Annotated in this window: 54 protein-coding genes, 4 tRNA genes and 1 riboswitch (1 of these 59 cut by a window edge); of the genes, 17 read left to right on the forward strand and 41 right to left on the reverse strand. The window is 60.9% G+C overall.

The window, feature by feature from the left end; genetic code table 11:
- The 6 genes from AEQ63_RS26370 to AEQ63_RS26395 form a co-directional block, all read right to left on the reverse strand.
- Positions 1-1,306: DUF6531 domain-containing protein (locus AEQ63_RS26370; protein WP_236705287.1), on the reverse strand; the 1,306-nt coding region annotated here is incomplete at its 3' end.
- Between the two features lie 238 nt (positions 1,307-1,544).
- Positions 1,545-1,952 (reverse strand): SEL1-like repeat protein, encoded by a 408-nt coding sequence (locus tag AEQ63_RS26375; protein ID WP_064365407.1) that lies wholly within the window; start codon positions 1,950-1,952, stop codon positions 1,545-1,547.
- Positions 1,953-2,324, reverse strand: coding sequence for a hypothetical protein (locus AEQ63_RS26380; protein WP_003223109.1), 372 nt, complete (start codon positions 2,322-2,324; stop codon positions 1,953-1,955).
- Positions 2,321-2,662 carry a helix-turn-helix domain-containing protein gene (locus tag AEQ63_RS26385; RefSeq protein WP_042608528.1) on the reverse strand — a complete coding sequence of 114 codons (342 nt, stop codon included), beginning with the start codon at positions 2,660-2,662 and terminating at the stop codon, positions 2,321-2,323. The genes AEQ63_RS26380 and AEQ63_RS26385 overlap by 4 nt, the downstream gene beginning before the upstream one ends.
- Positions 2,663-2,774: 112 nt before the next feature.
- The gene (locus AEQ63_RS26390; protein WP_064365408.1) at positions 2,775-3,230 is read right to left on the reverse strand and encodes a YkvA family protein; all 456 of its coding nucleotides are present in this window, start codon (positions 3,228-3,230) and stop codon (positions 2,775-2,777) included.
- Positions 3,231-3,523: 293 nt separating this feature from the next.
- Positions 3,524-4,240: an FKBP-type peptidyl-prolyl cis-trans isomerase gene (locus tag AEQ63_RS26395; RefSeq protein ID WP_016773732.1), complete on the reverse strand. Its 717-nt coding sequence runs from the start codon at positions 4,238-4,240 to the stop codon at positions 3,524-3,526.
- A gap of 269 nt (positions 4,241-4,509) precedes the next feature.
- Between AEQ63_RS26395 and AEQ63_RS26400 the strand changes: the two genes are divergently transcribed.
- Positions 4,510-6,321: a di-heme-cytochrome C peroxidase gene (locus AEQ63_RS26400; protein WP_064365409.1), complete on the forward strand. Its 1,812-nt coding sequence runs from the start codon at positions 4,510-4,512 to the stop codon at positions 6,319-6,321.
- Positions 6,318-7,487, forward strand: coding sequence for a catalase family protein (locus tag AEQ63_RS26405; protein ID WP_064365410.1), 1,170 nt, complete (start codon positions 6,318-6,320; stop codon positions 7,485-7,487). The genes AEQ63_RS26400 and AEQ63_RS26405 overlap by 4 nt, the downstream gene beginning before the upstream one ends.
- Before the next feature lie 89 nt (positions 7,488-7,576).
- On the opposite strand, the gene AEQ63_RS26410 is transcribed toward AEQ63_RS26405, so the two are convergent.
- From AEQ63_RS26410 to AEQ63_RS26425, 4 genes are all read right to left on the reverse strand, one after another.
- Positions 7,577-7,653, reverse strand: a tRNA-Asp gene (locus AEQ63_RS26410).
- A gap of 19 nt (positions 7,654-7,672) precedes the next feature.
- A tRNA-Val gene (locus AEQ63_RS26415) sits at positions 7,673-7,748 on the reverse strand.
- Positions 7,749-7,938: 190 nt separating this feature from the next.
- Positions 7,939-8,015: transfer RNA gene (locus AEQ63_RS26420), tRNA-Asp, on the reverse strand.
- A 19-nt stretch (positions 8,016-8,034) separates the two neighbouring features.
- Positions 8,035-8,110, reverse strand: a tRNA-Val gene (locus tag AEQ63_RS26425).
- Between the two features lie 159 nt (positions 8,111-8,269).
- Between AEQ63_RS26425 and rdgC the strand changes: the two genes are divergently transcribed.
- The 3 genes from rdgC (at position 8,270) to sugE (ending at position 10,735) form a co-directional block, all read left to right on the forward strand.
- Positions 8,270-9,190 carry a recombination-associated protein RdgC gene (gene rdgC / locus AEQ63_RS26430; protein ID WP_042607627.1) on the forward strand — a complete coding sequence of 307 codons (921 nt, stop codon included), beginning with the start codon at positions 8,270-8,272 and terminating at the stop codon, positions 9,188-9,190.
- Positions 9,191-9,338: 148 nt separating this feature from the next.
- Complete coding sequence (locus AEQ63_RS26435) at positions 9,339-10,304, forward strand: bile acid:sodium symporter family protein (protein ID WP_042607626.1); 966 nt, start codon at positions 9,339-9,341, stop codon at positions 10,302-10,304.
- A 116-nt stretch (positions 10,305-10,420) separates the two neighbouring features.
- The gene (gene sugE / locus AEQ63_RS26440; RefSeq protein WP_041479526.1) at positions 10,421-10,735 is read left to right on the forward strand and encodes a quaternary ammonium compound efflux SMR transporter SugE; all 315 of its coding nucleotides are present in this window, start codon (positions 10,421-10,423) and stop codon (positions 10,733-10,735) included.
- Positions 10,736-10,849: 114 nt separating this feature from the next.
- Here sugE and AEQ63_RS26445 read toward each other — a convergent pair whose 3' ends face one another.
- The 4 genes from AEQ63_RS26445 to AEQ63_RS26460 all read right to left on the reverse strand — a co-directional run bounded on the left by AEQ63_RS26445 (position 10,850) and on the right by AEQ63_RS26460 (position 15,635).
- Positions 10,850-12,721, reverse strand: a complete 1,872-nt coding sequence (locus AEQ63_RS26445) for an MFS transporter (RefSeq protein ID WP_064365411.1) — start codon at positions 12,719-12,721, stop codon at positions 10,850-10,852.
- Positions 12,722-12,817: 96 nt separating this feature from the next.
- Positions 12,818-13,969 (reverse strand): TDT family transporter, encoded by a 1,152-nt coding sequence (locus AEQ63_RS26450; RefSeq protein WP_064365412.1) that lies wholly within the window; start codon positions 13,967-13,969, stop codon positions 12,818-12,820.
- A 105-nt stretch (positions 13,970-14,074) separates the two neighbouring features.
- Positions 14,075-14,386 (reverse strand): cupin domain-containing protein, encoded by a 312-nt coding sequence (locus tag AEQ63_RS26455; RefSeq protein ID WP_042607622.1) that lies wholly within the window; start codon positions 14,384-14,386, stop codon positions 14,075-14,077.
- Between the two features lie 49 nt (positions 14,387-14,435).
- Positions 14,436-15,635: an MFS transporter gene (locus tag AEQ63_RS26460; RefSeq protein WP_442965731.1), complete on the reverse strand. Its 1,200-nt coding sequence runs from the start codon at positions 15,633-15,635 to the stop codon at positions 14,436-14,438.
- 91 nt (positions 15,636-15,726) lie between these two features.
- On the opposite strand from AEQ63_RS26460, the gene AEQ63_RS26465 reads away from it, so the two are divergent.
- Positions 15,727-16,269, forward strand: a complete 543-nt coding sequence (locus AEQ63_RS26465; protein WP_042607620.1) for a TetR/AcrR family transcriptional regulator — start codon at positions 15,727-15,729, stop codon at positions 16,267-16,269.
- Between the two features lie 222 nt (positions 16,270-16,491).
- Positions 16,492-19,962 carry a hybrid sensor histidine kinase/response regulator gene (locus AEQ63_RS26470; protein ID WP_064365413.1) on the forward strand — a complete coding sequence of 1,157 codons (3,471 nt, stop codon included), beginning with the start codon at positions 16,492-16,494 and terminating at the stop codon, positions 19,960-19,962.
- Positions 19,963-20,276: 314 nt separating this feature from the next.
- Here AEQ63_RS26470 and rmuC read toward each other — a convergent pair whose 3' ends face one another.
- A complete protein-coding gene (gene rmuC / locus AEQ63_RS26475; RefSeq protein ID WP_177330625.1) occupies positions 20,277-21,641 on the reverse strand; it encodes a DNA recombination protein RmuC in 1,365 nt (454 codons plus the stop codon).
- Between the two features lie 175 nt (positions 21,642-21,816).
- On the reverse strand, positions 21,817-22,140 hold the full coding sequence (locus AEQ63_RS26480; protein ID WP_064365415.1) for a sel1 repeat family protein: 324 nt from the start codon (positions 22,138-22,140) through the stop codon (positions 21,817-21,819).
- Between the two features lie 911 nt (positions 22,141-23,051).
- Between AEQ63_RS26480 and AEQ63_RS26485 the strand changes: the two genes are divergently transcribed.
- The 3 genes from AEQ63_RS26485 (at position 23,052) to AEQ63_RS26495 (ending at position 25,449) form a co-directional block, all read left to right on the forward strand.
- Positions 23,052-23,276 carry a hypothetical protein gene (locus AEQ63_RS26485; protein WP_016773719.1) on the forward strand — a complete coding sequence of 75 codons (225 nt, stop codon included), beginning with the start codon at positions 23,052-23,054 and terminating at the stop codon, positions 23,274-23,276.
- Between the two features lie 272 nt (positions 23,277-23,548).
- Complete coding sequence (locus AEQ63_RS26490) at positions 23,549-24,031, forward strand: hypothetical protein (RefSeq protein WP_024012180.1); 483 nt, start codon at positions 23,549-23,551, stop codon at positions 24,029-24,031.
- Between the two features lie 146 nt (positions 24,032-24,177).
- Complete coding sequence (locus AEQ63_RS26495; RefSeq protein ID WP_042607617.1) at positions 24,178-25,449, forward strand: OmpP1/FadL family transporter; 1,272 nt, start codon at positions 24,178-24,180, stop codon at positions 25,447-25,449.
- Positions 25,450-25,659: 210 nt separating this feature from the next.
- On the opposite strand, the gene AEQ63_RS26500 is transcribed toward AEQ63_RS26495, so the two are convergent.
- From AEQ63_RS26500 to cobO, 14 genes are all read right to left on the reverse strand, one after another.
- Positions 25,660-26,220 (reverse strand): glutathione peroxidase, encoded by a 561-nt coding sequence (locus tag AEQ63_RS26500; protein ID WP_064365416.1) that lies wholly within the window; start codon positions 26,218-26,220, stop codon positions 25,660-25,662.
- A 54-nt stretch (positions 26,221-26,274) separates the two neighbouring features.
- A complete protein-coding gene (locus tag AEQ63_RS29120; protein WP_258640897.1) occupies positions 26,275-26,397 on the reverse strand; it encodes a hypothetical protein in 123 nt (40 codons plus the stop codon).
- A complete protein-coding gene (locus AEQ63_RS26505; protein WP_064365417.1) occupies positions 26,394-27,602 on the reverse strand; it encodes an MFS transporter in 1,209 nt (402 codons plus the stop codon). Before AEQ63_RS26505 ends, AEQ63_RS29120 begins: the two co-directional genes overlap by 4 nt.
- Before the next feature lie 52 nt (positions 27,603-27,654).
- Positions 27,655-28,059, reverse strand: a complete 405-nt coding sequence (locus AEQ63_RS26510) for a MarR family winged helix-turn-helix transcriptional regulator (RefSeq protein WP_064365418.1) — start codon at positions 28,057-28,059, stop codon at positions 27,655-27,657.
- Between the two features lie 175 nt (positions 28,060-28,234).
- Entirely contained in the window at positions 28,235-28,957 is a 723-nt protein-coding gene (locus AEQ63_RS26515) for an adenosylcobinamide-GDP ribazoletransferase (protein WP_064365419.1), read from the reverse strand.
- A 1-nt stretch (position 28,958) separates the two neighbouring features.
- Positions 28,959-29,534 (reverse strand): alpha-ribazole phosphatase family protein, encoded by a 576-nt coding sequence (gene cobC, locus AEQ63_RS26520; RefSeq protein WP_064365420.1) that lies wholly within the window; start codon positions 29,532-29,534, stop codon positions 28,959-28,961.
- Positions 29,531-30,586: a nicotinate-nucleotide--dimethylbenzimidazole phosphoribosyltransferase gene (gene cobT / locus AEQ63_RS26525; RefSeq protein ID WP_064365421.1), complete on the reverse strand. Its 1,056-nt coding sequence runs from the start codon at positions 30,584-30,586 to the stop codon at positions 29,531-29,533. Before cobT ends, cobC begins: the two co-directional genes overlap by 4 nt.
- Positions 30,583-31,104: a bifunctional adenosylcobinamide kinase/adenosylcobinamide-phosphate guanylyltransferase gene (cobU, locus tag AEQ63_RS26530; protein ID WP_042607610.1), complete on the reverse strand. Its 522-nt coding sequence runs from the start codon at positions 31,102-31,104 to the stop codon at positions 30,583-30,585. Before cobU ends, cobT begins: the two co-directional genes overlap by 4 nt.
- Before the next feature lie 123 nt (positions 31,105-31,227).
- Complete coding sequence (locus AEQ63_RS26535) at positions 31,228-32,679, reverse strand: cobyric acid synthase (RefSeq protein WP_064365422.1); 1,452 nt, start codon at positions 32,677-32,679, stop codon at positions 31,228-31,230.
- The gene (gene cobD / locus AEQ63_RS26540) at positions 32,676-33,668 is read right to left on the reverse strand and encodes a threonine-phosphate decarboxylase CobD (protein ID WP_064365423.1); all 993 of its coding nucleotides are present in this window, start codon (positions 33,666-33,668) and stop codon (positions 32,676-32,678) included. The genes AEQ63_RS26535 and cobD overlap by 4 nt, the downstream gene beginning before the upstream one ends.
- The gene (cbiB, locus tag AEQ63_RS26545) at positions 33,661-34,569 is read right to left on the reverse strand and encodes an adenosylcobinamide-phosphate synthase CbiB (protein WP_064365424.1); all 909 of its coding nucleotides are present in this window, start codon (positions 34,567-34,569) and stop codon (positions 33,661-33,663) included. The genes cobD and cbiB overlap by 8 nt, the downstream gene beginning before the upstream one ends.
- Complete coding sequence (gene bluB, locus AEQ63_RS26550; protein WP_064365425.1) at positions 34,566-35,216, reverse strand: 5,6-dimethylbenzimidazole synthase; 651 nt, start codon at positions 35,214-35,216, stop codon at positions 34,566-34,568. The genes cbiB and bluB overlap by 4 nt, the downstream gene beginning before the upstream one ends.
- Entirely contained in the window at positions 35,213-36,595 is a 1,383-nt protein-coding gene (locus tag AEQ63_RS26555; RefSeq protein ID WP_064365426.1) for a cobyrinate a,c-diamide synthase, read from the reverse strand. Before AEQ63_RS26555 ends, bluB begins: the two co-directional genes overlap by 4 nt.
- Positions 36,592-37,203 carry a cob(I)yrinic acid a,c-diamide adenosyltransferase gene (gene cobO, locus AEQ63_RS26560; protein ID WP_042607605.1) on the reverse strand — a complete coding sequence of 204 codons (612 nt, stop codon included), beginning with the start codon at positions 37,201-37,203 and terminating at the stop codon, positions 36,592-36,594. The genes AEQ63_RS26555 and cobO overlap by 4 nt, the downstream gene beginning before the upstream one ends.
- Positions 37,204-37,285: 82 nt before the next feature.
- A riboswitch (cobalamin riboswitch) is annotated at positions 37,286-37,514 on the reverse strand.
- Between the two features lie 162 nt (positions 37,515-37,676).
- Between cobO and AEQ63_RS26565 the strand changes: the two genes are divergently transcribed.
- Positions 37,677-38,261: a hypothetical protein gene (locus AEQ63_RS26565; RefSeq protein WP_064365427.1), complete on the forward strand. Its 585-nt coding sequence runs from the start codon at positions 37,677-37,679 to the stop codon at positions 38,259-38,261.
- Positions 38,262-38,327: 66 nt separating this feature from the next.
- Positions 38,328-39,641, forward strand: coding sequence for a PQQ-dependent sugar dehydrogenase (locus tag AEQ63_RS26570; RefSeq protein ID WP_064365428.1), 1,314 nt, complete (start codon positions 38,328-38,330; stop codon positions 39,639-39,641).
- Between the two features lie 133 nt (positions 39,642-39,774).
- On the opposite strand, the gene AEQ63_RS26575 is transcribed toward AEQ63_RS26570, so the two are convergent.
- The 5 genes from AEQ63_RS26575 to AEQ63_RS26595 all read right to left on the reverse strand — a co-directional run bounded on the left by AEQ63_RS26575 (position 39,775) and on the right by AEQ63_RS26595 (position 44,414).
- The gene (locus tag AEQ63_RS26575) at positions 39,775-40,311 is read right to left on the reverse strand and encodes a C40 family peptidase (RefSeq protein ID WP_042607602.1); all 537 of its coding nucleotides are present in this window, start codon (positions 40,309-40,311) and stop codon (positions 39,775-39,777) included.
- 215 nt (positions 40,312-40,526) lie between these two features.
- Positions 40,527-41,144 carry a C40 family peptidase gene (locus tag AEQ63_RS26580; protein ID WP_016773699.1) on the reverse strand — a complete coding sequence of 206 codons (618 nt, stop codon included), beginning with the start codon at positions 41,142-41,144 and terminating at the stop codon, positions 40,527-40,529.
- A gap of 191 nt (positions 41,145-41,335) precedes the next feature.
- Positions 41,336-42,040, reverse strand: a complete 705-nt coding sequence (gene hda, locus AEQ63_RS26585) for a DnaA regulatory inactivator Hda (RefSeq protein WP_007919828.1) — start codon at positions 42,038-42,040, stop codon at positions 41,336-41,338.
- 206 nt (positions 42,041-42,246) lie between these two features.
- Positions 42,247-43,320: an AI-2E family transporter gene (locus AEQ63_RS26590; protein ID WP_042607601.1), complete on the reverse strand. Its 1,074-nt coding sequence runs from the start codon at positions 43,318-43,320 to the stop codon at positions 42,247-42,249.
- Between the two features lie 35 nt (positions 43,321-43,355).
- A complete protein-coding gene (locus AEQ63_RS26595; protein WP_064365429.1) occupies positions 43,356-44,414 on the reverse strand; it encodes a DUF2066 domain-containing protein in 1,059 nt (352 codons plus the stop codon).
- 372 nt (positions 44,415-44,786) lie between these two features.
- Between AEQ63_RS26595 and purM the strand changes: the two genes are divergently transcribed.
- The 3 genes from purM to AEQ63_RS26610 are packed head-to-tail and all read left to right on the forward strand — an operon-like array spanning position 44,787 to position 47,217.
- The gene (purM, locus tag AEQ63_RS26600; protein ID WP_016773695.1) at positions 44,787-45,845 is read left to right on the forward strand and encodes a phosphoribosylformylglycinamidine cyclo-ligase; all 1,059 of its coding nucleotides are present in this window, start codon (positions 44,787-44,789) and stop codon (positions 45,843-45,845) included.
- Complete coding sequence (gene purN, locus AEQ63_RS26605; protein WP_064365430.1) at positions 45,845-46,495, forward strand: phosphoribosylglycinamide formyltransferase; 651 nt, start codon at positions 45,845-45,847, stop codon at positions 46,493-46,495. Before purM ends, purN begins: the two co-directional genes overlap by 1 nt.
- Positions 46,496-46,503: 8 nt before the next feature.
- Positions 46,504-47,217: a DUF3108 domain-containing protein gene (locus AEQ63_RS26610; protein ID WP_016773693.1), complete on the forward strand. Its 714-nt coding sequence runs from the start codon at positions 46,504-46,506 to the stop codon at positions 47,215-47,217.
- A 242-nt stretch (positions 47,218-47,459) separates the two neighbouring features.
- Here AEQ63_RS26610 and AEQ63_RS26615 read toward each other — a convergent pair whose 3' ends face one another.
- A complete protein-coding gene (locus AEQ63_RS26615; RefSeq protein WP_064365431.1) occupies positions 47,460-49,085 on the reverse strand; it encodes a methyl-accepting chemotaxis protein in 1,626 nt (541 codons plus the stop codon).
- A 139-nt stretch (positions 49,086-49,224) separates the two neighbouring features.
- Entirely contained in the window at positions 49,225-50,271 is a 1,047-nt protein-coding gene (locus AEQ63_RS26620; protein WP_064365432.1) for an amidohydrolase family protein, read from the reverse strand.
- A 129-nt stretch (positions 50,272-50,400) separates the two neighbouring features.
- On the opposite strand from AEQ63_RS26620, the gene AEQ63_RS26625 reads away from it, so the two are divergent.
- Both AEQ63_RS26625 and AEQ63_RS26630 read left to right on the forward strand, forming a co-directional pair.
- Positions 50,401-50,817 carry an OsmC family protein gene (locus AEQ63_RS26625; RefSeq protein ID WP_042607595.1) on the forward strand — a complete coding sequence of 139 codons (417 nt, stop codon included), beginning with the start codon at positions 50,401-50,403 and terminating at the stop codon, positions 50,815-50,817.
- Positions 50,818-50,878: 61 nt separating this feature from the next.
- Complete coding sequence (locus tag AEQ63_RS26630; protein WP_064365433.1) at positions 50,879-51,745, forward strand: pirin family protein; 867 nt, start codon at positions 50,879-50,881, stop codon at positions 51,743-51,745.
- 326 nt (positions 51,746-52,071) lie between these two features.
- Here the strand turns inward: AEQ63_RS26630 and AEQ63_RS26635 are convergent, their stop codons facing one another.
- The 4 genes from AEQ63_RS26635 to AEQ63_RS26650 all read right to left on the reverse strand — a co-directional run.
- The gene (locus tag AEQ63_RS26635) at positions 52,072-52,800 is read right to left on the reverse strand and encodes a dienelactone hydrolase family protein (RefSeq protein WP_064365434.1); all 729 of its coding nucleotides are present in this window, start codon (positions 52,798-52,800) and stop codon (positions 52,072-52,074) included.
- A 69-nt stretch (positions 52,801-52,869) separates the two neighbouring features.
- A complete protein-coding gene (gene htpG / locus AEQ63_RS26640; RefSeq protein WP_064365469.1) occupies positions 52,870-54,774 on the reverse strand; it encodes a molecular chaperone HtpG in 1,905 nt (634 codons plus the stop codon).
- An 81-nt stretch (positions 54,775-54,855) separates the two neighbouring features.
- On the reverse strand, positions 54,856-55,308 hold the full coding sequence (locus AEQ63_RS26645; RefSeq protein ID WP_042607592.1) for a PaaI family thioesterase: 453 nt from the start codon (positions 55,306-55,308) through the stop codon (positions 54,856-54,858).
- On the reverse strand, positions 55,305-55,621 hold the 3' portion of the coding sequence (locus AEQ63_RS26650) for a PaaI family thioesterase (protein ID WP_064365435.1). It continues 160 nt past the right edge of the window; 317 of the gene's 477 nt are visible here — the last part of the coding sequence; the start codon falls outside the window, past its right edge; its stop codon occupies positions 55,305-55,307. The genes AEQ63_RS26645 and AEQ63_RS26650 overlap by 4 nt, the downstream gene beginning before the upstream one ends.

A 55,621-nucleotide genomic window follows, 5' to 3' on the forward strand; every position in this document is an offset into this window, starting at 1 on the left:
CGGCGCTGCTGCGGTACAAGCGGGTGAACTCGAAGGGCAGTACGCCATCGAGCACCGCGTCGGTCAGGGTCAGCAGTTCTTCGCCGGTGACCATCGACACCGGACAGCCGTTGGTGCAGGTGTTGGGCACGCAGTCGGCGGCATCACCGTTGGGGTTTTTCGCCTGGTCGGGGACGTCGTCGTGGGGCTCGTCTTTCTTCAACATGGCGTTGCGCTTGGCGTCCCAGCGCAATTGCATCCGACCCTTTTTCACCCCGGCGGCGATGCCCCGCGCGGCGACGGCTTTGTAGCGGTCGACGTATCCAATGAAGGCGTTGATGATGCTGAACAGCGCTTTGACCAGACGCTTGGCCACGTTGAACAACTGGGCTGCACGGTCGGCCAGACGCAGCGTCAGATAAGCGATCCCCGCCCCCGCTCCGACAAAGGTCAGCACCACGCTGATCAGGACATCGATGATCAGTTGCACGATCATCATCGACGCCACTTCAGCGGACTTGCCGGCAATCTCGCTGGGCGGCAGCATGTCCAGCCACAGGCTCGACGACCGCAGCAACAAGCACATCGCCGCCTCGTCACTGACCAGCAGTTGCAGCTTTTCCATGAGCTCAGGTGCGGTCTGCGCCAGCTCGATCAGTTCAGCCGCGCCGCTGCCCAAACGCTCGGCAAACTTGCCGGGATCCTGAAGAATTTCCGAGAGCAGACCGAGGCTGTCCCACACGCCTTCTATAGCCGCCCAACTGCCGGCGAGCATGCCGTTGCTGGTCGCTGTGGCCGCCGACTGTGACCACTGTGGCTTGAAGCCCTGCCACTCGCTGCGCAGCCAACTGTCCAGTTCGCCGGTCAAACCGTCATAGGATTTGAACAGCTCGACGACTTGCTTGGAGGTGACAGCGCTGTGCACGAGAACGCGGTAGAACTTGCCCTCGCCGCCTCTGAACTCACCCTTGCCGTGCTGATCAAGGGTGATCGGGGTGATCTTGCCGCCCGCCACGTCAACCACATCGACGGTGATGTTACCCAGCGGGATGTCGTAGACCGATTCGAACTTGCTCTCGATCTGCATCAGCCCGCCCTGCGGGCACTGGACGACGCTGGAGGAAAACGCCTTGTCGCTGCTGCTGACCGCCGTGCTGCGATCACCGAAGCGAATGATCCGCTCCATGCCCATCAGCGACGGCAGGTCCGCGGCCTCGCTGATCTGGTCCGCCCTGCGACTGAGCCAGTGATCGAGCTGTTTGCGATAGAGGTTGAGCGTTTGCGGAAAGCTGTCGAGTTCCTGCTCGATGCGAGCGATGGCTTCCATCAACACACGCAGGCAGACAAGGTGAGCTGAAAAACGGGCTGAAGCATGAGCGGTCCCTCGCGCAAGAAATTAGTCGCGGGAACTGTGCGGGGGATCAAAGAGGAAAGAAGTCAGGCGAGTAGGCAAAGGATGTAGGACTAATCTGCAATCCCGCATCTCGCAAAACGCGCAGGCAAAAACGCAAAACGCGGCGTGAGGAAAACCTCACGCCGCGTTTATTTGAAAGACATACCTGGAATTACAGCGTTGAATCCCCAGCTTTCAGCTGTTGCAGCTTCAGCTCGGCCAACGGATGCCCGGCCTTGGCGGCCATGCTCCACCAACGAACGGCTTCAGCGGGATCCGGTGCTTTGCTCGGGGTACCGGCGAGGCTGATCACGCCGACTTGATAGGCCGCTTTAGCGTCGCCGGCCAACGCCGCCAGACGCAGTAAACGCACACCCTCTTCACGCGCGCCTAGCCCAACGCCGCGAAAAGTCAGAATGTGCCCGTAAAAGCTTTGCGCGCTGACATCGCCGAGGTTGGCCATGCGCGCAAACTGGCCTTCAAGCCAGCGCCAGCCGCGCGGCTGGCGAACGAACCACGACCAATGAAACAGCCTGCGGGCCAGCCAATATCCGGCCCGCGCCTTGAGGCGCAGAAACACTCAGGCCTCCGCCGATTCCGGGTACTCGTATTCGAAGACGCGCACCACTTCTGACGCATGCCAGGACGCCGCCGCCACGCCATCCGACGGCCCGGAAAAGCGACCCAGACGCTCGACACATTCAAAAAAACCGGTACGCGGCAAACGACTCGCACCCTGACTGATGACCAGCGAACTGCGCAACGGCTGCTCGGCTTTGGCATCCAGTGCGGCCAGATGCTCAAGCGCCGCCGTCAGCGTCTGCATCGCCGGAGTCGGCAGCTGCAAACGCTCAAGCAAGGCTCGATAAGTCAGAAGATGGCGCTGGCGGCGCGCCTGATCCAGTTCCCCCAGCAATCCGTCCCAATGTTGACGGCTGATGCGTACGCTCACGATTCATCCCTCCAACCTGGCACCGTCAGTTCCCAGGCCAGGCTGCGGCGAATCGCGGCGTCGGGTTGACGCTCACCACTTTCGATCATGGCTAGATAAGACGGGCTGATGCCTACCGTGCGGGCCAGCGCCTCGATGGCGATGCCCTTCCCTTCGCGCAAACTGCGTAGTTGATCCAGACCCGGAAGAATCGGCTCTGGTGAAGTGGCGAGCGGCACCGCGGGCTGCTGCGCCGGTGTTGCGTTGATCCCTGCTGCTTTCAGTAGAGCCTGATATTGAGCCCACGGCAGAACCGCGTATTCGGGTTCGCCATCGCGTGCAATTATCTGAATATCCATGACTACCCCGTAGGACAACAACACTTAGCGAGTCGGCGCTTTTCCCTAGAAGTGTAATCCTAACAGCGGCCAAGGTCGCGGGGGGTATCTATCTACAGGCAGACTTTGTCAGTCAGGGCTTTTTCGGGCCTTGCAGTTGCAATTGCTCAGGGGTGTCGGGCAGGCGTTCGACCACCGCCAGCTTCTCCGGTTGCTGGCGCCTGCGCCACAGGCGGAAGGCATTGAGCTCGTCATCGAGGGTTTTCATCAGCCAGGCGAGAACGGCAATATCATCGAGCATGCCGAACATGGGAATGAAATCCGGAATCGCATCGACAGGGCTGAGAAAATACATCAAGCCCGCGACCACCGAGATCAGCGACTTGGCACTGATCGCCCGGTATTCACCCCTCCAGTAGGCCAGGCACAGCGACTGCAGCAAGCGCAGATCATCCTTGAGTTTGCCGAGACGATTGCCTTGCGCGGCACCCTTGCTGGCCACGGCGAACAATAGGGTTGGCAGACGTCCACGGGCCAGCAGGCGACCGGCCAAGGGCAGGAATCGAGCAAAATTCCATGGAGCTTTCATCTATTCTTCCCGTTGAAATGTTATCCACACAAATTGTGGATAACCTTGTGAACAGAGCTGCATTTCAGCGCTGAGAGCCCCGTTTCATAAGGGCTGCGCTCAGATCGGGCGTTTTTTACTCACATAAAAAAGCCCAATATTTCATTGACTTGGCGGCTCAGGGCGGCTAGCGCGAGCAGCCTCAAAGCTATGACTGTGTCGACGGGCGTCAGTTCGCTCTGTTTACCTTTGCCAGCCTTCAGATGCAACAACGCCCCGCATAAGCGAGGCGTTGTTGTCGATACCGTTGCCTGTTACTTGGCAGCGGCGTCTTCTTTGGCTGGATCCTTGATGGCCAGCAATTCCAGGTCGAAAACCAGAACCGAGTTGGCCGGGATTGCCGGGCTTGGCGACTGAGCGCCGTAAGCCAGATCGCTAGGGATGTACAGTTTGTACTTCTCGCCAACGTGCATCAGTTGCAGACCTTCTACCCAACCCGGGATCACGCCACTGACTGGCAGATCGATCGGGCTGCCGCGCTCGACGGAGCTGTCGAACACGGTGCCGTTGGTCAGCTTGCCGGTGTAGTGCACAGTGACGACGTCGGTCGGCTTAGGCTGTGGGCCATCGGCTTTCTTCACCACTTCGTACTGCAGGCCGGAAGCGGTTGTGGTTACACCGGCTTTCTTGCCGTTTTCTTCGAGGAATTTCTTGCCGGCGGCTGCCGACTCTTCGCTCATCTTGGCCATACGCTCTTCAGCACGCTTTTGCAGCGAGGCGAAGGCTTCGACCAGTTCTTCATCTTTCAGCTTCTGTTCTTTCTTGCCAACGGCATCTTCGATGCCCTGGGCTACCGCTTTGGAGTCCAGATCATCCATGCCTTCCTGGGCAAGGCTTTTGCCCATGTTCAGGCCGATGCCGTAGGAAGCTTTTTGCGCCGGGGTTTTCAGCTCTACGCTGGTCTGCGAGTCACAACCCGCGAGTACCAGGCTAACCAGGGCTACCGCCGCCGCCAACCGATGCTGTTTCATGCTATTTCCTTGTTCATGCGCCGAATGGGCAATCGAGTAAAGCCGCGAGCTTATCAGGCCGCCACGACCAATGGCTACCGGCATGAGAGCAGGAATCTTCTGATAAGTTCAGGGATTAAAACGCATTTGCGCAACGTGTGGATGAAGCTTCTGTCATCCGCGGACGACAAAGGTCGTCGGCACTTGCCACAGCCTCTGGCGTAATGGCCACTTGCCCAGCAGTCACGGCTCAGGCATAACAGCGCAACAATTCGACAAGGATGTTTAACTTGCGCCTCCTATTCCGCGTTCTCACTCTGGTGATCGTACTGGCGGTAATCGCCGTTGCGGTGATTGTCTATTACGTCGCCAATCCGAAATTGCCCTTCTACGCTCCACCCCAACAGGTGCGCTACCTGGATCAATGGAGCGCAGAGCAACGGCAGACCTACTACTTCACGCCGCAAGGTACGCAAGTCAAAGGCCTGCGTTACGAGTGGTTCGAGGCGCTGGAACTGCCCTTCTCAGAACAGCGCTTCGCCTCCCCCGAGTACCTCGCCCGTTTCGGTTTCCTGGTCGATCCGCAGCAGAAAGCGAGCGCCAGCAACCCGGGCAACCTGCCAGTCGGTTTCGCCCGGCACCAGAATCCCGGCAACGCTTCCGAGCACTATCTGGACATCACCTGCGCCGCTTGCCACACCGGCGAGTTGCGCTTCAAAGGTCAGGCCGTGCGCATCGATGGCGGCACCGCGCAACATGTTTTGCCTTCCAGCGTTCCTACATTGCGCGGCGGCAGTTTCGGCCAGGCCCTGGTCGCAAGTCTGGCCTCGACCTACTACAACCCGTGGAAATTCGAACGCTTCGCCCGCCAGGTCCTCGGTGCCGATTACGACGCGCGCCACGAGCAATTGCGCAAAGACTTCAAAACCTCGCTCAACACTTTCCTCAAAGTGGCCTGGAACGATACCCATCGTGGCCTCTACCCGACCGAGGAAGGCCCGGGGCGCACCGACGCGTTCGGCCGGATTGCCAACGCGACGTTTGGCGATGCGATTTCTCCTGCCAACTACCGCGTGGCCGATGCGCCGGTGGATTACCCGCAACTGTGGGACATGTGGACGTTCGATTGGGTGCAGTGGAACGGCTCGGCACAGCAGCCGATGGCGCGCAATATCGGCGAAGCGCTCGGCGTCGGCGCCACACTGAGTTTCTTTGACGCCAACGGCCAACCGCTGCAAGGCGCTGAGCGCTACCCCTCCAGCGTACGCGTGCGCGATCTGCACGCCATCGAAGAAACCTTGCAACAACTGAAGCCGCCAACCTGGCCCGAGGATCTGTTCGGTGCGATCGACAAGCCGCTGGCCGCCAAGGGCCGTGCGCTGTTCGCCGAAAACTGCGCCGGCTGTCACGTGCCGCGCCAATCCCGGGAAGGCGAACGCTGGGTGCAGCACTTGCACATGCTCCCCGTGGATGTGATCGGTACAGATCCCAACGCGGCCAACAACATTGCCAGCCACCGTTTCGACCTGAGCGCACTGCAGTGGGATGTCAAAGAGCTGGAAAAGATGGACGTCAAGCTGCACCCCGAACCCAAAGAGTCGCTCGATCCGAGCCAACTATCGGTGGCCAAGGGCCTGGCTTACGTCACCGCGTTCGTGGAAAACCGCGCCTATCGCGAAGCGAAGATCACGCCGGAGGAAAAGCCGCGAATGGATGGCTTCGGCCTGCCGATCGGCGTGCGCGAGAAAGTCGCATACAAGGCCCGACCGCTGGCTGGCGTGTGGGCGACTGCGCCGTTTCTGCACAACGGTTCGGTGCCGAGCCTCTATCAGTTGTTGTCACCGCAGGATGAGCGCGCAACGACCTTCTATAAAGGCACGCTCGAATATGACCCGCGCCACCTCGGCTATCGCACCGAAGCCTTCACCAACGCGTTCCTGTTCGACACGCGCATCAGCGGCAACCACAACAGCGGCCACGAATTCCGCGCCGGCGCACGCGACAACGGGGTGATCGGCCGCCTCCTGCAACCCGAGGAGCGCTGGGCGCTGCTCGAATACCTGAAAGTACTGGGCGGACCACTGGAGGCGCAGTTGCCATGATCATGCCGACATTCAAAAAACAACTGCCGCCACTGGCGCGCTTCTGGCTGTGGCTGGGGCGTTTGCTCGGCAAGACGCTGCTGATCGTGCTGGTCATCGCCCTGCTCGGCTGGGCCATCGCCACCGCGTGGTTCGCCTGGCAGCACCGCGGGCCGGTGTCGGCTCTGGAACAGATTCCCGCAGGCGAAGCGGCGATGACGCAGGACATCATTCAAACCGCAGTGCGCATCGTCGACCAACACCGCGAAAGCACGCGTTATCTGCGTGATGCCCACGCCAAGGCGCATGGCTGCGTGAAGGCGCAACTCCAGGTGCTACCGGAATTGGAGCAGTCGCTTCGGCAAGGTGTGTTCAGCGAGCCGGGCAAGACCTGGCAGGCGCTGATCCGGCTGTCCAACGGCAATGCGTATCCGCAATTCGACAGCATCCGCGACGCTCGAGGAATGGCGATCAAGCTTCTCGACGTACCGGGCAAGCAATTGCTCAGCGATAGTAGTGACCGACGTGAACAGGATTTCGTGATGTTCAGCCACCCGAACTTCTTTGTCAGCGATGTCGCCGAGTACCGTCAGAATGTGGCGGCGCAGGCTGACGGCAAGAAGGTCATGGCGTTTTTTCCGACATGGGATCCGCGTACCTGGCAGGTCCGCCATCTATTCATCGCGCTGGCTACGCTGTCAGCGCCGCCGGACAGCCCGACCGCGACCACCTACTTCTCGGTATCGCCCTACAAATTCGGTGAGGCCAATGCGAAATTCCGCGTCGCGCCGGATCCGGACAGTTGCCCGGCGTATACCCTGCCCAAACAGAATCACGACCTGCCGAATTTCCTGCGCAGCGCACTTAATCAGCAGTTGTCGACGGATCGGGTGCCGGCGTGTTTTGTCCTGCAGATCCAGCGCCAGGACGCGCACAAGTACATGCCTATCGAAGACACCAGTATCGAGTGGCGTGAGCAGGATGCACCGTTTGAAACGGTGGCGCGGATCACTTTGCCCGCGCAGGACTTCGACACGCCGGCGCTGAATCTGCAATGTGACAACCTGTCATTCAATCCGTGGTTCGGCATCGAGGCGCATCGGCCGATCGGCGGGATCAATCGCCTGCGCAAGGCGGTGTACGAGGCGGTGAGCGATTATCGGCATGCCCGCAATGCGGCGCAGTAGCGCGGCGATTTTATAAATCGCAGACAGCAAAAAGCCCGCACAAGGCGGGCTTTCCGTGGTTTCTGGCGTTCAGTTCCAGATACCGAATATGGCGCAGCGGACGGGACTCGAACCCGCGACCCCCGGCGTGACAGGCCGGTATTCTAACCGACTGAACTACCGCTGCGCGAAACGCTTGAAACGAATGGTGGGTGATGACGGGATCGAACCGCCGACATTCTGCTTGTAAGGCAGACGCTCTCCCAGCTGAGCTAATCACCCTTCGCTTCGTTACGGGGCGCATTATGCCACAAGTTTTCGTAAAGTGTTGATTTAATTGAATATTTTTCAAAAAAATCTGAAAACCGGTGAAACGACACATCCCGCGGGTACAACCTTGAGACAGAAAAAAACCCGCCTCAGCGGGTTTTTCCGTGGTGACCTGGCGTTCAGTGGTCCAGGTTACCGAATATGGCGCAGCGGACGGGACTCGAACCCGCGACCCCCGGCGTGACAGGCCGGTATTCTAACCGACTGAACTACCGCTGCGCTAAACACTTGAAACGAATGGTGGGTGATGACGGGATCGAACCGCCGACATTCTGCTTGTAAGGCAGACGCTCTCCCAGCTGAGCTAATCACCCTTCGCTTCGGTGTGGCGCGCATTCTACGGAGCACCCCAACCTCTGGCAAGCACTTTTTTAAATAATTTTCCGAGGCCTTCCAAAGGCTTAGAGAAGGGTTGGCCTATGCCCCGGCGAAGACAATAATGCCCCCCTTTGTATAAAGGAGTGACTCACCCCATGTGGTTCAAGAACCTGCTGATCTATCGCCTGACCCAAGACCTGCCTGTCGATGCCGAGGCGCTGGAGACTGCACTGGCGACCAAACTGGCGCGGCCGTGTGCAAGCCAGGAGCTGACCACTTACGGTTTCGTCGCACCGTTCGGCAAGGGCGAAGATGCGCCGCTGGTGCATGTCAGCGGGGATTTCCTGCTGATCTCTGCCCGTAAAGAAGAACGTATTCTGCCGGGCAGCGTCGTGCGTGACGCGGTCAAGGAAAAGGTCGAAGAGATCGAAGCCGAGCAGATGCGCAAGGTCTATAAAAAGGAACGCGATCAGATCAAGGATGAAATCATCCAGGCCTTCCTGCCGCGCGCGTTCATTCGTCGTTCGTCGACCTTCGCTGCCATCGCGCCGAAACAGGGCCTGATCCTGGTCAACTCGGCCAGCCCGAAACGCGCCGAGGATTTGCTGTCGACCCTGCGCGAAGTGATCGGCACCCTGCCCGTCCGTCCGCTGACCGTGAAAATGGCGCCGACTGCGGTGATGACCGATTGGGTCACCACACAGAAAGCCGCCGACGATTTCTATGTGCTGGACGAGTGCGAACTGCGCGACACCCATGAAGACGGCGGCATTGTCCGTTGCAAGCGTCAGGACCTGACCAGCGAAGAAATCCAGCTGCACCTGAGCACCGGCAAAGTCGTCACTCAGCTGTCGCTGGCCTGGCAGGACAAACTGTCGTTCATGCTCGACGACAAGATGACCGTCAAGCGCCTGAAGTTCGAGGATCTGCTGCAGGATCAGGCGGAACAGGACGGTGGCGATGAAGCGTTGGGTCAACTGGATGCCAGCTTCACCTTGATGATGCTGACCTTCGGCGACTTCCTGCCGGCGCTGGTTGAAGCGTTGGGCGGGGAAGAGATGCCGCAGGGGATCTAAAGCCCTGCGAGGTCCAAACTGTAGGAGTGAGCCTGCTCGCGATGAGGGACTGACATTCAACGAATATGTTGACTGATAGACCGCTATCGCGAGCAGGCTCACTCCTACATTTGTTTTGTGCTGTTCTTTTAATAACAAGGATCAAGCCATGCGCGCACTGGCTGCACTCAGCCGCTTTGTCGGCAATACCTTCGCTTACTGGGTTCTGATATTCGCCGTCGTGGCGTTCCTGCAACCGGCGTGGTTCATCGGCCTGAAAAGCGCGATCGTACCGCTGCTGGGTCTGGTGATGTTCGGCATGGGCCTGACCCTCAAACTCGACGACTTCGCCGCCGTCGCTCGCCATCCGTGGCGAGTGGCGCTGGGCGTGGTCGCGCATTTCGTGATCATGCCCGGTGTGGCGTGGTTGCTTTGCCAGATTTTTCACCTGCCGCCGGAAATCGCCGTCGGGGTGATTCTGGTCGGCTGCTGCCCGAGCGGCACCTCGTCGAACGTGATGACCTGGCTGGCGCGCGGTGATCTGGCGCTTTCCGTGGCGATCGCCGCGGTCACCACCCTCCTCGCCCCGTTGCTGACTCCGGCGCTGATCTGGCTGCTGGCCTCAGCATGGCTGCCGGTGTCGTTCATGGAGCTGTTCTGGTCGATCCTGCAAGTGGTGCTGCTGCCGATCATTCTCGGCGTAGTTGCGCAACGTCTGCTTGGTGACAAGGTGCGGCATGCGGTGGATGTGCTGCCGCTGGTGTCGGTGGTCAGCATCGTGATTATCGTCACCGCTGTTGTGGCGGCGAGTCAGGCGAAAATCGCCGAGTCCGGGCTGTTGATCATGGCCGTGGTGATGCTGCACAACAGCTTCGGCTATCTGCTCGGCTACTTCACCGGGCGCTTGTTCGGTTTGCCTCTGGCTCAGCGCAAATCGCTGGCACTGGAAGTCGGCATGCAGAACTCGGGCCTCGGTGCGGCGCTGGCCAGTGCGCATTTCTCGCCGCTGGCGGCGGTGCCGAGCGCGTTGTTCAGCGTCTGGCACAATATTTCCGGGGCGCTGCTGTCGACGTACTTCCGGCGCATGAGTGAAAAGGAAGACCGCGACAATCTTGCGCAACGGGCCGCCGATTGACCTGACACTTGATCCTCGGGTTAATGCTCGTCACTATTGCGCAACGCGGGGACGACCCGGCGGCTCGATCGAGTCATTAACCTGGGGACGACCCCGTCAATCGATGGAGGTCCTGCATGTCCTGGATCATTCTGTTTTGCGCCGGCCTGTTCGAAGTCGGCTGGGCCGTCGGGCTGAAATACACCGACGGCTTCACCCGCCCGCTCCCCACCGCCCTGACCGTTGCCGCCATGGCTATCAGCCTGGGCCTACTGGGCCTGGCGATGAAGGAATTGCCATTGGGTACGGCTTATGCGATCTGGACCGGCGTCGGTGCCGTGGGTACGGTGATCGCCGGGATCATTCTGTTTGGTGAATCGATGGCGCTGATCAGGCTGGCCAGTGTGGCGTTGATCGTCACGGGTTTGATAGGCCTTAAAGTAAGCGCTTAAGCCACTACCGTCTTCGCGAACAGGCTCGCTCCCACATTCAACCGCATTCCGTCATTGGAACACGGTCACCTGTGGGAGCGAGCCTGCTCGCGAAGGGGTCTTTTGATGCACCGACTATCTGACGGATCCGCGCAACTCCCCTACCAACCCCTGCAACTTCGCCGGTTCCGTCCCTTCGGTAATCGCCGGCCCCGCCACCAGCGTTACCCGCGACCACAAACGGTGGAACAAGCCCTTGTTCGGATCGCGACTGAAGAAACTCCCCCACAACCCTTGCAACGCCAGCGGAATCACCGGCACCGGCGTCTCCTCGAGAATGCGCGTCACCCCACCTCGGAATTCATTGATCTCGCCATCAGCGGTCAACTTTCCTTCCGGGAAAATGCACACCAGCTCGCCTTCCTTCAGATACCGAGCAATGCGCGTGAAGGCTTTTTCGTAGATCTGGATGTCTTCCTGGCGTCCGGCGATAGGAATCGCGCCCGCCGTGCGGAAGATAAAGTTCAGCACCGGCAGGTTGTAGATCTTGTAGTACATGACAAAGCGAATCGGCCTACGCACTGCCCCGCCGATCAGCAAGGCGTCAACGAATGACACGTGATTGCACACCAGCAGCGCCGCCCCCTCGTCCGGGATCGCTTCAAGGTTGCGATGCTCGACGCGGTACATGGAATGGCTGAGCAGCCAGATCATGAAGCGCATGCTGAATTCGGGGACGATCTTGAAGATGTAGGCGTTGACGCCGATGTTCAGCAGCGACACCACCAGGAACAGTTGCGGGATCGACAGCTTGGCGACGCTCAACAAAACGATCGAAACAATCGCCGACACCACCATAAACAGCGCGTTGAGAATATTGTTGGCGGCGATCACTCGCGCCCGTTCGTTTTCAGCCGTGCGCGACTGGATCAGCGCGTACAGCGGCACAATATAGAAGCCGCCAAAAATGCCCAGACCAAGAATATCGATCAACACCGCCCAGGTGTGAACGAAGCCCAATACGGCAATCCAGCTATGGCCGGTGACGCTGTCCGGGATTCCCCCGGAATGCCACCACAGCAACAGGCCAAACACGGTCAGGCCGAACGAGCCGAACGGCACCAGACCGATCTCGACTTTGCGCCCGGAGAGCTTTTCGCAGAGCATCGAACCCAGCGCGATCCCCACCGAGAACACCGTCAGAATAAGCGTCACCACTGTTTCGTCGCCGTGCATCCACTCCTTGGCGTAGGCCGGGATCTGCGTCAGGTAGATCGCCCCGACGAACCAGAACCACGAGTTGCCGACAATCGAGCGCGACACCGCTGGCGTCTGGCCCAGGCCGAGTTTCAGCGTCGCCCAGGACTGGCTGAAGATGTTCCAGTTCAGGCGCATTTCCGGCGACGATGCTGCCGCACGCGGAATGCTGCGGCTGGCCAGGTAACCCAGCACGGCAATGCCGACGATCGCTGCGGAGACCACCGGCGCGTAGTGCTCGGTCGACATCATGATCCCGGCGCCGATGGTCCCGGCGAGAATCGCCAGAAACGTGCCCATTTCCACCAGACCGTTGCCGCCGACCAGTTCGTCATCGCGCAAGGCCTGCGGCAGGATCGAATACTTCACCGGGCCGAACAATGCCGAATGCGTGCCCATGGCGAACAGCGCGACCAGCATCAGTGACAGATGATCGAAGAGAAAGCCGATCGATCCTACGGCCATGATGGCGATTTCTGCGAGCTTGATCAGGCGGATCAGCGCGTCCTTGGCGAATTTTTCCCCGAATTGCCCGGCCAGTGCCGAGAACAGGAAAAACGGCAGGATAAACAGCAGCGCGCAAAGGTTGACCCAGATCGAGCGGTCACCCTCGATGGTCAGCCGATAGAGGATGGCGAGGATCAACGACTGTTTAAATACGTTGTCGTTAAACGCGCCGAGCGACTGGGTAATAAAGAAGGGCAAAAAGCGCCGGGTACGCAACAGGTTGAACTGTGAGGGGTGACTCATCTTCCGTGTTTCCTGATGTTGGGTAGAGAGGCCTGGGTGCTTGTTATTGGAATGCCGCACCACGATCCAGGCCACACCTTACCTAAACTTTTCAGTTTATTTCTTCAAACCTGCGATACACGGCGAGACAAACAGCTCGCCACGCCACGCGCCCTGCACGGTGCGCTTGCCGACGATCAGCCACATCGCCGCCAACAAAATCACCAGCGCCGTACCGAACACGCTGAAAAACGTCAGGCTGAGGATGCTCGCCAGTTTCAGCGTCGCCAGGGAATACACGCCCAGCGGAAAGGTAAAGCCCCACCAGCCGAGGTTGAACGGAATGCCGTCACGCAGATAACGCACGGTGATCAGCAGGGCCATCAACATCCACCACAGACCAAAACCCCACAACGTCACTCCCGCCACCAGGCCCAGACCCGAGGCGATTTCGCCGACACCGGGCAGACCATTCGCGGCAAAAATCGCTGGGGCCTCACCGCCCAGCAGCAACATGCCCAACGCACCGGTGCCGATCGGCCCGAGGGCCAGCCAGCTCGACGCGGCCATGTTTTCGTGGGGCAGTTTGTGCAAGGCCATGCGCAACAACAGGATGGTCAGAATGCTGAACGCTACCGGCAGGGAAAAGGCCCAGAGCACGTAGCTGGTGGTCAGTACGATGAGTTGCGCATGGGCGTCCGTCAGATGCGGGGCGAGCAAGCCGCCGCTGGCCGCAGCCACTTCCGCCGCCACTACCGGCAGCAACCACACCGCGGTCATCTGATCGATGCTGTGCTCCTGACGAGTAAACATCATGTAGGGAATCAGCACGCCGCAGGCCAGCGACATCGCCACATCGATCCACCACAACGCTTCAACCAGTTGGATTACTCCGTCGCCCCAGCGCGGCACGCCGAACAGCAGAAAACCGTTGATGATCGTCGCCAGGCCCATGGGAATGGTGCCGAAGAACATCGACACGGTTGAATGGCCGAAAATCCGTCGTGCTTCATCGAAGAACAACATCCAGCGGGCGGCGTAGGCTGCGGTAAACAGCGTGAACAAGACAATGTTGAACAGCCACAGCCCTTCAGCCACGGCGTGCAATCCGGGAATGGCCAGCGGCAATTGCGCCAGCGCCAATGCCAGCACACCGGTGCCCATGGTCGCGGCGAACCAGTTCGGCGTGAATTGCCGGATCACTTCGCGCGGATGCTGAAGCTGGCTGAAAGGCTTGAAGCCGGGGGTGACACTGTTGGGGCAAATCATCATGAGCTCCTGTCCTCTGGTGAGGTTGAGCTCATGGTAGATCCGAATCGAATATCGATATAACGGGTAATATCTCTAACTGTTATCTGTTTTGCAGATAAACAGCTAAACGCTACCCTCCGATTCGATTACCAGAATCCGCGCCTCGCCTTGCGGATGGGCGACGTGCTCGGTGCCGACCGAGGCATAGAAAATATCACCTGTGTCCAACACAACCTGCCGCTCCTCGCCGCCTTCGCGGTAGTGCATCCGCACCCGACCATCGAGTACTACGAACACTTCTTCTCCGTCGTTGACGTGCCATTTGTACGGCTGATCGGTCCAGTGCAGGCGCGTGGTGATGCCGTTCATGTTGGCGATGTCCAAGGCACCCCAGGCGCGTTCGGCGGTAAACGATTTGCTGCGGATAATCTTCATGAATCGATCCGTGAGAGAAGTTCGCCAAGGCTAACCGAAACCGCGGCGCTCAAGGAGCACTGCAAATTTTACCCGCCTGGGGCCGCAGACTGAGCAGCAGCGCAGCCACGGCCAGCACGATCAGCACAACGCCGTAACCGTCGGTGGTCGCCAGCAATCCGAAGCTGCGCGCCAGATGCCCGGCCAGCAGCGCCGGCAGACAGAACGCCAGATAACTGAGCACGTAATACGCAGACATCAACCCGGCTCGCTCGTGGGGCAAGGCCAGCGGCACCAGAGTGCGCACCGCACCCAGAAAACCCGAGCCAAAGCCACAACCGGCGATCACCGTGCCAAAGAAAAACAGCGACAGACTGGCGCCGTGTACCCCAAGCAAAATCAATATCAGCCCGACCGGCAGCAAGCTCGCGCCCAGCAGCAGCGCCTGAGCAGCCGGGCGGTTGCGCATGGTGAAGATCATCAACGCGCCCGTCACGGTCAATGCCGCCACCGTCGCTCCGCCGATCAGGTTGGAGGTCGAGCCGGTGGCCGTGCGTACCAATGACGGTGCCAGCGAGGCATAAAAACCTCCGAGCGCCCAGGTTGCAGTATTCAATGGCAACACTCGCCACAATGTTGAACGCGCCTGCACCGGCACATGCAAGGTCGGCCGCAACGACGCCCACGCCCCGCTCTGTCGCGAAACACTTTCCGGCAAGCGCCAGACATACACGCCCTGCAACACGAACAACGCCAGCAGCAACCAGTAGGTCAGCTGCAACGGCGCGGGTGCGAATTCTGCGAGCAAGCCACAGCCCAAACCGCCCAAAGCCATTCCGAGTAACGGCGCGACGCTGTTGATCAACGGCCCCTGCTGGCGATCGGTGTCGAGCAATGTTGCGCTCAAAACGGCGGTGGCCATGCCGGTGGCGAAACCCTGCAGCACCCGCGCGCCGATCAACCAGGCGACGCTGTCGGCGTAAATGAACAGCAGCATCGCCAGGGCATTGAGCAGAACCGCGCTGAAGATCACCGGCTTGCGGCCCAAATGGTCGGAAAGCGAACCGACCGTCAGCAACGCCGCCAACAGACTCAAGGCGTAAACGGCGAAGATCAGCGTCAGCATCGCTGACGAGAAATGCAATTGGTCCTGATACAGGTGATACAACGGCGTCGGCGCGGTGGAAGCGGCGAGAAAACTGAGTAAGGTGATCGCCAGAAACCACAGGCTGGATCGATGGGAAGCAAGGTTGTTCAAAGGGCTGGTCATAGGGACACTCCGCAAAAGCTAACTTTTTGCTTTTACGCAGTGTGCTACCGCCTCGCGCTTAAAGCAAATTCTTTGTGTTAAGGTCTGAACCATGGCTATTAAAGAAGGTTTACGCCCCGGTGGCCGCAGTGCCCGGGTGCAAGAGTCGATCCATTCGGCTGTCAATGCGCTGCTGCAAGAGCAGGAACGTTCCACCGTGACCGTCCCGCAAATCGCCGCCCGCGCGGGGGTTACGCCGTCAACGATCTATCGGCGCTGGGGTGATCTGGCGGCGTTGCTGGCGGACGTCGCCCTCGCCCGTATGCGCCCGGACAGCGAACCGGCGGACACTGGAAGTCTGCGCGGCGATATCCGCGCGTGGGCCGAGCAGTATCTCGACGAGATGAGTTCGGAGGTCGGGCGCAACATGATGCGTGACGTGCAGGCGAGCGCTACGCCGGGCTATTGCGTGGCAATCATTGGTGCGCAGTTGCAGACCATTGTCGATCGCTATGCGCATGAGAAAACGCCGAGTGTCGATCGCTTGATCAATCTGGTGGTAGCGCCGGTGGTGTTCCGGATTCTGTTTTCGGCGGCGGCGCTGGAGGTGGAGGAGCTTCATCGCCTGATTGATATCGCGCTGCGTCTGGACTGACGCCTTCGCGAGCAGGCTCGCTCCCACAAGGAAATGCATCCCAACTGTGGGAGCGAGCCTGCTCGCGAAGAGGCCCGCCCGGTTACCATAAAAACCACCCGGTACCCCGCCTGCGACACCCCGCCGCGCCACGACCTTGGTCGACACTGACTAACCGCCGCGCCCGTGCGAGACTGTTCGCCCGGGCAGGAGTGCCGGGGAGTCTTTTGTCGGGAGTGCTGCATGTCGTTGTCCACCGGGCTGATCGCCGTCGTTGCCCTGGCCTACATGGCCATCATGTTCGCCATCGCCTTTTACGGCGACCGTCGCAGCACGCCGTTGCCGCCGCGAGTGCGTGCCTGGGTGTACAGCCTGTCGCTGGCGGTTTACTGCACCAGTTGGACGTTCTTCGGCGCGGTGGGACAGGCGGCGGAACAACTATGGTCGTTCCTGCCGATCTACCTCGGGCCGATCCTGCTGCTGGTGGGCGCGCCGTGGGTCCTGCAGAAAATGGTGATGATCAGCAAACAGGAGAACATCACCTCCATCGCCGACTTCATCGCCGCGCGCTACGGCAAATCGCAATCGCTGGCGGTGGTCGTGGCGCTGATCTGCCTGGTCGGCGTCTTGCCCTATATCGCCCTGCAACTCAAAGGCATCGTCCTCGGCGTGAACCTGCTGATCGGCGCCGGCGCCGATGCCATGGGCACCCGCGCTCAGGACACGGCGCTGATCGTGTCGCTGGTGCTGGCGTTGTTCACTATCGTCTTCGGCACGCGCAACCTTGATGCCACCGAACACCACCGTGGCATGGTCCTGGCGATCGCTTTCGAATCGCTGGTCAAGCTGTTCGCTTTTCTCGCCGTCGGCGCTTTCGTTACTTACGGCCTGTATGACGGTTTCGACGACCTGTTCAATCAGGCGATGCTCGCCCCGCGCCTTGAAGCCTATTGGAAGGAAACCATCAACTGGCCGTCGATGGTGGTGCAGACCGGCGTAGCGATGATGGCGATCATCTGCCTGCCCCGGCAATTTCACGTCACCGTGGTGGAGAACATCGACCCGCAGGATCTGCGGCTGGCGAAATGGGTGTTCCCCGCCTATCTGGCGTTGGCCGCACTGTTCGTAGTCCCTATCGCTCTCGCCGGTCAGATGCTGCTGCCCAGCCACGTGCTGCCCGACTCCTTCGTGATCAGCCTGCCGCTGGCCCAGGCGCATCCGGCGCTGGCCATGCTGGCGTTCATCGGTGGTGCATCGGCAGCGACCGGCATGGTGATTGTCGCCAGCGTCGCGCTGTCGACCATGGTCTCCAACGACATGCTGTTGCCGTGGCTGTTGCGCCGCAACAACGCTGAGCGCCCGTTCGAAGTGTTCCGCCAGTGGATGCTCTCGGTGCGCCGGGTCAGCATCGTGGTGATTCTGCTGCTGGCCTACGTCAGTTATCGCTTGCTCGGCTCGACCGCGAGCCTGGCGACCATCGGCCAGATCGCCTTCGCGGCGGTAACGCAACTGGCGCCAGCGATGCTCGGCGCGTTGTACTGGAAACAGGCCAACCGCCGTGGCGTGTTTGCCGGGCTCGCCCCCGGCCCTTTCCTGTGGTTCTACACGCTGGGGCTGCCGATTGCCGCGCACAGTCTCGGCTGGTCGCTAGCGAGCTTCCCCGGCTTGGCGTGGCTGCACAGCAATCCGCTGAACCTGCCGATCACGCCGCTGACCCAAGGCGTGGTGCTGTCGCTGGCGGGGAACTTCCCCCTGTTTGCCTGGGGCTCGGGGCTGTCGCGCACGCGGGTTTCGGAACACTGGCAGGCCGGGCGTTTCATCGGCCAGGAAATCAGCGCGCGGCCCAATGGTCGCTCGATGCTGGCGGTGCAGATCGACGATCTGCTGCAATTGGCGGCGCGTTTTGTCGGCGAAGAACGGGCGCGACAGAGCTTCATTCGTTTCGCCTACCGCCAGGGCAAGGGCTTCAACCCCAACCAGAACGCCGACAGCGAATGGATTGCTCACACCGAACGCTTGCTCGCCGGTGTCCTCGGTGCCTCTTCGACGCGCGCTGTCGTAAAAGCCGCCATCGAAGGTCGGGAAATGCAGCTGGAGGACGTAGTCCGCATCGCCGACGAAGCCTCGGAGGTGCTGCAGTTCAACCGTGCGCTGTTGCAAGGCGCGATCGAGAACATCACGCAAGGCATCAGCGTGGTCGATCAATCGCTGAAACTGGTGGCGTGGAACCGACGTTATCTGGAACTGTTCAACTACCCCGACGGTTTGATCAGCGTCGGCCGGCCGATTGCCGACATCATTCGCTACAACGCTGAACGTGGCCTATGCGGCCCCGGCGAGGCCGAAGTGCACGTTGCGCGCCGCTTGCACTGGATGCGCCAGGGCCGCGCGCACACCTCCGAACGGCTGTTCCCCAATGGCCGGGTGATCGAGCTGATCGGCAACCCGATGCCCGGCGGCGGGTTCGTCATGAGCTTCACCGACATTACCGCGTTCCGCGAGGCCGAACAGGCGCTCACTGAGGCCAACGAAGGCCTCGAACAACGGGTCAGCGAGCGCACCCAGGAACTCTCGCAACTCAACGTCGCACTCACCGAAGCCAAGGGCACCGCCGAGGCGGCGAACCAGTCGAAAACCCGCTTTCTTGCCGCCGTCAGCCATGACTTGATGCAGCCGCTGAACGCCGCACGGCTGTTCTCCGCCGCCCTCTCCCATCAAAACGAAGGCTTGAGCGCCGAGGCGCAACAACTGGTGCAACACCTCGACAGCTCGCTGCGTTCAGCCGAAGACCTGATCAGCGATCTGCTGGATATCTCGCGTCTGGAAAACGGCAAGATCAACCCGGATCGCAAGCCCTTCGCGGTCAATGAACTGTTCGACACCCTCGGTGCGGAATTCAAAGCGCTTGCCCAGGAGCAGAAGCTGACGTTCCGGGTGCGCGGCAGTCAATTGCGCATCGACAGCGACATCAAGCTGCTGCGGCGGATTCTGCAGAACTTCCTCACCAACGCTTTCCGCTACGCCAAGGGCCCGGTGCTGCTGGGCGTGCGCCGGCGTGACGGCGAGCTGTGTCTGGAGGTCTGGGATCGCGGGCCGGGCATTCCGGAAGACAAGCAGCAGGTGATCTTCGAAGAATTCAAGCGCCTCGACAGCCACCAGACCCGCGCGGAGAAAGGCCTGGGCCTGGGTCTGGCAATCGCCGACGGCTTGTGCCGGGTGCTCGGGCATACCTTGCGCGTTCGTTCGTGGCCGGGCCGTGGCAGCGTATTCAGCGTGACGGTGCCGCTGGCGCGCACACAAACGCCTCCCGCGAACGCAGCCGTGGAACTGAACGGTAAATTGCTTAGCGGCGCGCAGGTGCTGTGCATCGATAACGAAGACAGCATTTTGATTGGCATGAACAGCCTGCTCAGCCGTTGGGGCTGCCAGGTGTGGACGGCACGCAATCGCGACGAATGCGCCGCGATATTGAATGAGGGCGTACGGCCGCAACTCGCCCTGGTCGACTATCACCTCGATCATGGCGACACCGGCACGGAGTTGATGGCGTGGTTGCGTACGCGTCTGGGCGAACCGGTGCCCGGCGTGGTAATCAGTGCGGATGGGCGCCCGGAGACGGTGGCGCAGGTGCACGCGGCGGGACTGGATTATCTGGCCAAACCGGTGAAGCCCGCGGCGTTGCGGGCCCTGTTGAGTCGTTATCTGCCGCTGTAGGCGGTGATTTCGCCAACGCCTTCGCGAGCAGGCTCGCTCCCACAGAAAAGCAAAGTCAAAAGCACAGATCGCAGCCTTCGGCGGCTCCTACACAATGAGCGTTAGCTCGAGTGCTTTTGATCTTGATCCACGGGCGACGTCGGAAGGAACCCGAGCCTGCGAGGGCCGAACGCAGGAGCAAGCCTTTTTGGGTACTTTTTTCTGGGCCGGCATTCCGGGCGTCTGGAAAAAGTGCCTCGCCGTAAGGGCGAAACCGCCAGCCGCCATCACCGCAGCAACGGATATGTACTCACAATCAGCCAAAAAAACGACCTTTACTCAGGCAACTCAACCAACCCATCAACATCAGTCATCGCCCGCTCCAGCAAATCCGCCGGCAAACTCTTGCTCGCCCGCGCACCGAGCAACTTCAACTGCTCACTGCGACTGACCAGATTGCCGCGCCCTTCTGTCAGCTTGTTACGCGCCGAGCTGTAGGCCTTGTCCAGTTGCTGCAGACGATTGCCGACTTCATCCAGATCCTGAATAAACAGCACGAACTTGTCATACAGCCACCCCGCGCGCTCGGCGATTTCCCGGGCGTTCTGGCTCTGGCGTTCCTGCTTCCACAGACTGTCGATCACCCGCAACGTAGCCAACAGCGTGGTCGGGCTGACAATCACGATATTGCGGTCAAAGGCTTCCTGAAACAGCGCAGGCTCAGCCTGTAACGCAGCGGAAAACGCCGCTTCGATCGGCACGAACAGCAAAACGAAATCGAGGCTGTGCAAGCCTTCCAGGCGCTTGTAGTCCTTGCCGGCCAGACCTTTGACGTGATTGCGCAGCGACAGCACGTGCTGCTTGATCGCGATCTGCCCCAACGTGTCATCGTCGGCCGCCACATATTGTTGATAGGCCGTGAGACTGACTTTCGAGTCGACCACGACTTGCTTGTCACCGGGCAGGTAAATGATCACATCGGGCTGGAAGCGCTCGCCGTCCGGGCCTTTGAGATTGACCTGGGTCTGGTACTCGCGGCCCTTTTCCAGACCTGCGTGCTCAAGAACGCGCTCGAGGATCAGTTCGCCCCAATTGCCCTGGGTTTTCTGGCCCTTGAGGGCGCGGGTCAGGTTGGTCGCTTCGTCGCTCAGACGCAGATTCAACGCCTGCAAACGCTCCAGTTCCTTGGCCAGCGAGAAACGCTCGCGGGCTTCGGCCTGATAGCTCTCCTCCACGCGTTTTTCGAAGGACTGGATGCGCTCTTTCAACGGGTCGAGCAACTGGCCGAGGCGTTGCTGGCTGGTCTCGGCAAAGCGCTGTTCACGCTCATCGAAGATCTTGCCGGCCAGCTCGGCGAATTGCGCACGCAATTCATCCCGCGAGCCTTGCAGGTCGTCGAGGCGTTGTTGATGGCTTTCCTGTTGCTCGCGCAACTCGGCACTCAACGAGGCGGCCTGGGCGTCGAGACGGCGCAATTCGGCGTCCTTGTTGGCGCGTTCGAGGTTCCAGGCGTGGGACGCATCGCGGGCGTCGTCGCGCTCGATCTGCAACAACTCGACTTCGCGGCGCAGCGCGGCGAGGTCTGCCTGTTTGGCGGCGTTGGCCTGGCCAAGGTCGGCGATCTCATCGCGGCTGGCTTCAAGCTGCGCGTTGAGGCCGTCCTGAGCCATTTGCGCCATGGCCAGGCGCTCTTCGAGCAAGGCCAGATCGGCCTGGGCGCCGCTGGCCCGGCGCTGCAGTTGCCAGGCCAACGCCAGCAGCGGCAACCCTGCTGCCGCCAGACCAAGCAATAAGCTGGTCAAGTCCATAGCCATAGCGACTCCTGCCAATCGGATAAAGCCTGAAGGTTAACCAAGGTGTCAGGGCTTGGACAGCTCAGTCTTCGATCAGACCGAGTTCCTGCTGCGCGCGCCGGTCACCGGCACGGGCGGCCTGACGCAGCAGCTCCTGACCGATACGCCGGTCCCGTGCGTTGCCGCATTCACGGCAGATCAGTTGGCCAAGACGGCTTTGCGCGGCGACCACGCCTTCACGGGCCGGTTGCTTGAGCAGACGGCCGGCGAGATGCTTGGCGCTGGGGCTATCGCTCAGGCGCGGGGCATCGAGCAACCATTCAGCCACGCGGACGGAGAAGCGCTTGGGAGGGGTAACAGGATTCGGGTTTGAGGTAACAGAGTCTGATACTGAGCGAAACTTCATAAAGCACTGCGGGACAGATCGGAAGGCGCGCCACTTTACTCTCTTTTTCTTACAGGTAAAGTCGAAAAAAACCCGGCACGCCCGTCCTAGAGCAAGCGCTAGGGACAATCCACAGAAGCTGTGGATAAGTCAGTGGACAACCCCTCTGTGATCCTCGCAAAGCCTTGTGGAATGGGGCTCGCAGTCAAACTGACGATTTTTTCACCAACAAAAAAAGGCGATATTTTTCATTGACTTAAACTTTTGATACAGGCAGCGGCTGGAGTCAGGATTGATGTGACAGTGACGTTACGGTCTGTGCAACTAATGTGCACAAGTACCTGTGAGACGGTTATATGCGTGCGCTTTTTCGGGTCGTTTTATGCAGCGGAAGAGGCCAAGCGTCTTTGCGAGAAAGCCCGCGCTCCGACGGATGGTCGCGCGCAGCCACGTCCCTTCAGGCTTTTTTTCATTGCGGGGTTTGCTTCGTCTCGATGGATCCGTTACTATCCGCGGCGTTAGTACCAAGCTGAAAGTCAATTCCGGTCGAACATCTCCCACGGTCAATCTTCCAACAGGAAGAAATATCCGAAAAAAGCGGGACCGACCCCTCGATGGTTTCCAGGTAAATCTTGCGACGACGCTGCCTTTGAATGAAAGCAAAGGGCGTTGCGAAGAACACTTACTCTGACCGAACCAACCTGCAAATTGATCAGGATCTTCACCCCGGGCCCAGAACCTCTGCCCTCGCTGTGATGCCTGTCCTCCTAAGTACCTACCTGCCAGCCCAAGCGCGCTCATTTATCAGCGCTTCAAACTGGCTGCTTTGTTCCAGTCGGGTTCTTCGTTCGATCAATGGTGATCAACGTTACTGGAACGTTTTAACGTTGCACGGTTCTTATCCGTGTCATTTGTAGGAACACCTAATAACTATGTCTACTCAAATCCAGACTCAGGATGCCATTCGCACCCTAACCAACGCTTTTGCTCCAATGAACTGCCTGATCATGGCCGCTCGCAAAGGCTGCTTCAGCTTCACCGTGGTCAATGAACACGGCATCGCTCGTCACAGCGAGCGTCTGTACCCCGATCAATACTCCAGCGCCGAACCGCTGCAGGCCGTGATCGAGCGTACGCGTCAGGCACTGGTTGCCTGAAAGCCGACCAGGCTGCAAAAGCAAAGCCCTGCTGAAAAGCGGGGCTTTTTATTGCCTGATATTTCACTGTTAGCGCTGCGCTGCTAAGCATGTTCCGATCTAACGCTGGAGATGCGATAGCGGAAATATTTTAAAAACAGGCCTTTACACGCTGAATATGACACTACACTTCAACTCAAGCGGCGTGACCCGCTTGCGGCGAGCCTGAGTCGATCCACTGCTGCCAAAGCCCCCTTCAGGACTCGCCCTCCACAACAGGAAACGAGGGTGTTATGGGTATCGCTGCCAGCGAACTGTGCCGCTATGTGATCCGTCCTACATTGATCTATCTGGGACGCCACTGCGCAACCGCCGAATCCCTGCTGCTGGGCATCGCCGCCAGCCAGTCCGCCCTCGGGTCTGCCCTGCATGACCGCCGTGGCCACGGCCTCTACCGGATCGCCGAGCATCGGCATCAGGCGCTGTGGGACGATTATCTAGCGCTCGATCCGGAGCGCGCCAGCCTGGTGCGCGGCCTCGCCAGCCAGCACGCATTTCTCAGCGGCCCGCACCTGGAACTGACCGTCAACCTGCGTTACGCCACTGCCATTGCCTGGCTGCTGGTAGAAGAACAGAATCCCACCCTCCCCGCTCCGACCGACCTGCTCGGCATGGCGCGCATCTGGCGCCAGACCTTTCAACCGCAAGGTCGTCTGCGTGACTTCACCTATGCCTGGCAAACCTGTGTTTCACCGCTGAATCAGGTCGCTTGCTGACCGTGCGGTTCCACAAGTTCTCGCAACAGGCCGCCATTCTGGTCGGATTGTCCTACAAAACCGCTCTAACTCAAGGCATACGGGCTATGGCGCTGGGACGAAAATGTTGGTAATTTTCGCCCCGGTGATCACCAGGAGTTCTAATAATGAAAAAAGTCATGCTCAAAACCACCCTTAGCCTCGCCGTTACCCTTGCCTCCACGCAGATCTTCGCGGCAGGTTTTGCCCTCAACGAACAAAGCATCAGTGGGATGGGGACTGGTTTTGCCGGGCGATCTTCTTCTGCCGACGACGCAAGCACTGTTTATGGCAACCCGGCCGGCATGGCGCGCATCAAGCGCGAACAAGTCACCGGCGGCGTCGCCGTTGTCGATGCACACACCGATATCAGCAACGCCAGCTCCAGCCCGAACGGCGGCAGCAACAAAGGCGACATGGTGCCCTTCACCGCCGTACCTATGGGCTTCTATGTAAAACCGATCGATGACCATTGGGCCTTTGGTCTGGGTGTCTATGTGCCGTTCGGCCTGATCACGGATTACGAAAAAGGCTTCGCCGGCCGTTACTTCGGCAGCAAGTCCGAAGTACAGGTGATCACCTTCCAGCCAACCGTCAGCTACGCCTTCAACGACAAGGTATCGATCGGTTTCGGCCCGACGATCAACCGCATCGACGGCTCGCTGGAATCCAACCTCTCGATCACCCAGGCACTGCCGGACGGCAAGGTCAAGATCAAGGGTGACGACACCGCACTGGGCTACAACGTCGGCTTGCTGGTCCAGGCCACCGACACCACCCGCCTGGGCCTGACCTATCACTCCAAGGTCGACTACAAACTCGAAGGCAACACCAAGGTCAACTACGGCGCACTGGCGCTCGTGGGCGTAGGCGCCAATCAGAAGTACGATGCTTCGCTGAAGATCACCACGCCGGAATCCGTGGACTTCTCGGTCACCCAGGCGATCAACGATCGCTGGAACGTCTACGCCGGTACCACCTGGACTCGCTGGAGCCAGCTGGACAAGATCACCGTGAAGAACTCCGGCGTGCAGCCTCTGCTGGCCGGTCAGTTCGGCTCGATCAACGAAGACCAGAACTGGCATGACTCCTGGGCCTACGCGGTGGGTACCTCGTACCAGTTGAACAAGGAATGGGTACTGCGTACCGGTCTGACCTTTGACCAGTCGCCAACTAACAACGAAGACCGCTCGCCACGCATCCCGACTGGCGACCGCACCATCTTCAGTATCGGTGCCGGCTGGAGCCCGACCGACGACCTGACCATCGACGTCGCGTACTCGTACCTGAAAGAAGAGTCGGTCAAGATCCGCAACGAAAACGCGCGTGGCCAGAGCTACGATGCCAAGTATGAAAACTCGGCAAACGGCTTCGGTGTCGGCGCGACTTACCGCTTCTGATGCACCGTGGCGAGGCGCAATCCTCGCCCACGAAAAAGCCCCGCTCTCTTTGCAGAGGCGGGGCTTTTTCATGCCTGCAACTTTTCACTGAAACGACAAATTTCCATTGTGGGAGCGAGCCTGCTCGCGAAGGCGGTATGTCAGATGTTGATGTACTGACCTGTCACACCGCTTCGCGAGCAGGCTCGCTCCCACAGGGAACAACGTTAATCAGGGCTTTAGCGGTTTGGAGGCAATCGCCTTTTCGATCGCTGCAATAAATTCCGGATCATCCGGTTTGGTCAAACTGGAAAAACTCGCTACAACTTTGCCCTGCCGATCAACCACGTACTTGTAGAAATTCCATTTCGGCGCATTGCTCTGCGCCGCCAGCACCTGGAACAGATGCGTGGCGTCATCACCGCGAACCTTCTGCGGTTCGGTCATGTTGAACGTCACGCCATAGTTGGCGTAGCAGACCTTGGCGGTTTCCGCGCTGTCCCTGGATTCTTGCTTGAAGTCGTTCGACGGCACGCCAAGCATCTCCAGCCCTTGCGCCTTGTAGCGCTTGTTGAGCGCTTCAAGTCCTTCGAACTGCGGAGCGAAACCGCAGAAGCTGGCAGTATTGACCACCACCAGCGGCTTGTCGGCGTACTGCTTGCACAGATCGATGGATTCCTTGGCGCGCAACTTCGGCAGCGAGCCTTGCAACAGGTCAGGACAATCGGCGGCCTGGGCCAGGCCAGTCAACGCCATCAGCAACGCGGGAACAGCACACCAGCGCATCAACATGTCGAACTTCCTTGGGCAGTCATCAGGGTTCGACGTTACTCGCCACGCTGCCATCTAGCAAATGCTCATGCCCAACTGCATCAGAGCCAGACCGCCGCGCTGCCAGCCCCACCACACCAGCGCCAACAGCGCCGCAGCCAGTGCGCTGACGACCAGGCGCGTGCAGATTCGGCTCATGCCGCGCTCGCACTGGCTTGCAGGCGTGCCACCGGACGCTCGTGCACCGGCCAGTTAAGCGCCGCCGCCAACAGGCTCAAGAGAATCGCCACTTGCCAGATCAAGTCATAACTCCCGGTTCGGTCGTACACCACCCCGCCCAGCCAGCCGCCAAGAAACGAGCCGAGCTGATGGAACAGAAAGACGATGCCACCGAGCATGGACAAATTGCGCACGCCGAACAAGGTCGCCACCGTGCCGTTGGTCAACGGCACCGTCGACAGCCACAGAAAGCCCATGGCCATGCCGAACAGATAGGCCGATGTGGTCGTCACCGGCAGCCACAGGAACAGCACGATCACCACCGCGCGCAGCAGATACAGCGCAGTCAACAGACGCGGCTTGGACATGCGCCCACCGAGCCAGCCGGCGGTGTAGGTCCCGAAAATATTGAACAGTCCGATCAACGCCAGCACCGTAGTTCCGACGCTCGCGGGCAGATGCTGATCGACCAGATACGCCGGCAAGTGCACGCCGATGAACACCACCTGGAAGCCGCAGACGAAAAAGCCGAACGCCAGCAGCCAGAACCCGGAATGTGAGCAGGCTTCGCGCAGCGCTTCGCCAAGGGATTGCTCGTGGCCGAGCACCGGTAGCGGCTTGTCCTTGAGCATGCTCACCAGCGGCACGATCATCGCCACCAGCAAGCCCAGCACCAGCAGCGCAGCCGACCAGCCGAGCCAGCCAATCAACCCGAGGGTGCCCGGCAACATGGCAAACTGGCCGAACGAACCGGCGGCGCTGGCAATGCCCATGCCCATGCTGCGTTTGTCGGCCGGCACGGCGCGACCGACCACGCCGAGGATCACCGAGAACGAGGTGCCGGACAAACCGATACCGATCAACAGACCAGCGCTCAGTGACAGGGTCACCGGCGAATCGGACAAGCCCATGCACACCAGACCCAACGCGTAGAGCACACCGCCGACCAGCACCACTTTCGCCGCGCCGAAGCGGTCGGCCAGCGCGCCGGTGAACGGTTGCGCCAGGCCCCAGATCAGGTTCTGCAGGGCGATGGCGAAGGCAAACACCTCGCGCCCCCAGCCGAATTGCGCGCTCATCGGCGACAAAAACAGACCAAAACCGTGGCGCACGCCCAACGACAACGCCAGGATCAGCGCACTCCCCAGCAACACCCAACCGCACGTACGCCACATTGTTGTCATTGTTATTCTCCAGTCGCGGGTATATACCCGCTTGAGCTCGAAGAAACGGCCGTCAGGCCAGCTCGTCGAGCAATTTGAGCAAGGTTTCGCGCTTCTCGGCACCGAGACGGTCGATCAGCCGCTGTTGCGCCGCTTCCCACGCTGGCAAGGCCGCTGCCAGGCGTTGCACACCGGTTTCGGTGAGGCGCACGATGCGGTTGCGCATGTCCTCGCCCTCCGCCAGCGTCACCAGACCCTCGCCCTCAAGCACACGCAAATTGCGCCCGAGGGTGCTGCGATCCAGGCCCATGGCTTCGGCCAGTTCGGAGATGCTCGGTTGCTCCAGCCGCTGCAGATTGCACAGCAGAGAATACTGGGCAACGTTGATCCCGAAGCCGTCGAGAGCGCCGTCGTAATGCCTGCTGACGCCACGCGCGGCGCGACGCAGGTTGGTGCACAAACACTGAGAAGGAAGCATGATGCGTGTATATACCCGCGAGTGTGTTAAATCAAGTTACAGATGAGTTGATTCTGAACATCTTTGTTGCCGGTGAGGCCGCCTTCGCGAGCAGGCTCGCTCCTACAGGGGATAGCATTCCGAAAGTGGGAGCGAGCCTGCTCGCGAAGGGGCCGGCATCATCAACGCAAATCCTTCAGACCAACGCGAGGCCAACCAACACCGCCATCTCCAGCAATTCCAGCATCGCCCCCGCCGTATCGCCGGTGGTTCCCCCCCACCGCCGCATCACCCCCCGCCGCAGCCAGACAAACACCCCCAGCGAAATCAGCACCGCACCAAACCCGGCGATCAACACGCAGCCCAGCGCACTCAGCCCCAGCACCCACCCACCCGCTTTACGTGGCAGATGATCGGCCAGCGCCTGGCCCAACCCACCCTTGCGCACATACGGCGTGGTCAGAAACAACCCCAGCAACGCTGCCCGCCCGAGCACCGGAACGATGATCAGCGCCATACCCTGCCCTTGTTCGATCAACGCCAACAGCGCGGCGAATTTCAGCAGCAGCACCAACACCAGCGTGACCACCGCGATCGGCCCGCTGCGTGGATCTTTCATGATCGTCAGCGTACGCTCGCGATCGCCGAAGCCGCCGAGCCAGGCATCAGCGCTGTCGGCCAGGCCATCGAGATGCAGCGCGCCGCTGAGCAGCACCCACACGGTCAACAACAGCGCCGCATGCAGCAACACTGGTGTGCCGCCAAGCAGTAGATTCGAAGCGTAGAGGATCAACCCGAACAGCAATCCCACCAGCGGGTAAAACAGCAGCGAACGGCCGAGCTGTTGCGGCTCGGGCATGCCCGGCAAACGAATCGGCAGGCTGCTGAGAAACTGCAAGGCAATCCACAGCGCCAGCATCTTAGTGACCTTCCTTGAGCGCGCCGTCAGCCTCGACCGTCAGCGCAAACAGCGCGCCGTGACCGACTTCGACGTTGAGCAATTGTTCACGGGGCAAACCTCGCGCCTGGGCCAGCAACAAGCGCATCACGCCGCCGTGGCTGACCAGCAGAATCCGTTCACCGGCGTAGGCGGCATGCAGGCGCGCGACTGCCGCCAGCACCCGCGCAGAAAATTCGCTGACCGGCTCACCCTGCGGTGGCGTGAAACCATAGGGATCAGCCCAGAACAGCCCCAGCGCTTCGGCGTCTGTTTCCATCAACGCCGCCGCGCTCTGCCCTTCCCATGCGCCGAAATGCAATTCCTGCAGATCCTTGTCCAAATGCACGGACAGGTTCAATTGCTCGCCGAGCTCGGCGGCGAAGCGCGCGCAACGCTGCAATGGCGAGCTGACAATGCGATTCCAAGGCCCGCCTTCGACCACCGCCGCACGCATCTGCACCCAGCCGTTTTCGGTCAGTGCGTCGTCGAGGCTGCCGCGCAAGCCACCACCCAGTTCCGTTTCGCCGTGGCGCAGCAGGTCGAGGCGCAGGCTCATGCCGGGCGATCCGCCACGGCCGCTTCGGCGAACGTCGCCATCTGCCCATGCAGGTCACAGGCCAGGCGCAACAATGGCACCGCCAACGCCGCGCCGCTGCCCTCGCCCAGGCGCAGGCCGAGTTCCAGCAACGGCTCGGCGCTCAGGGTTTCCAGCACATGGCGATGGCCCGGCTCGGCGCCGCGATGGCCGAACAACAGCCACTCGCGACACGCCGGATTCAAGCGCACCGCGACCAGCGCCGCGACCGTGCAGATAAAACCGTCGACCAGCACCGCGATGCCTTCCTGCGCGCAGGCCAGATAAGCGCCGACCAACGCGGCAATCTCGAAACCGCCGAGATTGAACAGCGTCTGCGAGGCATCGCCGCGCTGCGCGGCATGCAGCGCCAGCGCACGTTCGATAACTTGCGCCTTGTGGCTGACGCCAGCGGCATTCAGCCCGGTGCCGGGACCGGTCAGGTGCGCCACCGGGCAGTCGAGCAAGGCGCAGGCCAGCGCACTCGCCGCCGTGGTGTTGCCGATGCCCATTTCGCCGCCGATGAACAACCGCGCCCCGGCGGCTTTCGCGCGCAACACGCTGTCGCGACCGGCCTGCAAGGCCAGTTCGCCCTGAGCCTGAGTCATTGCCGCGCCCGCCACGAAATTCGCCGTGCCCGGGCCAATGTTCACATGGCGCACGCCGGGCAGATTCAGCGTCGGATTCACTGTCCCCAGATCGATCACTTCCAGCTGCGCGCCGAGCTGACGCGCCAGCACGCTGATCGCCGCGCCACCGCTGACGAAATTCAGCAGCATCTGCCCGGTGACTTCCTGCGGATAAGCCGAAACGCCCTCCGCCACCACACCATGATCGCCAGCGAAAATCGCGATCCAGATCTGATCGAGCGTCGGCTTGAGCTGACCTTGCAGACCGGCCAGTTGCACCGCCACCGATTCAAGACGCCCGAGCGAGCCGGCCGGTTTGGTCAATTGCTGCTGGCGCTCGGTCGCTTGCGCAACGATGTCGGCATTCACGGCTTGGCACGGGTTCAGCCACCAGGTCAGGCTCATAATGCAGGTCCTTTCAAAGTCAGGGGCAGGCCGGCGACGGTCAGCACCACTCGCTGACAACGCTCGGCCAGAGCTTGATGCAGCCAACCGGCTTCATCGACGTAGCGGCGAGTCAATTCGCCCAGCGGCACGACACCCATTCCGGTCTCGTTGCTGACAAAAATGATTTCACCCGGCAGCGTGGCCAGGCAGTCAAGCAGCGCTTCACGCTCGGCGGCGAGACGCTCGGCGTCGTCGAGCATCAGCAGATTGGTCAGCCACAGGGTCAGGCAATCAACCAGCAGGCAGCGCTCGGCGTCGGCGGATTCGCGCAGCACGCGGGCCAGTTCCAGCGGTTCCTCGATCAACGCCCATTCGGCGGGTCGGCGCGCGCGGTGATGGGCGACGCGCTGGTTCATCTCGCCGTCGAGCGGCTGGCTGGTGGCGATGTAGGTCACGGCGAGATGGCTGTCGCTGGCGAGTTTTTCTGCCAGACGACTCTTGCCGGAGCGGGCGCCGCCGAGGATCAGTTGGAGCATGAGAACATCCTGAAAATTATGTATTGAGGCGACCGGCGCTATCGCGAGCAGGCTCACTCCTACAGGGGACCGCATTTCAAATGCAGGAGCGAGCCTGCTCGCGAAAGGGCCAGCCCAGACAACTCAAACCCCACAGAGCTGACGCAACAGCCCGGTATCCAGATGTTTTTCCACCAGATCCGCTAATCGTTCGATATCGCGCTCGCGCAAGCCGTGGTAATCGACCTCTTGCACATCACTCAACCCGGCCCAGCGCAACAACGTCGCGCTTGCCTCGGGGGATTCGAACAAGCCGTGCAGGTAAGTGCCGAACACCTGGCCATCGGCACTTTGCGCACCATCGCAACGACCGTCGTCCAAATGTACCGCCGGGTTCTCCAGCGCCGGCCCGGTGGTCACGCCAGCATGAATTTCATAACCGCTGACTTCAGCGTTTTCCAGCGCCAGCCGGCCATGCACATTGCGCAGTTGTTTCTCGGCTTCAAGCTGCGTTTCAAACGCCAGCAGACCCAGACCCGCGCTGGAGCCGGCAATACCTTCAAGGCCGAGCGGGTCGTGCACCTGCTCACCGAGCATCTGCAGACCGCCGCAAATCCCCAGCACCTTGCCGCCGTAGCGCAGATGCCGATTGATCGCTGCGTCCCAGCCGTTGGCGCGCAGATAAGCCAGATCACTGCGCACGCTTTTCGAGCCCGGCAGGATAATCAGGTCGGCGGCCGGAATCGCCTGCCCCGGGCCGACGAATTGCAGATCGACCTGCGGATGCAGACGCAGCGGGTCGAAGTCGGTGTGATTACTGATGCGCGGCAGCACCGGCACAACGACTTTCAAGACCTGCTCGGCCTTGTCGGTCTGGCGTTGGTCGATGCCGTCCTCGGCTTCAAGGTGCAGGTCCATCACGTAGGGCAGGACGCCGACCACCGGTTTACCGGTGCGCTGTTCGAGCCAGTCGAGGCCCGGTTGCAACAAGGCGATATCGCCCCGAAAGCGGTTGATGATGAAGCCTTTGACCCGCGCCTGTTCGCTTGGCGACAGCAACTCCAGCGTGCCCACCAGATGCGCAAACACGCCACCGCGATTGATGTCGGCGATCAGCAGCACCGGGCAATCCACCGCTTCGGCAAAGCCCATGTTGGCAATATCGCCGGCGCGCAGGTTGATCTCGGCTGGCGAACCGGCGCCTTCGACCATCACCAGCGGATACGCCGCGCTGAGCCGCGCATGGGAAGCGAGCACCGCTTGCATCGCGATGGCTTTGTAATCGTGATAGGCAACGGCGTTCATCGTCGTCACGGCGCGGCCATGAATGATCACTTGTGCGCCGGTGTCGCTGTTGGGCTTGAGCAGTACCGGATTCATGTCAGTGTGCGGCTGAAGATGCGCCGCTTGCGCTTGCACCGCCTGCGCCCGGCCGATCTCGCCGCCGTCAGCCGTCACCGCGCTGTTGAGCGCCATGTTCTGCGGCTTGAACGGCACCACCGCCACGCCCTGGCGAGTGGCCCACCGACACAGTGCCGTCACCAGGGTGCTTTTACCGGCGTCGGAGGTGGTGCCTTGCACCATCAGCGTGGTCATGGTTTTTCCTTGGCGAAAGCTTGCAAAGCCTGTTCGAGGCGCAGTTCTTGCGCGGCATCGGCAGGCAGGCCGAAGCGCACACTGCTGTTGTGCGTGAAGAGGCGCAGGAGGATGCCGCGCCGGGCGAGGAATTCGTGCAGCGCTTGCGCCTGCTCGGTGATCAGCCACTGAAACAGCGCGCAGCCACCCTGCGGCGCGAAGCCACAACGAGTCAGCAACGCCGCCAAACGCTCGCTCGCTTGGTCACTGCGAATCCGCTGACGGGTGTGGCCCTCGGTGTCTTGCAGGCACGCCGTGCCGAGCACTCGCGTCGGCCCGCTCACCGCCCACGGCCCGACCTGTTCGGCGAGCAGTTTGAGCAACTTGCGCTCGGCCAGAACGAAACCGAGGCGCACCCCGGCCAGACCGAAAAACTTGCCGAACGAACGCAACACCACCAGCCCGACCTGATGCGCATAGGGCGCCAGGCTCAGTTGCGGGGTGTTGTCCATGAATGCTTCATCGACTACCAGCCAGCCGCCGCGTTGCGCCAGCCGCGCATGCCAGTCGAGCAGGCGCGCCGGGGTCAGGCTCAGGCCGGTCGGATTGTTCGGGTTGACCACCACCAGCACGTCGAGGCTGTCGAGAAAGAACTCGACTTCCTGCTCCAGCACTTCACGGACGATATAACCGCTGCGCCGCCACGCTTCGGCATGCTCGGCATAGCACGGCGACAACACGCCGACCTTGCCGGCCCGGCGCAGACGCGGCAGCAACTGGATGGCCATTTGCGAACCAGCGACCGGCAACACCTGCGCGGCGCCGTAGTAATCGCAGGCTGCCTGTTCCAGGCCGTCGTCGGTTTCCGGCAGGCGGGCCCAGGCGCGCAGCGGGATCTCCGGGATCGCAAATGGCCACGGCGCGAGGCCGCTGGACAAGTCGAGCCAGTCAGCCTCGGCAATTCCGTAATCGAGTGCAGCCTTGCGCAGCCGTCCACCGTGCTCAAGCATAAAATTCCGCCCCCAGGCAAAGCATCAGCAGCCATAACCATACGCCGCGCTGGACCAATTGCCAGCCACGGTCGATGGAGTCGGCGTCCGCCGGGGCGCCCTCGCCCAGTTGCGGGCGCTCGTGCAGTTCGCCGTGATAAATCGCCGGGCCACCCAGTTCGACGCCCAGCGCACCGGCACCTGCCGCCATCACCGGGCCGGCGTTGGGGCTATCCCACTGCGGCGCCTGGCTGCGCCAGCACTTGAGCGCGAGTCGGGTTTTGCCCAGTAGCGCGTAGGTCAATGCCACCAGACGCGCAGGAATGTAGTTCAACACGTCGTCGATTTTCGCCGCGGCCCAGCCGAAACGCTCGAAGCGTTCGTTGCGATAACCCCACATCGCATCGAGGGTATTGCTCAAGCGATACAGGACCACGCCCGGTGCGCCGGCGACGACAAACCAGAACAGCGCAGCGAACACCGCATCGCTGCCGTTCTCCAGTACCGACTCGGTGGCGGCGCGGGCCACGGCGTTGCTGTCCAGTTCATTGGTCTGGCGGCTGACCAGATAACCGACACGCTTGCGCGCCGCGTCCAGATCATCGGCGCGTAACGCCGCCGAGACCGGCGCGACATGCTCGCCGAGGCTGCGCATGCCCAGGGCGCAATACAGCGCGAGAATCTCGACAATCCAGCCCACGTAGGGCGCCCAGGAAAATGCGGTGGCAAGCAAGGTCAGCGGCAGTACCGCGAGGACCCACGCGGTCACGCCATGGCTGCGCCAGCCACGACCGCCGGCGTTGAAACGTTGCTCGATGCGCCCGGCAAAATTGCCGAACGCCACCAGCGGATGCCAGCGTTTCGGTTCACCGAGCAGCGCATCCAGCGCTACCGCAGCGACACTCAGCAACGCCACACTCATTGACTCACTCCCCAATAGTTTTCGTACAGCAACTCGTTCAGCGGCCGCGCTTGCGCCCAGCCTTCGAGCACCAGCATCGGCGCTGGATAGAATTCCTTTACCGGCCCCAGACACAACACCGCCAGCGGCTTGGCACCGGCCGGCAACTTGAGTAAGTCCGCCAGGGCCTGCGGCTCGAACAGCGAGACCCAGCCCATGCCCAGGCCTTCGGCACGGGACGCCAGCCACAGATTCTGGATCGCGCAGGACAACGAGGCCATGTCCATTTCCGGCAACGTGCGCCGACCGAAGATGTGTTTTTCGCGATCGTCCATCAGCGCCGCGACCAGCACTTCGGCGCAATCGTTGATGCCTTCGACCTTGAGCTGCATGAACTCATCGCTGCGCTCGCCGAGGGCTTCGGCGGTGCGGATGCGTTCTGCTTCCACCAGATCGCGGATCTGCCCGCGCAGAGCGCGATCGCTGATACGGATGAAGCGCCAGGGCTGCATCAGGCCGACGCTTGGGGCTTGGTGGGCGGCTTCCAACAAACGTCGCAGCAGTTGCGGCTCGACGGTGCCGCCGGTGAAGTGGCGCATGTCGCGGCGTTCGGCGATGGCCTTGTAGACCGCAGCGCGTTCGGCTTCGGAGAATATGTTGTCGGTCATGGCCCTTTCGCGAGCAAGCTCGCTCCCACAGGGTTCAGGTGATCCATTGTAGGAGTGAGCCTGCTCGCGATAGCGGTTTCAAAGTTCGGCGCAAACAGCGCTGCGACAGCCACCGGATTCGACGGAAAATAAAAGTGCACATAAGACGCCGTCACCCGCCCCTCACGATAAACCGCCTCGGCCCCGCGCCCGCCATTCGGGCTAAGTCCACGGGCAATCGGCGTCAGCTCGGTGGTGGTCAGCGAATGATGATAGGTATGCCCACGCAAAGAACCTTCCGGCAATTCAACCGCCTGCAACGCCAGCGCCGCGAGACGCTTCTGCATCACCGCATCGCCCTTGAGCAAACCGACCAGTTCAGCGCGGGTGCCTTCCACGTCAGTCAGCGAATCAAGCAGATAAAGCATCCCGCCGCATTCGGCGAGCAACGGTTTGCCCGCCGCATGGTGCGCGCGGATGGCTGCAAGCATTGAGGTGTTTTGCGCCAGCGCGACGTGGTGCAACTCCGGATAACCGCCCGGCAGATACAGGCTGTCGGCGGCGGGCAATTGCGTGTCGCGGATCGGCGAGAAGAACTGCAGCTCGGCACCCATCGCCCGCAGCAGATCGAGGCTGGCGCCATAGGTGAAGGCGAAAGCTTCGTCGCGGGCGACGGCGATGCGCACACCCTTTAATAGAGGCTCGGCAGCGATAACGTCAGGCGCGGCGAATTCCACGGCCGGTGGCAGCGCGACTTCGCAGCTGCTGGCCAGTGCATCGGCGGCCGCATCGAGGCGCAGATCCAGATCATTCAATTCGCTGGCCTGAACCAGGCCGAGGTGGCGGCTCGGCAATTCGATGCCGCTCTCGCGGGACAGTGCGCCGTACCAACGCAGACCTTCGGTGAGGCTGCCTTCGAGCAATTGCGCATGGCGCAAGGTGCCGACGCGGTTGGCCAGCACGCCAGCGAATGGCAAGTCCGGCTGATACTTCGCCAGGCCCAGCGCCAAGGCGCCAAAGGTCTGCGCCATGGCGGTGCCGTCGATCACACCGAGCACCGGCACACCGAAGTGGCGCGCCAGATCAGCGCTGGATGGCGTGCCGTCGAACAGGCCCATCACGCCCTCGATCAGAATCAGATCAGCCTCGGCGGCGGCTTCCCACAACAGCCGACGACTTTCCTGCTCGCCGACCATCCACATGTCCAATTGATACACCGGGGCACCGCTGGCGCGCTCGAGAATCATCGGGTCGAGAAAGTCCGGGCCGCATTTGAACACGCGCACCTTGCGCCCCTGGTTGCGATGCAAACGGGCGAGCGCGGCGGTGACGGTGGTCTTGCCCTGACCGGAGGCCGGCGCGGCAATGAGTACCGCCGGGCAGTGACGTGGTTGCTTCAAAGTTCGACGCCTTTCTGCGCTTTGATCCCCGCCTGGAAAGCGTGCTTGAGCATGCCCATTTCGGTGACCGTATCGCCCATCTCGATCATTTCCGGCTTGGCGCCGCGACCGGTGACGACCACATGTTGCATCGGCGGGCGCGCCTGCAAATCGCTGAGCACCTGATCGAGGTCGAGGTAGCCGTGCTTGAGGGCGATGTTCAACTCGTCGAGCACCACCAGACCGATCGACGGATCACGCAACAATTCGCGGGAGACGTCCCAGGCCGCAGTCGCAGCGGCGATATCGCGCTGGCGATCCTGGGTTTCCCAAGTGAAGCCTTCACCCATGACGTGAAAACGCACCTGCTCGGGGAAGCGGCGGAAGAACAATTCCTCGCCGGTGCTGTTGCGGCCCTTGATGAACTGCACCACGCCGCACTGCATGCCGTGGCCCATGGCACGGGCGAGCATGCCGAACGCCGAACTGCTCTTGCCTTTGCCATTGCCGGTCAGCACCAGCACCAGGCCGCACTCGTCGGGCGAATTGGCGATGCGTTCGTCGATCACGGCTTTCTTGCGCTGCATGCGCGCCAGATGGCGCTCGTCGCGCTCGGGGGAATCAGTCATGGGGGAGCTCTCCGTTGAGGCTGGATAACGGCGGGCAGGCACAAGAATAGACGGCAAAAAGCCTGGCATCGCCCACCGTGATGCCGCTGAGATGGATCAGGCCGGTCTCCGGGCTCATGAGTGGCATTTGCCGGACTGCGCGCCTTCCCGCTTCTGTCGAGGCAGTGGCTCAAGGCGCAGTTTTCACTCATTTACCGTTGCGGGGGCAGCGCCGGGATCGTCGTGGCTTCGCTTGAAGTCCACCCTCACCGGCTTCCCTGTTTCACTCTGTCGACACTGGGCCACAGAGCACCTGAAACAAGCGGCGAAGGTTAGAGGGTTGGGGGTGGAGCGTCAATTGAAGAGGCGCTTTGCGCGCGAATAACTGCCGCTGATCCATTGTGCAGAGGCAATCTTGTGCCAGACTGTGACAAGTGATATCAAAGAGCCATGCTTTTCTCGACAATCTCACCACAACAATAAGGATGACGACGATGCAAGGCATGATCATCAGCAACCCGCGCCTGGAATTTCTGCGCCCGGTGCTGGAACGCTGGTTTGACTGTATCGATCGCTACAACAGCGTGCGCGGCGACAATGACGCGCCGTACTGGCACGACGAAAAAGCCAACCTCGGCTTGCTTTCAGCGGCGGCGTGGATGGCTGAAATGGTCACGCTGAACGACACGGCCACGCGCAAACAGAACGAAGAAGGCGAGCGCAATGCCCGCGCCGATCTGCTGATTGCCGGCAGCGAAGACCGCGCGTACATTCAGGCCACGCAACGCTGGCCACGGGTCAACAACCTCAACCTGACCCAGGCGCTGCTCGACATCACCGTGGATGCCAGGCGCATCAGCTACGCCAGCGACCTGAAGCTCGGCTGCCTCTTCGTCGCCCCGCAAAAAGCCCAGCACAGCGCCAGCCCCGAAGAGCTGCAGGACATGGTCGACGACCTGCAGAAAGAGCACACCTGCGCCGTAGCCTGGTATTTCCCTTACGCCTATCGCAAATTGCACAGCGAAGCGGGCAACTATCATCCAGGCATCGCCGTGCTGTTCAAGGAAGCCCGCGGCTGAGCAGTTGAACCATCGGGCCTGCGCCCTCCTCTATGATTAGGAATGCATTCATAGGGAAGATCAGCAATGCGCAAGGCCCAACTCGCTCTTATCATCGCCGTCGCCGGCGGGCTCGCCGCCTGCGGTGAAACCTCCAGCCTGCAAGTCTCCGATGGCACCGGCCCGTCACCGAAACTGCCCGAACCGAACAAGACGCTGATCCCGACAGTGAACATCGCCCCGGCGGTGGGCTGGCCGGAAGGTGCGAAACCGACCGCAGCGGCCGGCACTCAGGTCGCCGCGTTTGCCGAAGGCCTCGATCACCCGCGCTGGCTGTATGTGCTGCCCAACGGCGATGTGCTGGTGGCGGAAACCAACGCGCCACCCAAACCCGATGACAGCAAAGGCATTCGCGGCTGGGTCATGAAGAAAGTCATGGGCAAGGCCGGCGCTGGCGTGCCGAGCCCGAACCGCATCACCCTGCTGCGTGATGCCGACCACGATGGCGTCGCAGAAACCCGCACGGTGTTTCTGCAAAACCTCAACTCGCCGTTTGGCATGACGCTGGTCGGCAACGACCTGTATGTGGCCGACACCGATCGCCTGCTGCGCTTCAACTACGAGCCGGGCGCCACCGAGATCAAAACCCAACCGATCAAAGTCGTCGATCTGCCGGGTGGCACGCTGAATCACCACTGGACCAAAAACGTTATTGCGAGCAAGGACGGCAACAAGTTGTACGTCACGGTCGGCTCGAACAGCAACGTCGGCGAAAACGGTCTGGATCAGGAAGAAGGCCGCGCGGCAATCTGGGAAGTCGATCGCGCAACCGGCAATCACCGGATCTTCGCCTCGGGCATCCGCAACCCCAACGGCCTCGCTTGGGAACCCACCAGCGGCGCGCTGTGGACGGCGGTCAACGAGCGTGACGAAATCGGCAGCGACCTGGTGCCGGACTACATCACCTCGGTCAAGGACGGCGGTTTCTATGGCTGGCCGTTCAGCTATTACGGCCAGCACGTCGATGTGCGGGTCAAACCGCAGAACCTCGATCTGGTGGCCAAGGCTATCGCCCCGGATTACGCCGTCGGCCCGCACACCGCTTCGCTGGGCCTGACCTTCGCCGAGGGCAACAGCCTGCCGGCGCAATTCAAGGAAGGCGCGTTCATTGGCCAGCATGGCTCGTGGAACCGCAAACCGCACAGCGGCTACAAAGTGATTTTCGTGCCGTTCACTGGCGGCAAGCCGACCGGTCAACCGGTGGATGTGCTGACCGGTTTCCTCGACAAGGACGAGAACGCGCTCGGCCGCCCGGTGGGCGTGGTGATCGATCAGCAAGGTGGTTTGCTGGTGGCGGATGATGTGGGCAACAAGGTGTGGCGCGTTTCGGCGAGCAAATAATCTGACGCCTGACACGAAACAACTGTAGGAGTGAGCCTGCTCGCGATAGCGGCGTATCAGTCGACATTTACGTCACAGATACACTGCTATCGCGAGCAGGCTCACTCCTACATTGGATCTTTGTCAGATTTGATTATGGGTTATGCGCCAACTGCCCCGGCTGCAACACCCGCTTGGCGCTCAGATACGCTTTCTGCCAGTAGGCCTTCGACAGGCTGTCGAGCTTGACCGTGCCGCCCGTGGCAGGTGCATGCACGAAGCGCCCCTCGCCCACGTAAATCCCCGCATGACTGACCTGCGAACCGCCATTGGTGGCGAAGAAGATCAGGTCGCCGGTCTGCAAGCCTTCCTTGCCGACATTCGGCGCCTGCATGACGATCATTTCGCGGGTCGAGCGTGGCAGGGAAATCCCCGCCGCGTCGCGGTACACGAAACCGATCAGGCCACTGCAATCAAAACCCGAATCCGGCGTATTGCCGCCCCAACGATACGGCGTACCGACCAGGCCGAGGGCACGGAACAGCACGTCTTCCGCGGCGGGAGAAAAGGCTTGTGAGGGAGCGAACACGATCGGCGCACGAACCACGGGGGCTGGCGGCGGTGTGCGGCTGGCGCAGGCGCTGAGCAGCGCGGCGCAAATAATCAAGGTGAGGCGGGCCGACATCGTCATAAGCAGAACATCCTGATCTGGCTGCGGCTTTCTCTGCCGAATGGACAGAAACAAAACCGCCTGCGTCATCACGCAGGCGGTTTGCCATCAATATAGATTCAGGATTCTAGCGGCTACGCGGCAAACTTCAAGTAAGACTTTAACTTCACCTTGTAAAGTTTAGGTCTACTCCGTTGCCGGACCGTATTGTCGCCGCGAACGCAGCGACATCGGGCTTACTTGCGAGCAGTGACCACGGTCGGCGCCATGGCGAGTGCACGCTTGGCTTCGATGAAGGTCTTGCTCCAGTAGCTGTCACCCAGGCTGTCGATGCGAACACCGCCGCTGCGACGACTGCTGGAGTGGATGAACTGGTTGTCGCCCAGGTAGATACCGGCGTGACTGACACGACCGCGACGACCATTGGTGGCGAAGAACAGCAGATCACCCGGCTCAAGGTTGCTGCGCGACACCAGCGGCGCGTCAACGTTGATCATTTCGCGGGTGGAGCGCGGCAGGTTCATGCCCGCCTCTTCGCGGAACAGGTAACCAATGAAACCGCTGCAATCGAAACCGGCTTCAGAGGTACCGCCGAAACGGTAACGTGTACCGATCAGGGACATGCCGCGTTCGAGGATGCTGTCAGCCAGCACAGGCAGCTGATAAGGCTTGCTGCCGTTGAACTGGTTGAGTTCTTTTTCGGTGTCCAGTTCTTCCTGATAAATAACGGAAGACTGGGCAGTAGCAGAATTCTTGACCTGTTGCGGCGGCTCTTGAACCGGAGAATGAGCAGCACAACCGAATAACAGGGTAACGAGTGCGAGAGGCACGAGGGGTGCGAAGCGCTTTAGCATGGGCACGACCGTGGCTGGTAGTTGTAAAGAAGCCGAGACTATGCCCGCTATCGTCCTCATTTGCAAATTCAATCGAACTTTATGTGACTTCCCGGTTTCGCGTTTACATCTAAGCGCTTAATCCGCCTGGCCGCTCAATTGCCGCAGGCACGGAGGTTTTCTGGCGCCTGAAAGCTGGCAAAAGCCCACTATCACCAGCCCAGAGTTTCCTTGAGGAAGGGAATGGTCAGCTTGCGTTGCGCTTGCAAGGAAGCCTGATCAAGCTGCTCGAGGAGATCGAACAGCGCGCTCATGCTGCGCGTGCCGCGAGTCAGAATGAAATGCCCGACTTCATCGGTCAGGTGCAGACCGCGACGCGAGGCGCGCAATTGCAGCGCACGCAATTTGTCTTCATCGGAAAGCGGGCGCATCTGAAAAATCAGCGCCAGGGTCAGGCGTGATTTCAGGTCAGCCAGCTTCACTGGCAATTCGCGTGGTGAAGTGGATGCAGCGATCAGCAGGCGCCGGCCGCTGTCCCGCAGACGGTTGAACAGATGAAACATCGCCTCTTCCCAGTCCGCCTTACCGGCGATCACCTGCAAATCATCCAGGCAGACCAGTTCGTACTGTTCAAGGTTGTCGAGGATTTCTACGCCGCGGTCCATCAACTCGGCCAGCGGCAGATACACCGCCGGTTCGCCCATCTGCTCGAAGCGCAGGCACGCTGCCTGCAACAGATGCGTACGCCCGACACCGTGCTTGCCCCACAGGTAGATCAGGCTCTCCGTCCACCCGGCGTCGGCTTCGCAGAGACGCTCGACATAGCCGAGTGCAGCGGCATTGGCGCCTGGGTAGTAGTTGATGAAGGTGGCGTCGTCACGCAGACGCACACCTAGGGGCAGCTGAATCGGTTTCATGCTGACTGAACAGTTCTCAAAGGAACCGTTAGTGGCCTCTGTGTAAAGTTTGCGAAGTTTATACCCGTGAGGCTGAGCGCACAATGCGACAGACTCCAAGCAAAATCAAAGGTTTGCGTTGAAGCACCGGTTTTGTGACGGATTCTCTGGCGCCCTCGCCCGTACGACACCGGGCAGCCCGGCCAAAGGCCCGGCCGCCCGCGACATCACAGCTCGGGTTCGTCAACGCCGCTGTAGATCTCGGAATCCTTGTACAGAACGTGGACATGCCGCACCAGCACCATGATCACCGCCGCCACCGGCAGCGCCAGCAGCACGCCGGTGAACCCGAACAGCTCGCCACCCGCGAGGATGGCAAAGATTACCGCCACCGGGTGCAGGCCGATTCGGTCCCCGACCAGCAGCGGCGTCAGCACCATGCCTTCCAGCGCCTGACCAACCATGAACACCGCGACAATCCCGACCATCGGATAGAGATCGCCACCGAACTGGAACAACCCGGCGATCAACGCCGCACCGATGCCGATGACAAAGCCCATGTACGGCACGATCGCCGCGAGACCGGCAATCAGGCCGATCAACAGCCCCAGTTCCAGGCCAACGATCATCAGGCCGGCGGCATAAATCACCCCCAGCGCAACCATCACCAGCAACTGGCCACGCACGAATGCGCCGAGTACCTCGTGGCACTCACCCGCCAGCGCCACCACGCGTTCTTCGCGATCACGCGGCAGCAGGCTGCGGATCTTGCCCATCATCACGTCCCAGTCGCGCAACAGATAGAAGCTGACTACCGGGATGAGCACCAGATTCGCCAGCCAGCCGATCAGCGCCAGGCTCGAGGCCGTGGCCTGGCTCAGCACCACGCCGACGATGTCGGTGGTCTGGCCCATGTGTTCGCTGATTGCGGCTTTGACCTTGTCGAACTTCCAGAAACCGTCCGACAGGCCCAGTTTCGCCTGCGCCCATGGCACAGCGGTGTGCTGCAACCAGTCGAGCATCTGCGGCGCCAGCTCGTACAGACGCAGCAATTGCTTAGCGAGCATCGGCACCAGCACCAGCATCAACGCCGTGACGATCAGGGTGAACAAGGCAAATACGGCAATCACGCCCCAGGTTCGCGACAAACCGAGCCGCTCCAGGCGATCCACCAGCGGATCGAACAGATAAGCCAGCAACAACGCGACCAGAAACGGCGTGAGGATCGGGTGCAGCAACCATACAAACGCGCAAAGCAGGATTACCCCACCGAGCCAGAACCAACGCCGCGTATCGGCCATTTACCACTCCTGATGCTTCTATATAAGGAAAAGACTTACCAACGAAACCGCAACGACGGTGCCACCGCTGCCGGGGTTGGCGCTGCTACCGCAGGCGCACCCTCGACGGCTGGCTGCACAGGTGCCGCTGGAACCGGCGCCTCGGCAGGCAGCTCCTGCAACTTCGCCAGCGACAATTGCGCGCGCAACTGATCGGCGCTGCCATTGACCCGATAGACGATGCGATCGCCCTGCACGCTCTGCAGACGCACGCCGAACGGTTCGAGTAACCGCAGCAGCGCCGCATAATGCTCCAGATTCATGCCCTGCACTTCCAGAGTCTGCTGACCCGATGCGCCGGGCTTGGCAACGAATCGCGGCGCCAGACGCTCGGCCACCGCCAGCATCACCGCATCGGCAACCGCAGCCTGGTCGGCGCCCTGCACGCTGCCGGCTTCTTTCTGATCGCCGAGCCACAGCCGCCATTTCGCCTGCCACTGCCCGCTCTCTTCACTGGCATGCACCGCGAGCAAGGCGTCAGCGTTGTAGCGTTCCGAAGCACTGCGCAGGGGCGCGGGATCAGCACTTTCCAGCGCCGGCGCAGTGGCGACGAGTTGTTCGCTGAGATCCGCCAGCGGCAAACGCAGTGGCAAGCCGCGATGTTGCGCAGCCGTGCGCAACGTTGAGGCAGCGGCCTGACCGTCACCGACCAGACTCGCACCTTCAGTCGAATCGTTCAGCCACCAGCTCAAAATCGACGGCCGACTGGCGCCCCACACCGGCAGCCCGGCGCGGCGCAACGCCTGCTCGGTGGTTGCCGGATCGAAATCGACTTTCAACACTTCCGGGGGGCCGGCATCGAAACCGAACTGGCTGATGATCTGCTGCGGGTCCTTGCGGATCGGTGCCAGCCCCGGGCTCTGCGCGGCTTTCGGGTCGCCGGTCAGGCGCAGCACCAGAGTATCGAGCGCTGCCTGCGTGGCGCGATCGCGCTCTTGCGCAGCCTGGCCGTTGACCGGCTGACGCACCTGATAAAGGCCTTTGAGGTTTTCGGCATGGCTCGCCAGGCTGACCAGTGTCAGGCAGCCCACAAATAAAAATTTACAAAAACGCATGGAAAATTCCCGTCGACAGGAGCGGCTGGAACACGCCGCGTGAACCGTTTGAGCAAGGCTGTGACCCCCTCCTCTGGCAAAACATTCACACGGTGGCGGTAAGTTTTTGCACAGTCCTAACGATAGACGGTTAATCGCCACACCTTATACAGGCAGTCATCCCCTGCGATTGCAAAAAATTTCCGCCGATATGGCCCTGCCCGTCGGTGCGAGGATGGCCGCTGCCCCTCAAGCCTGATAAAATCGCGCGCCTTCGCAGACCGGCAACAGCCGGGCCCCTCGAAACTCGCGTGAGGCGATCGCCCATCGAGTTCGACGTTCCCGCTGACCCGGTCGTTACCCCCTGAATCCCCTCCCCTAAAGGCCTGGATCATGAGCAAGCAACCCTCCCTGAGCTACAAGGACGCCGGTGTAGACATCGACGCCGGTGAAGCATTGGTCGAACGCATCAAGAGCGTCGCCAAGCGCACTGCGCGCCCGGAAGTCATGGGCGGCCTGGGCGGTTTCGGCGCCCTCTGCGAAATCCCGGCCGGCTACAAGCAGCCGGTGCTGGTCTCCGGCACCGACGGCGTCGGCACCAAGCTGCGTCTGGCGCTGAACCTGAACAAGCACGACAGCATCGGCATCGACCTGGTCGCCATGTGCGTCAACGACCTGGTGGTGTGCGGCGCCGAGCCACTGTTCTTCCTTGACTACTACGCCACCGGCAAACTCAACGTCGACACCGCTGCACAAGTAGTGACCGGCATCGGCGCTGGCTGCGAACTGTCGGGTTGCTCGCTGGTCGGCGGCGAAACCGCTGAAATGCCAGGCATGTACGAAGGCGAAGACTACGACCTGGCCGGCTTCTGCGTTGGCGTCGTGGAAAAAGCGGAAATCATCGACGGCTCGAAAGTCGCCACCGGTGACGCCCTGATCGCCCTGCCATCGTCCGGCCCGCACTCCAACGGCTACTCGCTGATCCGCAAGATCATCGAAGTCTCCGGCGCCGACATCGAGAACACCCAGCTCGACGGCAAACCGCTGACCGACCTGCTGATGGCCCCGACCCGCATCTACGTCAAGCCACTGCTCAAGCTGATCAAGGACACCGGCGCGGTCAAGGCCATGGCCCACATCACCGGTGGCGGCCTGCTCGACAACATTCCGCGCGTACTGCCAAAAGGCGCTCAGGCTGTAGTTGATGTGGCCAGCTGGACTCGCCCGGCCGTGTTCGACTGGCTGCAAGAGAAAGGCAATGTTGACGAAACCGAGATGCACCGCGTGCTCAACTGCGGCGTCGGCATGGTCATCTGCGTGGCTCAGGAGCACGTCGAAGTCGCCCTGAACACCCTGCGTGACGCCGGCGAGCAGCCTTGGGTCATCGGTCAGATCGCCGTGGCCGCCGAAGGCGCTGCGCAGGTCGAGCTGAAGAACCTCAAGGCTCACTGATGCCAAAGCCCTGTGATGTCGTGGTGCTGTTGTCCGGCACCGGCAGTAACTTGCAGGCTCTGATCGACAGCACGCGGACCGGCGACAGCCCGGTCCGCATCGCTGCGGTGATTTCCAACCGCGCCGACGCCTACGGCCTGCAACGCGCCCGCGACGCGGGTATCGCCACCCGCTCGCTGGATCACAAGGCATTCGAGGGCCGCGAGGCCTTCGATGCCGCGCTGATCGAACTGATCGACCAATTCAGCCCGAAACTCGTGGTACTGGCCGGCTTCATGCGCATTCTCAGCGCTGATTTCGTTCGCCACTATCAGGGTCGCCTGCTCAACATCCACCCGTCGCTGCTGCCCAAATACAAAGGGTTACACACTCATCAGCGCGCGCTGGAGGCCGGCGACACGGAACATGGCTGCTCCGTACACTTTGTCACCGAGGAACTCGATGGCGGACCACTGGTCGTACAGGCAGTATTACCGGTAGAGTTGCACGACACGCCGCAGAGTCTGGCGCAACGAGTCCACGTTCAGGAACACCTGATCTATCCGATGGCGGTACGCTGGTTTGCCGAAGGCAGACTGACACTCGGAGACCAGGGTGCTTTACTCGACGGCCAGCTACTCGCCGCCAGCGGCCACTTGATTCGAAACTAGGAGATATTATGCGTCGCGCCCTGCTCTTCGCCTGCGCTCTGCTCGCCCTGCCCTTCGCGCAGGCAGCGGACCTTCAACCGTTCTCCGCCAGCTACACCGCCGACTGGAAGCAGCTGCCCATGAGCGGCACCGCCGAACGCAGCCTGACCAAGGAAGCCAACGGCGTCTGGAAACTCAGCTTCAAGGCGTCGATGATGATCGCCAGCCTGACCGAAGAAAGCACCCTGAAGCTGGACAAGGACACCTTGCTGCCGCAGTCCTACCACTTCGAACGCGGCGGTCTGGGCAAAGCGAAAAAGGCTGATCTGGACTTCGACTGGGCCAACAAACTGGTGACCGGTACCGACCGTGGCGACGCGGTGAAGATCCCACTGAACCGTGGCATGGTCGACAAGTCGACCTACCAGCTGGCGCTGCAACATGACGTCGCCGCCGGCAAGAAAAGCATGAGCTATCAGGTCGTCGATGATGGCGAAGTCGATACCTACGACTTCCGTGTACTGGGTTCGGAAAAGGTCGACACCAAGGCCGGCCAGATCGACGCGATCAAGGTCGAACGCGTGCGCGACCCGACACAAAGCAAGCGCATCACCGTGCTGTGGTTCGCCAAGGATTGGGATTACCTGTTGGTGCGTCTGCAGCAGGTCGAGACTGACGGCAAGGAGTACAACATCATGCTCCAGGACGGCACGGTCAACGGCAAGACTGTCAAAGGCAGCTAATCGCGCTGCTGGAACGAAAGAGCCCCGCGAATGCGGGGCTTTTGTTTATCTGCTCAACGATACTGCGCGGCAGCCCTACCCCTCACCCCAGCCCTCTCCCGAGGGAGAGGGAGCCGAGCGAGGTGTCTGCCGCTATCCATCGACCTGAGAAACCGAGTCGAATATGGATTCCAAAGCATCGCACGATCAGTCCCCTCTCCCTCCGGGAGAGGGTTAGGGTGAGGGGGTTTTGAAGGTCAAACTCACACCGAAAACCGCGCCACCATCCCGTTCAGATCCACTGCCAAACGCGACAGATCCTGACTCGCCGCACTGGTCTGATTGGCCCCCGCCGAGGTCTGCATCGCCAGATCCCGGATGTTCATCAGATTGCGATCCACCTCGCGCGCCACCGCGGCTTGTTCTTCCGAGGCACTGGCGATCACCAGGTTGCGCTCGTTGATCAAGGTGAACGCCGAGGCAATTTCCTCCAGAGCAGAACCTGCGCTCTTGGCTAATTCCAGGGTCGAACGCGCCCGTGCGTTGCTTTGCTGCATTGAGCTGACAGCCGAATCGGTGCCCTGCTGGATCCCGCCGATCATCTGCTCGATTTCCTGAGTCGACTGCTGAGTGCGATGAGCCAGCGCGCGCACTTCATCGGCAACCACCGCAAAGCCACGCCCGGCATCGCCGGCGCGCGCCGCTTCGATCGCGGCGTTGAGGGCGAGCAGATTGGTCTGTTCGGCAATTGAGCGAATCACGTCCAGCACTTTGCTGATGCCATGAACCTTTTGCGCCAACGCTTCAACCTGCGCCGCATTGTTGGTGACGTCACCGGCGAGAAACTCGATCGACGTCACCGTCTGCTGCACCTGCTCGCGCCCTTGCCGGGCGATGCGGTCGGATTCGCGGGAAGCTTCGGACGTGGCGACAGCGTTGTTCGCCACCTCTTCCACCGCAGCCGTCATCTGATTGACCGCCGTGGCGGCCTGCTCGATTTCCTGACTTTGCTGGTGCAGACCGCGCGTGGCGTCTTCAGTGACACTGCTCAACTCCTCGGCCGCCGAGGCCAGTTGCGTGGACGACTCGGAGATGCGCCGGATCGTGTCGCGCAGATTGTGCTGCATGCTTTTCAGCGCTTGCAGCAAGCGCGCCGGTTCGTCTTTGCCTGCGATGTGAATATCACCGGTCAAATCCCCGCTGGCTACCACTTCAGCCACGCTGAGCGATTGCGACAATGGCACGACGATGCTGCGTGTCAGCAGCAATGCCAGGCCAATGGTGATCAGTGCGGCCATGGCGATCATCACCCCGACCCACACCCGCGATTGACTGAACACCAACCGTGCAGCCTCGGTGGCCAGGTTGGCGTTGTGTTTATTCATCTCGACCAGATCGCGCAGAGTCACGGCAATCTCATCGGCCAGTGGACTCATCTGATCATTGAGAATCGCGGACGCCTCAGCGACCCGATTCTGCGCTGACAGCTGTAGGACTTGTGCCTGCAGCTCGAGGTATTTGTGCTCGGCAACCTTGAAGCGATCGAACAGCGCGCGCTCTTCAGGCAAGGCGATCAACCGGTCATAGCGCTGCTGCGCTTCGCTCAAGCCACTGCGCAGTTCGTTGAGCTTGGCGACGTTCTGCTCCAGCGCCTTGGGGTCACGGTTGAGCAACAGGCGCATGGTCAATGCGCGCAGACGCAGCATGTCCTGACTCATTTCCCCGACCGCCATCACGCTTGGCAGCCAGTTGTTGTCGACTTCATCGGACTGCGCACGCATGTTCGACATTTGCAGCAAGGCGAACGCCCCAAGGGCGAACACCATCAAGGCCAGCAGACCGAAACCCAGACAGGCGCGCGGGGCAATATTGAGACTACGGATATTCATGACACTGGCTCCTTCCAAAAAGCGCTGCATCAGCCTGCAGCGGATTGCTTTAGAAGGTATCGGCATTGCAAGAAAATTGCGTAAGACGAAAAGGCGATAGACAGACGAGCGGCTAGTTCGAACCCCTGGCCTTGACGTTTCAGCGCTGACCAGCGGTTCTGCCTGGATCGCGGGGCAGTATGGCCAGGAAGTTATCCCGAGCGACTTTACGCGCCACCCCTTCCGGCAAGGCATCCAGGAACGGGCGGTAAGCGTGCATCTCCTTACCGAGCTTGTTGAATCGTCCTACCACGTCAGAGCCCAGCATGAAGCGCTCGGGGTATTTCTCCACCAGCGCCAGCCATTCCGCGCGCGGCTTGCCCTGCTCGTCCAACAGGTACGGCGTGAGCATGCTCCACGACAGGTCGATAAACAGATTCGGATAGGCCTCAAGCATGCGCGTCAGGGTCGGCAAGAGAAACGGCAACTGGGTCTGATGCCGATGAATCTCGGCGCTGGTACCGGCATGCGCCCAGATGAAGCGTGTGTGCGGGTGATTGCGCAGCGGCTCTTCCACTTCCTTCAGGTACAGCGGATTTTTCTCACGCTTGGAGGTGATGTTGGAATGCAACATCACCGGCAGATCGTTTTCCGCGGCGAGGTGATAGATCTTGGTCATTGCCTCGTTGTTGGCGCGGGGCGTGTCGCCGGCGGTCAGCGCCGTCAGATCGTCGTGCCGGGTAAACACCTCGCCGATGCCCTGCCACAACCCCGGATACAGGTCGAGCATGCGCTGGATATGCGCAGCGGAATTCTTGTCATTGGGATTGAAGCCGGACAGGAACGGATGAAAGTACTGGCGCTGCTCCGGCGCGAGTTTCTGCACCGCGTCGGCGATGATCACGTCGGTGGCGCTGTACCAATAGGCATCGGCATCATCACCGGCGTAGTAACGCGGGCGCTTGGGTTCGTCTTCATGCCATTTCTTCGCCACGGGAATGCCGGAAATCATCACGTGCTCGATGGAGTTTTCCTTCATGGCCGTAAGCAATTTCTGCATGCCGGCGCTTTCCTGGAAAAAATCCACGTAATGCAGGTGCGCATCGCTGTAGGTGTATTCGCGGGCGCCCGCGCTTCCAGCGAACAGCAGCAGACAGGCAAGACTCAGACGAGACAAGGACACAAGTAATCTCCGGCAGATGGGCATAGCCTAGACCGCGCCCGAACGACAAGGGTTCATCCGTGCCGAAAAGCGGAACGCCGACTGCCGGGAATGCTCTATAACTGCAAGGTCTGTTTTGATCGAACGATTTTTCCTGCCGCCTGTGAGGTTTCCATGACTGTCACCGTCAATACCGTCTCTGCCGAAGGTTTTCGTCATACCGTCCAGATCGACGATCACGAATTGTTTGCCGACGTACCGAAAACCGCCGGCGGTGAAGGCACCGCGCCGGAGCCGCACGACTACTTCGATGCCGCTCTCGGTGCCTGCAAAGCGCTGACCCTGAAGATGTACGCGAAGAAAAAAGACATCCCCCTCACCGGCGTGGGTGTCGAAGTCAAGCGCGACAACAGCGAAGAGCAGAAAGGCAAATACGCCCTGCACGTCACCCTGACGCTCAAAGGCGTACTGACCGACGCCCAGCGCGAGGAACTGCTGCGTGTGGCCGATCGCTGCCCGATTCACAAGCTGATGACCACCAGCGAAGTCAGCATCGAAACCCACGCGCCACAAGGCTTCGACAGCCAATAATCCTCCCGATGCCAGCGGCGGGTTATGCTTCTGGCATCACCCGCTCAGTCTGGAATGCACCATGGACATGCCACTCCTGATCATCCGCCCACGCGCCGAAGACGTCGAAGGCCAGCCGATCCTGCGCCCGCTGCCGTCAGCCAAATGCCGCAACGTCGGGCCTTTCGTGTTTTTCGACCACATGCTCGAAACGATTTATCCGACGGGCAAAGGCATGGATATCCGACAGCACCCGCACATCGGTCTGTCGACCCTGACCTATCTGTTCGAAGGACAACTGCAGCACAAAGACAGTCTTGGCTCCGATCAGGTGGTCGGTGCTGGCGATGTCAGCTGGATGACCGCTGGCAGCGCCATCGCCCATGTCGAGCGCACCCCTGCGCCGCTGCTTGCCGAGACTTTCACCTTGCATGGCTTGCAAGTCTGGCTGGCCTCACCCAGGGAACACGAACAGGGCCCGGGGCATTACAGCCATCACCCGGCAGCGACTCTTCCGGTCAGCGATAACCTTGGCGTGCAGATTCGGATGATTGCCGGGTCAGGTTTTTGCCTGGAATCGCCAGTGCCGGTGCTTTCTCCTACGCTGTATGCCGAAGTGAAAATGCAGACTGCGACCACACTGCTGATTCCGACCGAGCATCAAGAGCGCGCAGTGTATGTGTTGAGCGGCGATGCGCAGTTGAATGGCGAAGCGATCGAGCCGCATGCGCTGGTGGTGCTGCCCGCTGGCGAAGAAATGAGTCTGTTTGCTGAAAGCGATGTGCACGCGGTGGTGTTCGGCGGCGCGCCGCTGGACGGTCCGAGACGGATCAACTGGAATTTCGTCGCCAGTGATCCGGCGGCGATTGATGAAGCGCGGCGCAAGTGGGCGGCCGGAGATTGGCCGACGGTGCCGGGGGAAGTCGAGCGAATCGAATTACCGCGCTAGGCCGCTTACCCTCACCCCAGCCCTCTCCCAGAAGTAGAGGGAGCCGACCGAGGTGTCTTGCGTTATACAAAGACCTGAAGAGTCCCGGCGATTATGGATTCGCCTATTCACGTTCAGGTCGACGTCACTCCCGAGCACCCCCCAATCAGTCCCCTCTCCCAGAAGTAGAGGGAGCCGAACGAGCTGGCTTGCGTCATACAAAGACCTGAAAAATCCCGGCGATTATGGATTCGCCTATTCACGTTCAGGTCGACGTCACTCCCGAGCACCCCCCAATCAGTCCCCTCTCCCTCCGGGAGAGGGCTAGGGTGAGGGGCTTTTCGCTTTTAGCCGTTGAACACTTCATCCAGCAGATCATGCATCGACTTGAACGCGCGCTTGGCGGTCTTTTCGTCGTACATCATTTTGCCCGGCACGTTGGCGTGCGGATCGGTAAACGAGTGCACCGCACCGCCGTAGATGAGCAGTTGCCAATCGACGTTCGCCGCGTTCATTTCATCTTCGAACGCCGGCAGTTGCTCCTTCGGCACCAACGGATCGGATGCGCCATGCAGCACCAGCACCGAGCCCTTGATGTTCTGCGCATCCGCCGGATTCGGCGAATCCAGCGTGCCGTGGAATGACACCGCCGCTTTCACAGGCGCGCCAGTGCGGGCCAGGTCCAGCGCGCAGCAACCACCGAAGCAGAAACCGAACACCGCCAGTTTCGACGTATCAACCGTTGCTTCGCCCTGGCTTTGCAATTGCTCGAAGGCCACTTGCAGACGTTTGCGCAGCAGCGCACGGTCGTCCTTGAGCGGCATCATCGCTGCCAGCGCCTCATCAGCATTCTGCGGACGCACGGTCTGGCCGTAGACATCTGCGATCAGTACCACGTAACCCTCGGCTGCCACCGCTTTGGCGATGTCTTCGGCACCGGCGCTGACGCCCATCCAGTTCGGCGCCATCAGCAAACCCGGGCGCGCGGCCTTGTGCTCGGCGTCGAAGGCAAGGCGACCTTCATAGGCATGGCCGTCGATCTGATAGACCACGGAACGTACAGTGACTTGGCTCATTTCTGACTCCTGATTGGGTAGACACCAGAACGAAAAAACCCGCCGAAGCGGGTTTTTCCTACAACGTGATCAAACCGACAGTTCAACCAGCAGCTTGTTCAGACGGCGCACATAAGCGGCCGGATCCTTCAAGCTGTCGCCCGCAGCCAAGGCGGCCTGATCGAAGAGGATGTGCGACAGATCGCCAAAACGCTCTTCGCTCTGCTCGCCATCGAGTTTCTCGATCAGCGGGTGGCTTGGGTTGAATTCGAAGATCGGCTTCGAATCCGGGACTTTCTGCCCGCTGGCTTCGAGGATCTGGCGCATTTGCAGGCCCAGGTCCTGTTCGCCGATGGCCAGAATGGCCGGCGAATCGGTCAGACGATGGGACACACGCACCTCAGCCACGGAATCGCCCAGTGCGGTTTTCAGACGCTCGACCAGACCTTCTTTGGACTTGGCGACTTCTTCTGCAGCTTTCTTGTCCTCTTCCGAGTCCAGGTTGCCCAGATCGAGGTCACCACGCGCCACGTCGACAAAGGTCTTGCCGTCGAACTCGCTGAGGTAGCTCATCAGCCACTCGTCGATGCGGTCGGTCAACAGCAGCACTTCGATGCCTTTCTTGCGGAAGACTTCCAGGTGCGGGCTGTTCTTGACCTGCGCGTAGGTTTCGCCGGTGAGGTAGTAGATCTTGTCCTGACCTTCCTTGGCGCGTGCCAGGTAGTCAGCCAGACCGACAACCTGCTCGCCATCGTCGCCCTGGGTCGATGCGAAACGCAGCAGACCGGCAATTTTCTCTTTGTTGGCGAAGTCTTCTGCCGGGCCTTCTTTCATGACCTGACCGAAGTTCTTCCAGAAGCCCTTGTATTGCTCAGGCTCGTTCTTCGCCAGTTTTTCCAGCATGTCGAGCACACGCTTGGTCAGCGCGGTTTTCATCGAATCGATGATCGGGTCTTTCTGCAGGATTTCCCGCGACACGTTCAGCGACAGGTCATTGGAATCGACCACGCCTTTGATGAAGCGCAGGTACAGCGGCAGGAACGACTCGGCCTGATCCATTACAAACACACGCTGCACGTACAGCTTCAGGCCCTTCGGCGCTTCACGCTGGTACAGGTCGAACGGCGCGCGGGCCGGTACGTACAGCAGCGAGCTGTACTCGAGCTTTCCTTCGACCTTGTTGTGGCTCCACGACAGCGGATTCTCGAAGTCGTGAGCGATGTGTTTGTAGAACTCCTGGTATTCCTCGTCCTTCACCTCAGTGCGCGGACGGGTCCACAAGGCGCTGGCGCGGTTGACGGTTTCCCATTCAACGGCAGGAGCCTCTTCGCCTTCGGCCGGGGTAACTTCCTTCGGCAGTTCGATCGGCAAAGCGATGTGATCGGAATACTTCTTGATGATATTGCGCAGACGCCAGCCATCAGCGAACTCGTCTTCACCGGACTTCAGGTGCAGGACGATGCGGGTGCCGCGCTCTGGCTTGTCGATGGTGGCGACTTCAAACTCGCCCTCGCCTTTCGACGACCAGTGCACGCCTTCGCTGGCATCGGTGCCGGCGCGACGGCTGTAGACATCAACCTTGTCGGCAACGATGAAGGCCGAGTAGAAGCCCACACCGAACTGGCCGATCAGGTGCGAATCTTTTTTCTGATCGCCGGACAGGTTTTTCATGAAATCGGCGGTGCCGGATTTTGCGATGGTCCCCAGGTGGGGGATCACATCGTCACGGGTCATGCCGATACCGTTGTCTTCGAGGGGGACGGTCTTGGCGTCCTTGTCGAAGCTCACACGGATTTTCAGGTCAGCGCCACCTTCGAGCAACTCAGGCTTGGCCAGGGCTTCGAAGCGCAGCTTGTCGACAGCGTCAGAGGCGTTCGAGATCAATTCGCGCAGGAAAATTTCCTTATTCGAATACAGCGAATGGATCATGAGGTGCAGCAGCTGCTTTACCTCGGTCTGGAAGCCCAGGGTTTCCTTTTGAGTTTCCACACTCATGGTCATCAAACTCCAATCAGATGGCATTGGCCGCGACCCGAATGGTCTGCGGCGGGTTGTCATCTGAGTTGGGGGCGCTGTTCAGGATTTCAAGGGCTCATCGATTTTGAAGTGCGCGCGGGCGGTGGCGATCGGTTCGCCCTCGGTACTCTGCCACGCAGTGACCGCGACGTTGGCCACGCGCCGGCCCTGACGGCAGACCTGACACCTGGCCCAAGTGTCGCGAAACTGCCCGGCGCGCAGGTAATCGAGGGAAAAATCGATGATCTTCGGCACACCCGGCGTGCCGGTGAAAATCAGCAAATGCAGGGCTGCGGCCAGCTCCATGAAGCCGGCAATCACCCCGCCGTGGATGGCCGGCAATAAAGGGTTACCAATGTTGTCCTTGTTCGCCGGTAGCTTGAACAGCAGCTCATCGCCGACCCGTGAGCATTCGATACCGATCAGCCCGGCATAAGGGATCAACGCCAGCAGCGGCGCGTAATCGCCCTGCGCGTGGGCCTGTTGCAGCTGTTCCCGGAGGTCGTTGCTCATTGGCCGGCTCCCTTGATCGCGCCCGCGAAACCTTTGCTGCCCTTCAGACCGATGCCCATGCGCATGAACGTGCCGACGACATGGGCGATCGGCTGCTCGGGATTGTCCTGGTAGGCGAAACCACGGGCAAAGATCACGTCAGTGGTGACGCGGTAGCACTGGGCAAAGCCGTACACGGCTTTGTTCGGTTCAGCGGCGTGCATGTAGTCGATGCGCAGATCAAGGGTCGGACAGACTTCGAACTCCGGCAGTACGCACAAGGTCGACATACCGCAGGCGGTGTCCATCAACGACGTAATGGCGCCGCCATGGA

The sequence above is a fragment of the Pseudomonas sp. RIT-PI-o genome (assembly GCF_001297215.1).
GTDB classification, from domain to species: domain Bacteria; phylum Pseudomonadota; class Gammaproteobacteria; order Pseudomonadales; family Pseudomonadaceae; genus Aquipseudomonas; species Aquipseudomonas moraviensis_A.

Bases quoted from the DNA above. Each gene is read 5' to 3' on its own strand.
- AEQ63_RS26385 (WP_042608528.1), bottom strand. From the start codon at position 2,662: ATGGATATTCAGATAATTGCACGCGATGGCGAACCCGAATACGCGGTT.
- AEQ63_RS26390 (WP_064365408.1), bottom strand. From the start codon at position 3,230: ATGAAAGCTCCATGGAATTTTGCTCGATTCCTGCCCTTGGCCGGTCGC.
- AEQ63_RS26395 (WP_016773732.1), bottom strand. From the start codon at position 4,240: ATGAAACAGCATCGGTTGGCGGCGGCGGTAGCCCTGGTTAGCCTGGTA.
- AEQ63_RS26405 (WP_064365410.1), top strand. From the start codon at position 6,318: ATGATCATGCCGACATTCAAAAAACAACTGCCGCCACTGGCGCGCTTC.
- rdgC (WP_042607627.1), top strand. From the start codon at position 8,270: ATGTGGTTCAAGAACCTGCTGATCTATCGCCTGACCCAAGACCTGCCT.
- AEQ63_RS26435 (WP_042607626.1), top strand. From the start codon at position 9,339: ATGCGCGCACTGGCTGCACTCAGCCGCTTTGTCGGCAATACCTTCGCT.
- sugE (WP_041479526.1), top strand. From the start codon at position 10,421: ATGTCCTGGATCATTCTGTTTTGCGCCGGCCTGTTCGAAGTCGGCTGG.
- AEQ63_RS26445 (WP_064365411.1), bottom strand. From the start codon at position 12,721: ATGAGTCACCCCTCACAGTTCAACCTGTTGCGTACCCGGCGCTTTTTG.
- AEQ63_RS26450 (WP_064365412.1), bottom strand. From the start codon at position 13,969: ATGATTTGCCCCAACAGTGTCACCCCCGGCTTCAAGCCTTTCAGCCAG.
- AEQ63_RS26455 (WP_042607622.1), bottom strand. From the start codon at position 14,386: ATGAAGATTATCCGCAGCAAATCGTTTACCGCCGAACGCGCCTGGGGT.
- AEQ63_RS26460 (WP_442965731.1), bottom strand. From the start codon at position 15,635: ATGACCAGCCCTTTGAACAACCTTGCTTCCCATCGATCCAGCCTGTGG.
- AEQ63_RS26465 (WP_042607620.1), top strand. From the start codon at position 15,727: ATGGCTATTAAAGAAGGTTTACGCCCCGGTGGCCGCAGTGCCCGGGTG.
- AEQ63_RS26470 (WP_064365413.1), top strand. From the start codon at position 16,492: ATGTCGTTGTCCACCGGGCTGATCGCCGTCGTTGCCCTGGCCTACATG.
- AEQ63_RS26480 (WP_064365415.1), bottom strand. From the start codon at position 22,140: ATGAAGTTTCGCTCAGTATCAGACTCTGTTACCTCAAACCCGAATCCT.
- AEQ63_RS26485 (WP_016773719.1), top strand. From the start codon at position 23,052: ATGTCTACTCAAATCCAGACTCAGGATGCCATTCGCACCCTAACCAAC.
- AEQ63_RS26490 (WP_024012180.1), top strand. From the start codon at position 23,549: ATGGGTATCGCTGCCAGCGAACTGTGCCGCTATGTGATCCGTCCTACA.
- AEQ63_RS26495 (WP_042607617.1), top strand. From the start codon at position 24,178: ATGAAAAAAGTCATGCTCAAAACCACCCTTAGCCTCGCCGTTACCCTT.
- AEQ63_RS26500 (WP_064365416.1), bottom strand. From the start codon at position 26,220: ATGTTGATGCGCTGGTGTGCTGTTCCCGCGTTGCTGATGGCGTTGACT.
- AEQ63_RS29120 (WP_258640897.1), bottom strand. From the start codon at position 26,397: ATGAGCCGAATCTGCACGCGCCTGGTCGTCAGCGCACTGGCTGCGGCG.
- AEQ63_RS26505 (WP_064365417.1), bottom strand. From the start codon at position 27,602: ATGACAACAATGTGGCGTACGTGCGGTTGGGTGTTGCTGGGGAGTGCG.
- AEQ63_RS26510 (WP_064365418.1), bottom strand. From the start codon at position 28,059: ATGCTTCCTTCTCAGTGTTTGTGCACCAACCTGCGTCGCGCCGCGCGT.
- AEQ63_RS26515 (WP_064365419.1), bottom strand. From the start codon at position 28,957: ATGCTGGCGCTGTGGATTGCCTTGCAGTTTCTCAGCAGCCTGCCGATT.
- cobC (WP_064365420.1), bottom strand. From the start codon at position 29,534: ATGAGCCTGCGCCTCGACCTGCTGCGCCACGGCGAAACGGAACTGGGT.
- cobT (WP_064365421.1), bottom strand. From the start codon at position 30,586: ATGAGCCTGACCTGGTGGCTGAACCCGTGCCAAGCCGTGAATGCCGAC.
- cobU (WP_042607610.1), bottom strand. From the start codon at position 31,104: ATGCTCCAACTGATCCTCGGCGGCGCCCGCTCCGGCAAGAGTCGTCTG.
- AEQ63_RS26535 (WP_064365422.1), bottom strand. From the start codon at position 32,679: ATGACCACGCTGATGGTGCAAGGCACCACCTCCGACGCCGGTAAAAGC.
- cobD (WP_064365423.1), bottom strand. From the start codon at position 33,668: ATGCTTGAGCACGGTGGACGGCTGCGCAAGGCTGCACTCGATTACGGA.
- cbiB (WP_064365424.1), bottom strand. From the start codon at position 34,569: ATGAGTGTGGCGTTGCTGAGTGTCGCTGCGGTAGCGCTGGATGCGCTG.
- bluB (WP_064365425.1), bottom strand. From the start codon at position 35,216: ATGACCGACAACATATTCTCCGAAGCCGAACGCGCTGCGGTCTACAAG.
- cobO (WP_042607605.1), bottom strand. From the start codon at position 37,203: ATGACTGATTCCCCCGAGCGCGACGAGCGCCATCTGGCGCGCATGCAG.
- AEQ63_RS26565 (WP_064365427.1), top strand. From the start codon at position 37,677: ATGCAAGGCATGATCATCAGCAACCCGCGCCTGGAATTTCTGCGCCCG.
- AEQ63_RS26570 (WP_064365428.1), top strand. From the start codon at position 38,328: ATGCGCAAGGCCCAACTCGCTCTTATCATCGCCGTCGCCGGCGGGCTC.
- AEQ63_RS26575 (WP_042607602.1), bottom strand. From the start codon at position 40,311: ATGACGATGTCGGCCCGCCTCACCTTGATTATTTGCGCCGCGCTGCTC.
- AEQ63_RS26580 (WP_016773699.1), bottom strand. From the start codon at position 41,144: ATGCTAAAGCGCTTCGCACCCCTCGTGCCTCTCGCACTCGTTACCCTG.
- hda (WP_007919828.1), bottom strand. From the start codon at position 42,040: ATGAAACCGATTCAGCTGCCCCTAGGTGTGCGTCTGCGTGACGACGCC.
- AEQ63_RS26590 (WP_042607601.1), bottom strand. From the start codon at position 43,320: ATGGCCGATACGCGGCGTTGGTTCTGGCTCGGTGGGGTAATCCTGCTT.
- AEQ63_RS26595 (WP_064365429.1), bottom strand. From the start codon at position 44,414: ATGCGTTTTTGTAAATTTTTATTTGTGGGCTGCCTGACACTGGTCAGC.
- purM (WP_016773695.1), top strand. From the start codon at position 44,787: ATGAGCAAGCAACCCTCCCTGAGCTACAAGGACGCCGGTGTAGACATC.
- purN (WP_064365430.1), top strand. From the start codon at position 45,845: ATGCCAAAGCCCTGTGATGTCGTGGTGCTGTTGTCCGGCACCGGCAGT.
- AEQ63_RS26610 (WP_016773693.1), top strand. From the start codon at position 46,504: ATGCGTCGCGCCCTGCTCTTCGCCTGCGCTCTGCTCGCCCTGCCCTTC.
- AEQ63_RS26615 (WP_064365431.1), bottom strand. From the start codon at position 49,085: ATGAATATCCGTAGTCTCAATATTGCCCCGCGCGCCTGTCTGGGTTTC.
- AEQ63_RS26620 (WP_064365432.1), bottom strand. From the start codon at position 50,271: ATGCCCATCTGCCGGAGATTACTTGTGTCCTTGTCTCGTCTGAGTCTT.
- AEQ63_RS26625 (WP_042607595.1), top strand. From the start codon at position 50,401: ATGACTGTCACCGTCAATACCGTCTCTGCCGAAGGTTTTCGTCATACC.
- AEQ63_RS26630 (WP_064365433.1), top strand. From the start codon at position 50,879: ATGGACATGCCACTCCTGATCATCCGCCCACGCGCCGAAGACGTCGAA.
- AEQ63_RS26635 (WP_064365434.1), bottom strand. From the start codon at position 52,800: ATGAGCCAAGTCACTGTACGTTCCGTGGTCTATCAGATCGACGGCCAT.
- htpG (WP_064365469.1), bottom strand. From the start codon at position 54,774: ATGAGTGTGGAAACTCAAAAGGAAACCCTGGGCTTCCAGACCGAGGTA.
- AEQ63_RS26645 (WP_042607592.1), bottom strand. From the start codon at position 55,308: ATGAGCAACGACCTCCGGGAACAGCTGCAACAGGCCCACGCGCAGGGC.